The sequence below is a fragment of the Acinetobacter terrae genome (assembly GCF_002135195.1).
Taxonomy (GTDB): domain Bacteria; phylum Pseudomonadota; class Gammaproteobacteria; order Pseudomonadales; family Moraxellaceae; genus Acinetobacter; species Acinetobacter terrae.
In genome coordinates, this window is record NZ_NEGF01000011.1 from 57672 (window position 1) to 115342 (window position 57671).

61 protein-coding genes (2 of these 61 cut by a window edge) are annotated in these 57671 nt (G+C 41.2%); 46 read left to right on the top strand and 15 right to left on the bottom strand.

The genetic code is table 11. The features are described from left to right. On the bottom strand, window positions 1-684 hold the 5' portion of the coding sequence (locus B9T23_RS12140; protein WP_086194278.1) for a segregation and condensation protein A. The gene continues 111 nt to the left of window position 1, outside the view; 684 of the gene's 795 nt are visible here — the first part of the coding sequence; it begins with the start codon at window positions 682-684; the stop codon falls past the left edge of the window. A 296-nt stretch (window positions 685-980) separates the two neighbouring features. Here B9T23_RS12140 and B9T23_RS12145 point away from each other — a divergent pair, with 296 nt between their 5' ends. Both B9T23_RS12145 and B9T23_RS12150 read left to right on the top strand, forming a co-directional pair. Then, window positions 981-1700, top strand: coding sequence for a GNAT family N-acetyltransferase (locus B9T23_RS12145; RefSeq protein WP_086194279.1), 720 nt, complete (start codon window positions 981-983; stop codon window positions 1698-1700). A gap of 102 nt (window positions 1701-1802) precedes the next feature. Continuing rightward, window positions 1803-2258 carry a hypothetical protein gene (locus tag B9T23_RS12150; protein WP_086194280.1) on the top strand — a complete coding sequence of 152 codons (456 nt, stop codon included), beginning with the start codon at window positions 1803-1805 and terminating at the stop codon, window positions 2256-2258. A 54-nt stretch (window positions 2259-2312) separates the two neighbouring features. Here B9T23_RS12150 and B9T23_RS12155 read toward each other — a convergent pair whose 3' ends face one another. Together B9T23_RS12155 and B9T23_RS12160 are read right to left on the bottom strand one after the other, a co-directional pair. Beyond that, window positions 2313-2930, bottom strand: coding sequence for an L-threonylcarbamoyladenylate synthase (locus tag B9T23_RS12155; RefSeq protein ID WP_086194281.1), 618 nt, complete (start codon window positions 2928-2930; stop codon window positions 2313-2315). Window positions 2931-3014: 84 nt separating this feature from the next. After that, the gene (locus tag B9T23_RS12160) at window positions 3015-3677 is read right to left on the bottom strand and encodes an elongation factor P hydroxylase (RefSeq protein WP_086194282.1); all 663 of its coding nucleotides are present in this window, start codon (window positions 3675-3677) and stop codon (window positions 3015-3017) included. A gap of 97 nt (window positions 3678-3774) precedes the next feature. On the opposite strand from B9T23_RS12160, the gene B9T23_RS12165 reads away from it, so the two are divergent. From B9T23_RS12165 to lysM, 6 genes are all read left to right on the top strand, one after another. After that, window positions 3775-4332 carry a YceD family protein gene (locus B9T23_RS12165; RefSeq protein ID WP_004695347.1) on the top strand — a complete coding sequence of 186 codons (558 nt, stop codon included), beginning with the start codon at window positions 3775-3777 and terminating at the stop codon, window positions 4330-4332. A gap of 77 nt (window positions 4333-4409) precedes the next feature. Next, window positions 4410-4592: a 50S ribosomal protein L32 gene (gene rpmF / locus B9T23_RS12170; protein ID WP_067726483.1), complete on the top strand. Its 183-nt coding sequence runs from the start codon at window positions 4410-4412 to the stop codon at window positions 4590-4592. A 158-nt stretch (window positions 4593-4750) separates the two neighbouring features. Continuing rightward, window positions 4751-5737, top strand: a complete 987-nt coding sequence (fabD, locus tag B9T23_RS12175) for an ACP S-malonyltransferase (RefSeq protein WP_086194283.1) — start codon at window positions 4751-4753, stop codon at window positions 5735-5737. After that, entirely contained in the window at window positions 5734-6468 is a 735-nt protein-coding gene (gene fabG / locus B9T23_RS12180; protein WP_067726478.1) for a 3-oxoacyl-ACP reductase FabG, read from the top strand. The genes fabD and fabG overlap by 4 nt, the downstream gene beginning before the upstream one ends. Window positions 6469-6554: 86 nt before the next feature. Further along, window positions 6555-6791, top strand: a complete 237-nt coding sequence (acpP, locus tag B9T23_RS12185) for an acyl carrier protein (RefSeq protein ID WP_004651013.1) — start codon at window positions 6555-6557, stop codon at window positions 6789-6791. 201 nt (window positions 6792-6992) lie between these two features. Further along, window positions 6993-7475 carry a peptidoglycan-binding protein LysM gene (lysM, locus tag B9T23_RS12190; protein WP_086194284.1) on the top strand — a complete coding sequence of 161 codons (483 nt, stop codon included), beginning with the start codon at window positions 6993-6995 and terminating at the stop codon, window positions 7473-7475. 38 nt (window positions 7476-7513) lie between these two features. On the opposite strand, the gene B9T23_RS12195 is transcribed toward lysM, so the two are convergent. After that, entirely contained in the window at window positions 7514-8110 is a 597-nt protein-coding gene (locus B9T23_RS12195) for a hypothetical protein (protein WP_086194285.1), read from the bottom strand. A gap of 431 nt (window positions 8111-8541) precedes the next feature. On the opposite strand from B9T23_RS12195, the gene rutD reads away from it, so the two are divergent. The 8 genes from rutD to B9T23_RS12235 all read left to right on the top strand — a co-directional run bounded on the left by rutD (window position 8542) and on the right by B9T23_RS12235 (window position 15613). Continuing rightward, on the top strand, window positions 8542-9354 hold the full coding sequence (gene rutD / locus B9T23_RS12200) for a pyrimidine utilization protein D (protein WP_086194286.1): 813 nt from the start codon (window positions 8542-8544) through the stop codon (window positions 9352-9354). Window positions 9355-9734: 380 nt separating this feature from the next. Continuing rightward, window positions 9735-10850: a pyrimidine utilization protein A gene (rutA, locus tag B9T23_RS12205; protein WP_086194287.1), complete on the top strand. Its 1116-nt coding sequence runs from the start codon at window positions 9735-9737 to the stop codon at window positions 10848-10850. After that, entirely contained in the window at window positions 10847-11608 is a 762-nt protein-coding gene (gene rutB, locus B9T23_RS12210; protein WP_086194288.1) for a pyrimidine utilization protein B, read from the top strand. The genes rutA and rutB overlap by 4 nt, the downstream gene beginning before the upstream one ends. Before the next feature lie 19 nt (window positions 11609-11627). After that, on the top strand, window positions 11628-12008 hold the full coding sequence (rutC, locus tag B9T23_RS12215; RefSeq protein WP_086194289.1) for a pyrimidine utilization protein C: 381 nt from the start codon (window positions 11628-11630) through the stop codon (window positions 12006-12008). A 169-nt stretch (window positions 12009-12177) separates the two neighbouring features. Further along, the gene (gene rutF / locus B9T23_RS12220) at window positions 12178-12687 is read left to right on the top strand and encodes an NADH-dependent FMN reductase RutF (protein ID WP_228145929.1); all 510 of its coding nucleotides are present in this window, start codon (window positions 12178-12180) and stop codon (window positions 12685-12687) included. A gap of 33 nt (window positions 12688-12720) precedes the next feature. Beyond that, window positions 12721-14076, top strand: a complete 1356-nt coding sequence (gene rutG, locus B9T23_RS12225) for a pyrimidine utilization transport protein G (protein WP_086194290.1) — start codon at window positions 12721-12723, stop codon at window positions 14074-14076. A 9-nt stretch (window positions 14077-14085) separates the two neighbouring features. Next, on the top strand, window positions 14086-14958 hold the full coding sequence (locus B9T23_RS12230) for an NAD(P)-dependent oxidoreductase (RefSeq protein WP_086194291.1): 873 nt from the start codon (window positions 14086-14088) through the stop codon (window positions 14956-14958). 241 nt (window positions 14959-15199) lie between these two features. Beyond that, the gene (locus B9T23_RS12235) at window positions 15200-15613 is read left to right on the top strand and encodes a TM2 domain-containing protein (protein WP_213033041.1); all 414 of its coding nucleotides are present in this window, start codon (window positions 15200-15202) and stop codon (window positions 15611-15613) included. A 45-nt stretch (window positions 15614-15658) separates the two neighbouring features. Here the strand turns inward: B9T23_RS12235 and B9T23_RS12240 are convergent, their stop codons facing one another. The 5 genes from B9T23_RS12240 to B9T23_RS12260 form a co-directional block, all read right to left on the bottom strand. Further along, window positions 15659-16264, bottom strand: coding sequence for a DUF805 domain-containing protein (locus tag B9T23_RS12240; protein ID WP_086194292.1), 606 nt, complete (start codon window positions 16262-16264; stop codon window positions 15659-15661). A gap of 161 nt (window positions 16265-16425) precedes the next feature. Next, window positions 16426-17184 carry a DUF3800 domain-containing protein gene (locus tag B9T23_RS12245; protein WP_086194293.1) on the bottom strand — a complete coding sequence of 253 codons (759 nt, stop codon included), beginning with the start codon at window positions 17182-17184 and terminating at the stop codon, window positions 16426-16428. Window positions 17185-17296: 112 nt separating this feature from the next. Beyond that, complete coding sequence (locus B9T23_RS12250; RefSeq protein ID WP_067726456.1) at window positions 17297-18580, bottom strand: ribonucleotide-diphosphate reductase subunit beta; 1284 nt, start codon at window positions 18578-18580, stop codon at window positions 17297-17299. A 140-nt stretch (window positions 18581-18720) separates the two neighbouring features. Continuing rightward, window positions 18721-18852, bottom strand: a complete 132-nt coding sequence (locus tag B9T23_RS17010) for a preprotein translocase subunit YajC (protein WP_228139769.1) — start codon at window positions 18850-18852, stop codon at window positions 18721-18723. A gap of 139 nt (window positions 18853-18991) precedes the next feature. Then, on the bottom strand, window positions 18992-21826 hold the full coding sequence (locus B9T23_RS12260) for a ribonucleoside-diphosphate reductase subunit alpha (protein ID WP_086194295.1): 2835 nt from the start codon (window positions 21824-21826) through the stop codon (window positions 18992-18994). Between the two features lie 588 nt (window positions 21827-22414). Between B9T23_RS12260 and bfmR the strand changes: the two genes are divergently transcribed. After that, window positions 22415-23131, top strand: a complete 717-nt coding sequence (bfmR, locus tag B9T23_RS12265; protein WP_067726452.1) for a response regulator transcription factor BfmR — start codon at window positions 22415-22417, stop codon at window positions 23129-23131. Between the two features lie 31 nt (window positions 23132-23162). After that, window positions 23163-24821 carry a sensor histidine kinase BfmS gene (gene bfmS, locus B9T23_RS12270; RefSeq protein ID WP_086194296.1) on the top strand — a complete coding sequence of 553 codons (1659 nt, stop codon included), beginning with the start codon at window positions 23163-23165 and terminating at the stop codon, window positions 24819-24821. 44 nt (window positions 24822-24865) lie between these two features. Here the strand turns inward: bfmS and B9T23_RS12275 are convergent, their stop codons facing one another. Continuing rightward, a complete protein-coding gene (locus B9T23_RS12275) occupies window positions 24866-25222 on the bottom strand; it encodes a hypothetical protein (protein WP_067726448.1) in 357 nt (118 codons plus the stop codon). Between the two features lie 625 nt (window positions 25223-25847). Here B9T23_RS12275 and ndhC point away from each other — a divergent pair. From ndhC to B9T23_RS12355, 16 genes are all read left to right on the top strand, one after another. Next, window positions 25848-26396, top strand: a complete 549-nt coding sequence (gene ndhC, locus B9T23_RS12280) for an NADH-quinone oxidoreductase subunit A (RefSeq protein WP_067726446.1) — start codon at window positions 25848-25850, stop codon at window positions 26394-26396. 6 nt (window positions 26397-26402) lie between these two features. Beyond that, the gene (locus tag B9T23_RS12285) at window positions 26403-27080 is read left to right on the top strand and encodes a NuoB/complex I 20 kDa subunit family protein (protein ID WP_086194297.1); all 678 of its coding nucleotides are present in this window, start codon (window positions 26403-26405) and stop codon (window positions 27078-27080) included. Between the two features lie 88 nt (window positions 27081-27168). Beyond that, window positions 27169-28956: an NADH-quinone oxidoreductase subunit C/D gene (nuoC, locus tag B9T23_RS12290; protein ID WP_086194298.1), complete on the top strand. Its 1788-nt coding sequence runs from the start codon at window positions 27169-27171 to the stop codon at window positions 28954-28956. 14 nt (window positions 28957-28970) lie between these two features. Beyond that, a complete protein-coding gene (gene nuoE, locus B9T23_RS12295; RefSeq protein ID WP_067726440.1) occupies window positions 28971-29480 on the top strand; it encodes an NADH-quinone oxidoreductase subunit NuoE in 510 nt (169 codons plus the stop codon). Then, entirely contained in the window at window positions 29477-30805 is a 1329-nt protein-coding gene (gene nuoF, locus B9T23_RS12300) for an NADH-quinone oxidoreductase subunit NuoF (RefSeq protein WP_086194299.1), read from the top strand. The genes nuoE and nuoF overlap by 4 nt, the downstream gene beginning before the upstream one ends. Before the next feature lie 11 nt (window positions 30806-30816). After that, the gene (gene nuoG / locus B9T23_RS12305; protein ID WP_086194300.1) at window positions 30817-33501 is read left to right on the top strand and encodes an NADH-quinone oxidoreductase subunit NuoG; all 2685 of its coding nucleotides are present in this window, start codon (window positions 30817-30819) and stop codon (window positions 33499-33501) included. 3 nt (window positions 33502-33504) lie between these two features. Beyond that, window positions 33505-34521, top strand: a complete 1017-nt coding sequence (nuoH, locus tag B9T23_RS12310; protein WP_067726434.1) for an NADH-quinone oxidoreductase subunit NuoH — start codon at window positions 33505-33507, stop codon at window positions 34519-34521. A gap of 18 nt (window positions 34522-34539) precedes the next feature. Next, window positions 34540-35082, top strand: a complete 543-nt coding sequence (gene nuoI, locus B9T23_RS12315) for an NADH-quinone oxidoreductase subunit NuoI (protein WP_067726432.1) — start codon at window positions 34540-34542, stop codon at window positions 35080-35082. Further along, the gene (gene nuoJ / locus B9T23_RS12320) at window positions 35082-35600 is read left to right on the top strand and encodes an NADH-quinone oxidoreductase subunit J (protein WP_171255231.1); all 519 of its coding nucleotides are present in this window, start codon (window positions 35082-35084) and stop codon (window positions 35598-35600) included. Before nuoI ends, nuoJ begins: the two co-directional genes overlap by 1 nt. Beyond that, window positions 35600-35908, top strand: coding sequence for an NADH-quinone oxidoreductase subunit NuoK (gene nuoK / locus B9T23_RS12325; protein WP_067726428.1), 309 nt, complete (start codon window positions 35600-35602; stop codon window positions 35906-35908). The genes nuoJ and nuoK overlap by 1 nt, the downstream gene beginning before the upstream one ends. Beyond that, window positions 35905-37800, top strand: coding sequence for an NADH-quinone oxidoreductase subunit L (gene nuoL / locus B9T23_RS12330; protein WP_086194301.1), 1896 nt, complete (start codon window positions 35905-35907; stop codon window positions 37798-37800). Before nuoK ends, nuoL begins: the two co-directional genes overlap by 4 nt. Window positions 37801-37807: 7 nt before the next feature. Continuing rightward, window positions 37808-39412: an NADH-quinone oxidoreductase subunit M gene (gene nuoM / locus B9T23_RS12335; RefSeq protein WP_171263101.1), complete on the top strand. Its 1605-nt coding sequence runs from the start codon at window positions 37808-37810 to the stop codon at window positions 39410-39412. Between the two features lie 3 nt (window positions 39413-39415). After that, on the top strand, window positions 39416-40909 hold the full coding sequence (nuoN, locus tag B9T23_RS12340; protein WP_086194303.1) for an NADH-quinone oxidoreductase subunit NuoN: 1494 nt from the start codon (window positions 39416-39418) through the stop codon (window positions 40907-40909). Between the two features lie 122 nt (window positions 40910-41031). Then, window positions 41032-41667 (top strand): uracil phosphoribosyltransferase, encoded by a 636-nt coding sequence (upp, locus tag B9T23_RS12345; protein ID WP_086194304.1) that lies wholly within the window; start codon window positions 41032-41034, stop codon window positions 41665-41667. An 89-nt stretch (window positions 41668-41756) separates the two neighbouring features. After that, complete coding sequence (locus B9T23_RS12350; protein WP_067726417.1) at window positions 41757-42053, top strand: cold shock domain-containing protein; 297 nt, start codon at window positions 41757-41759, stop codon at window positions 42051-42053. Between the two features lie 123 nt (window positions 42054-42176). Beyond that, complete coding sequence (locus tag B9T23_RS12355) at window positions 42177-42914, top strand: cold shock domain-containing protein (protein WP_086194305.1); 738 nt, start codon at window positions 42177-42179, stop codon at window positions 42912-42914. A 37-nt stretch (window positions 42915-42951) separates the two neighbouring features. On the opposite strand, the gene gigC is transcribed toward B9T23_RS12355, so the two are convergent. Then, a complete protein-coding gene (gigC, locus tag B9T23_RS12360) occupies window positions 42952-43836 on the bottom strand; it encodes a LysR family transcriptional regulator GigC (protein ID WP_086194306.1) in 885 nt (294 codons plus the stop codon). Window positions 43837-43921: 85 nt separating this feature from the next. On the opposite strand from gigC, the gene B9T23_RS12365 reads away from it, so the two are divergent. After that, a complete protein-coding gene (locus tag B9T23_RS12365; protein WP_086194307.1) occupies window positions 43922-44683 on the top strand; it encodes a ferredoxin--NADP reductase in 762 nt (253 codons plus the stop codon). A gap of 290 nt (window positions 44684-44973) precedes the next feature. Here the strand turns inward: B9T23_RS12365 and B9T23_RS12370 are convergent, their stop codons facing one another. Then, window positions 44974-45396 carry a hypothetical protein gene (locus tag B9T23_RS12370; protein ID WP_067726608.1) on the bottom strand — a complete coding sequence of 141 codons (423 nt, stop codon included), beginning with the start codon at window positions 45394-45396 and terminating at the stop codon, window positions 44974-44976. Between the two features lie 216 nt (window positions 45397-45612). Here B9T23_RS12370 and eat point away from each other — a divergent pair, with 216 nt between their 5' ends. From eat to B9T23_RS16800, 7 genes are all read left to right on the top strand, one after another. Beyond that, on the top strand, window positions 45613-47055 hold the full coding sequence (gene eat / locus B9T23_RS12375) for an ethanolamine permease (protein WP_086194308.1): 1443 nt from the start codon (window positions 45613-45615) through the stop codon (window positions 47053-47055). 27 nt (window positions 47056-47082) lie between these two features. Next, on the top strand, window positions 47083-48468 hold the full coding sequence (locus tag B9T23_RS12380; protein WP_086194309.1) for an ethanolamine ammonia-lyase subunit EutB: 1386 nt from the start codon (window positions 47083-47085) through the stop codon (window positions 48466-48468). Window positions 48469-48483: 15 nt separating this feature from the next. Continuing rightward, window positions 48484-49302: an ethanolamine ammonia-lyase subunit EutC gene (eutC, locus tag B9T23_RS12385; protein ID WP_086194310.1), complete on the top strand. Its 819-nt coding sequence runs from the start codon at window positions 48484-48486 to the stop codon at window positions 49300-49302. A 122-nt stretch (window positions 49303-49424) separates the two neighbouring features. Next, the gene (locus tag B9T23_RS12390; RefSeq protein WP_086194311.1) at window positions 49425-49703 is read left to right on the top strand and encodes a hypothetical protein; all 279 of its coding nucleotides are present in this window, start codon (window positions 49425-49427) and stop codon (window positions 49701-49703) included. Between the two features lie 242 nt (window positions 49704-49945). Beyond that, on the top strand, window positions 49946-51646 hold the full coding sequence (locus B9T23_RS12395) for a mechanosensitive ion channel (RefSeq protein ID WP_086194312.1): 1701 nt from the start codon (window positions 49946-49948) through the stop codon (window positions 51644-51646). A 73-nt stretch (window positions 51647-51719) separates the two neighbouring features. Then, the gene (locus B9T23_RS12400; RefSeq protein WP_086194313.1) at window positions 51720-51905 is read left to right on the top strand and encodes a hypothetical protein; all 186 of its coding nucleotides are present in this window, start codon (window positions 51720-51722) and stop codon (window positions 51903-51905) included. A 131-nt stretch (window positions 51906-52036) separates the two neighbouring features. Then, entirely contained in the window at window positions 52037-52192 is a 156-nt protein-coding gene (locus tag B9T23_RS16800; RefSeq protein ID WP_171263096.1) for a hypothetical protein, read from the top strand. A 22-nt stretch (window positions 52193-52214) separates the two neighbouring features. Here the strand turns inward: B9T23_RS16800 and B9T23_RS12405 are convergent, their stop codons facing one another. Together B9T23_RS12405 and B9T23_RS12410 are read right to left on the bottom strand one after the other, a co-directional pair. Then, complete coding sequence (locus B9T23_RS12405) at window positions 52215-53414, bottom strand: BaiN/RdsA family NAD(P)/FAD-dependent oxidoreductase (protein WP_086194314.1); 1200 nt, start codon at window positions 53412-53414, stop codon at window positions 52215-52217. A 67-nt stretch (window positions 53415-53481) separates the two neighbouring features. Further along, window positions 53482-54351: a 1-aminocyclopropane-1-carboxylate deaminase/D-cysteine desulfhydrase gene (locus B9T23_RS12410; RefSeq protein WP_086194315.1), complete on the bottom strand. Its 870-nt coding sequence runs from the start codon at window positions 54349-54351 to the stop codon at window positions 53482-53484. A gap of 310 nt (window positions 54352-54661) precedes the next feature. Between B9T23_RS12410 and B9T23_RS12415 the strand changes: the two genes are divergently transcribed. The 4 genes from B9T23_RS12415 (at window position 54662) to B9T23_RS12430 (ending at window position 57603) form a co-directional block, all read left to right on the top strand. Further along, window positions 54662-54853: an NF038215 family lipoprotein gene (locus B9T23_RS12415; RefSeq protein WP_086194316.1), complete on the top strand. Its 192-nt coding sequence runs from the start codon at window positions 54662-54664 to the stop codon at window positions 54851-54853. Window positions 54854-55198: 345 nt separating this feature from the next. Continuing rightward, window positions 55199-55780, top strand: a complete 582-nt coding sequence (locus tag B9T23_RS12420) for a LysE family translocator (protein ID WP_171263102.1) — start codon at window positions 55199-55201, stop codon at window positions 55778-55780. Between the two features lie 400 nt (window positions 55781-56180). Continuing rightward, on the top strand, window positions 56181-56624 hold the full coding sequence (locus B9T23_RS12425) for an ABZJ_00895 family protein (RefSeq protein ID WP_086194318.1): 444 nt from the start codon (window positions 56181-56183) through the stop codon (window positions 56622-56624). A gap of 70 nt (window positions 56625-56694) precedes the next feature. Next, window positions 56695-57603 carry a TIGR01777 family oxidoreductase gene (locus B9T23_RS12430; protein ID WP_086194319.1) on the top strand — a complete coding sequence of 303 codons (909 nt, stop codon included), beginning with the start codon at window positions 56695-56697 and terminating at the stop codon, window positions 57601-57603. Here the strand turns inward: B9T23_RS12430 and thiO are convergent. Next, window positions 57589-57671: the 3' portion of a glycine oxidase ThiO gene (gene thiO, locus B9T23_RS12435; RefSeq protein ID WP_086194334.1), read on the bottom strand. 1039 nt of this gene lie beyond the right edge of the window; only the last 83 of its 1122 coding nucleotides appear in the window; the start codon falls outside the window, past its right edge; its stop codon occupies window positions 57589-57591. The genes B9T23_RS12430 and thiO overlap by 15 nt on opposite strands.

Sequence of the window (57671 nt, forward strand, 5' to 3'; positions counted from 1 at the left end):
CATACGCCCTTGACTCGGTTTCAGCAAGGCTTCGAAATGCAGGATTTCACCTGACTGTAAGCGGCTTTCAATAAAGGCAATGCGTTCTTCAAGCAGTACAGGTTCTTGTTGAATTTGATGGGTAATCGGTTCTGGTCGATTAAATACACAAAATAAGGCATCACGTAAAAGGCCAATATCATAGCCTTCGTTATTTTGTGTAATATGACCTAAACTTACATTGGTTGGGAAAGTATCGCGTTCTAGAACTGGCATTTGGCCCAAACGTTCAGCCGCTTGTTTTACCCGTAAATAAGTTTCTAGACGATCAATCAGTTGTTGTTTTGGATCTTTTTCAATAACAATGGATGTAATTGTTTTTGGAAGCAATAAGCGTGATTTAAGATCGGCCAATAAAGCCGCCATCACCATATAATCTGCTGTTAATTCAATATTGAGTGACTTCATTGCATCCATGTACGATAAATACTGGGCCGCAATTGGGGCAATATCAAGTTGTAATAAGTCAAAACCGCTTTTTTGAATCAGGTAAATCAGGAAGTCGAGTGGTCCTTCGAAATGCTCTAAAAGAATTTCAAATGCAGCAGGAGGAATATACAAATCCTCTGGAATTGATTCTTGCCACTCATCCATAACGCGGATGGGTGAAGCTTGCTCCATAGGATTATGGATCGGTTGATTCATTACAGTTATAGGCCACGCGAATTTTCAAAGGCATGAAGATGCTATTTCAGATCAGCGGTCAGTATAGGTGCTGGGTGATGAGAAAAAGCACATAATTAATCTGCGTAGTCTAAAGGAAAACGGCCTTCAAATAAATTACAAAAGCTAACAAATGACAAAAAAACCTAAAATAAATAGGGAATTTTTATGTAAGTGAAAACAATGCACATGATGTCATTGTTAAATATATATTTTTTACTGGCGGAAAGAAGGTTTTTTAAGCAATATAAAATCAGGACAATACTTTGTGATCAGCTATGAAAAATTATCAAAAAGTACAAGAAAATGAATATGGTCAAATCATCGGGATGCCAGTATCTAATTCTTTAGCCGTGCATCTTTTGGCAGAAAATATATATGGAAACAGGGTCACATTACATTGTTTGTCCGCAGCCACACTGAATGAAGATCATTTTAAGCAAATTTGGCATTGTGTAAAAATGGAAGTGGATCGCAGTTGTTGGACCTATTTACCTTATTCAGGTTTTGAAACTGAAGATGAATTACGAAGCGCTTTAGAGAATCATTTTGGTTTTAATGGAACAACGCATTATCTAATTGAAGTGAACCAAACTCTGGTGGGGTGGGTGGGCTTAATTAATCAATGTCCTGCGGATCATGTCATAGAAATTGGAAATGTTTATTTTTCTCATCAAATGAAACAGTCTACCGCCTCGACTGAAGTGGTTTATCTGTTATTGAAAGCGTGTTTTGCGCAAGGTTTTCGACGTGTGGAATGGAAATGCGATGAATTGAATCAACCTTCAAAACGTGCAGCTTTACGTTTTGGATTTCAGTATGAAGGAACTTTTCGTCAACATCGTATAGCAAAAGGTCGAAACCGTAATACTGCTTGGTTTTCAATTCTGGATGAAGAATGGCTTGAATTGGAAAAGGCATATCTGGCTTGGCTAAAAGCAGATAATTTTGATCAAAATGGGCAACAAAAGATGCGGTTGAGGAATTTAATGGTTTAATGAAAAATTTTATAAAAACAAAACTTTATAGTTGAATGAAATAAAAAATATGATATTTTTTGCACAATAATAATTTTTTGATAAGTATAAACTGGGGGCGGGATGAATATAAAGTTTGTGATTGCAGGGCTTGTAATCATTGCAGGATTATTTGGGGGAACTGAACTGTATTGGCAGCATGAATTTCAGCAACAAGCACGTGAAACATTAAAAAATATTCGCATGGACGATACTATGCGCCAGCAAATAAAGAGTACAGGTTTGCCTATAGAAGGGGATATCTTAAATCAGTATCCCAATATTATTACTTATATGTATTTGACAGAATTTAATGGGAATCAAGTTCCTGATGCCATCAAAAACAATGTAAATCAGTTAGGCTGTTCAATTTTGGATAAATTAAAAGGGCAGGAACCTGATTTGGTAGATGCTTATTTAACTGTTTATAAAGACGATAAAGTGACATCGACTTATATTATTCAGAATAAATTTAGACAAGAAATTTATCAAACCAAACAAACACTCGTAGAATGTCCAAATTTTAATCAAGTTGTATGAATCAAAGAGTGGAAGGTTAATTTATTCTGCATTCAAGAATGCAGAATAAAGCACTTATTCAAAAGCGCTTACATCTCCAACACCACGACGAATCACTTCAGGGTGATCACCAGATAAATCTACAATACTGGTAGTGTTTAAAATACCTAAACCACCATCAATAAACACATCGATACGTTTTTCCAACTCCATTTCAATATCATAAGGATCATCTAAAGGATCTGTATGATTAGGGAGAATCAACGTGCTGGTTAAAAGCGGTTCGCCCAATTCCTTTAGGAGCATTCGACAAATCGGGTTACTCGGAATACGCAGTCCAATGGTTTTCTTTTTTGGATGCATCAAGCGTTTAGGGACTTCGCTGGTCGCCGGTAAAATAAAGGTGGTCACTGCCGGGGTATTGTTTTTTAATAAACGATACATGGCATTGTCCACTTTGGCATAAGTGGCAATATCGGATAAATCGGAACAGATAATGGCATATTGGTGTTTTGGTCCTAGGCCACGAATTTGTGAAATACGCTCCATGGCATTTTTATTTCCGATTTGGCAGCCAATTGCATACGCAGCATCGGTCGGGTAAACCACTACATCACCGGCGCGGATACGTTCTACCGCCTGACTGATCAAACGCGGTTGAGGATTATCAGGATGTACTCTTAAATGAAGCATATTTATTATCTCCCGACTTATTTTTAGACATTATCTGTTGAGTTTACAAAGTCTTGCAATCAGGCTTTGATGAGTTTGTGTAATTCAGTCTAACATTTCACGTTGAAACTCATCACTTTGTAATGTTTTGCCACTTCGCGTGCAGGCACAGATACATTGAATAAAGTGTGCAGCATCGCGAGGAAGTTTAGCTTCACCCTTAAAATATTGCTGAACTTGAGCATAAACATTGTCTTTAAAAGTTGCCCCATCACCGCCATCGCCAGTTAAATTATCCAAAGATACGCGGAATTTTCGACCAAATGCTTTAGAAAACAACCATTCAATGGCTTGCGGTTTAATTTCAACTTGTTCAAATAAGGCTTGTTGCTCACCAGTTCGACCATCCGGTGCATACCAGTAACCTAAGTCTGCCAATAAGCGTCTTTTCTCGCCAGCGATGCTCCAGTGACTGATTTCATGCAATGCGCTATTAAAGAAACCATGCGCAAACTGGATGCGGGCAGGGATGTCTTTAGTCGCTGGAAAATATTCAGGTTCAAAATCACCACGAACAAGCGTCACATTTAGGTGGGAAAACCAGTGATTAAAGTGTAGTATAAGCCAATCTACTTGTTGAACTTCTGTTTGCAAATTAGCCCAAGGTGAGAGTTGCACATGGTCTACATAAACAGCAGAATTTGAGGTTGAATGAGTGGTTAACCGTAATGAAGTGGTGACTTCAGGTTGCGGCTGCAACTGATGCATAACTTGTATTACCCAAATGATCTGTCTAAATAAGTACAAAATTGTATCTTAATCTTTGACAGAGTACCGATGAATTTGTAGAATTGCCGCCTTAATTATGTCAGCAAATACCTTTCCGGCACAGATTGAGCCGTTTAAATGGGCTGAACAAGGCTTTACATGGTCAGGTACCCTGCCATTGTCTCGCTTTGTTCGCATTTCCCGTGAAGCTGTTGGATCAATTGATGATCAATTGATTAACATAGACTGTAAGCTATCAATGGATGCGTATCATCGTATCGTATGGTTAGATGGTCATGTTGAAACAAAAGTCCCAATGGAATGTCAGCGTTGTCTGCAGACTGTTGAAATTGATCTTGTTTCAGATTTCCATTTAGCGCTTATAGATGATGAATCACTGATAGAGCGCTTGGATGAGGATGCTGATTTCATCGTCTTTGGTGAAAGTGAAGCAACGACTAAAGGCAGCATTGATGCGCCTGCGTCAGCTGATTTACTCGCACTGATAGAAGATGAATTGTTATTGTTGATGCCCTTGTCTCCCAAGCATGACGTTTGTGTGCATAAGCATCAACCCGCCGATGAAGACATTGCCGAAGAAAAACGGGATAATCCGTTTGATGTTTTGGCAGGTTTGAAGGGTAAACTTAACTAATTTTTGTGTTATACTGTAAAGTATAAGACAACTGAATTTGTTCTGATCCATTTTTTCGATCTTTGTAAGGAGCCATCATGGCCGTTCAGCAAAACCGTAAAAGTCGCTCTCGCCGTGACATGCGCCGTTCACATGACGCTTTAACCGAGAATGCATTAACTGTAGACCAAACTACAGGTGAGACTCACCGTCGTCACCATGTAACTAAAGATGGTTTCTACCGTGGTCGTCAATTATTCGCTAAAGCATCTGCTGAATAATTTTCGATGTATTAAGCGTCAAGCTTAGTAGAAAAAATGGGAGCGTAAGCTCCCTTTTTTTGTCGCCATTTTTTGTTGTATTTGGCAATTACCAAAACAAAAATTAAGTGTTAAATTTCGCTTCGTAAACGAGCTTAGACTCATGAAAGGATTTTTATATGTCTGCTAAACGACTCGATCAAGCAGCTCAAGCGACAAAAACTGCATTTGTTTTTCCTGGTCAAGGTTCACAAAAAGTTGGCATGTTGGCTGAACTTGCAGAACAGTTTAGTGGTGTGCAAGAAACTTTTGCTGAAGCTTCAGAAGCGATTGGTTTTGATTTATGGCACATTGCTCAAAGTGGTGAAGGGTTAAACCAAACAGAATTTACACAGCCTGTATTGCTGACTGCAAGTATCGCCTTATGGCGCATGTGGTTGGAATTGGGTGGTGTTGCACCAAAATATCTCGCAGGTCACTCACTGGGTGAATACAGCGCACTGGTTGCTGCAGGGGCGATGAGCCTTGGTGATGCAGTGAGACTGGTGAATTTGCGTGGCAAACTCATGCAAGAAGCTGTTCCTCAAGGACAGGGCGCAATGGCGGCTATTTTAGGTCTGGAAGATGCGAAAGTGATTGAGCTTTGTGAGCAAGTCAATGCACAAGCGAACGGTTCAGTAGAAGCCGCAAATTACAATGCACAAGGTCAAGTGGTTATTGCCGGTGATAAAGAAGCTGTAGAAGCGGTAATGGCTGCAGCAAAAGAACAATCAGGTAAAGCGATTGCATTACCGGTCTCTGTTCCATCACATTGTTCATTGATGAAACCTGCGGCTGAAAAGTTTGCAGCAGCTTTGGAACAAACTGCCATTGAGCTACCAGGCCTTCCTGTAATACAAAATGTCAACGCGGAAATCGCAACTGATGTAGCAGGAGTTCGTCAGGCATTGACTGCACAATTGTATCAATCTGTGCAATGGACCAAGACCATGCAATACCTGCAAGATCAAGGTGTGCAATATGTGGTTGAATGTGGCCCGGGTAATGTCCTTGCCAATCTTGCTAAGCGTTTACCAAATATCGAAAAAGCATTTCCGCTCGACAGTAAAAGTCGTTTGGAAGATGCACTAAATGCCATTTTAGTGGCTGAAGGGAAAATTGCATGACACAAGAACGTAAAGTCGCATTGGTAACAGGTGCGAGCAGAGGGATAGGAGCAGCCATTGCTCAGCAACTCATTCAAGACGGTTATTTTGTCGTTGGTACGGCAACTTCCGAAGCAGGCGCAGAAAAATTATCTGCAGACTTTGCTGAAAATGGTGCGGGTGCAGTACTTGATGTACGTGATGCGACTGCCATTGATGCTTTAGTTACAGATATTGAACAAAAATATGGTCCTGTTCTTGCACTTGTGAACAATGCGGGAATTACCAAAGATAATTTGTTACTACGTATGTCTGAAGATGACTGGGATGATATTCTCAATATTCATCTGAAAGCCGTATATCGTCTATCTAAGCGTGTTTTAAAAGGCATGACCAAAGCACGTTTTGGACGCATTATTAATATCAGTTCTGTCGTTGCCCACTTTGCAAATCCGGGACAAGCCAACTATTCTGCCGCAAAAGCAGGCATAGAAGCGTTTGGTCGTAGCCTTGCAAAAGAAATGGGTAGTCGCCAAATTACGGTGAATGCTGTTGCACCAGGTTTTATTGCAACAGAAATGACAGAACAGTTAAGTGAAGAAATTCGCAAGAAAATGAGTGAACAAGTGGCATTGAACCGTTTAGGTGATCCACAAGATATCGCAAATGCAGTGAGCTTTCTGGCTAGCGAGAAGGCAAGTTATATCACTGGTACTGTTTTACATGTGAATGGCGGTTTGTACATGAGCTAATTAGCTGATGTATAAACTTTCAAAAAATTAGATATTCAATTAAACTAACGGCATTAAAAACGCCACAAGCAATGAGGAGAATTCCTGTGAGCGATATCGAACTACGTATCAAACAAGCGGTTGCAGAACAACTTGGTCTTAAAGCTGAAGAGATTAAAAACGAAGCATCTTTTATGGATGACTTAGGTGCTGACTCTTTGGACTTAGTTGAGCTTGTTATGTCTTTCGAAAATGATTTTGACATCACTATCCCTGATGAAGATTCTAACGAAATCACAACTGTTCAATCAGCGATTGACTATGTTTCTAAGAAACTAGGTTAATTGTTGTTTCAGCTTTGCTGAAAATGAAAGCCACCTTTTAGGTGGCTTTTTTATTGGAAAATCAAAACTGTTTTAAACAGCCTTCATTACAGATCGTTACGTTTGGTTCACCAAAGACAACCTTTCTTTTATATAAATTTTAGGTATAAAAATAGAACACTATTTTTTTAAATAGCATAAATAACAATATGGAGAAATAAAATGGGTCTTTTTGATTTTGTAAAAGGTATTGGTAAGAAGAATACAGCACCAGCCGAACCACAGGCAACTCCAGCAGCTTCAACTACTCCCGCAGAGCCATCTGCACAAGAAATTGCAAATAAACTACTCGGACATATCAAAGCTTTGGGCCTGCCTGTAACCGGCTTATCTGTGAGTTATAATGGCACTTCTGATCTGGCGACCATTAAAGGGCAAGTGCAAAGCCAAGCAGACCGTGAAAAGATTGTATTGGCGGTCGGAAATGTTGATCATGTCGCAAAAGTTGATGATCAAATGACAGTAGCAACTCCTGCACCAGAAAGTAAATTCTATACGGTTAAATCTGGTGATACCTTGTCTAAAATTTCAAAAGAACATTATGGTGATACAAATCAATATAACAAAATTTTTGAAGCTAACCGTCCTTTGTTAAAAGATGCTGATGATATTTATCCAGGACAAGTACTTCGTATTCCAGCTTAATGTTGGATAGGTAAAAAGGCGCTATGAGCGCTTTTTTATTAAAATTTGTGCTGTAGTTTCCGTCTGGCAAGTTGTTCTCTACCTAAAAAAACTTTAGGGTTTAAATGATAGTGCTGCACTAAAATCTGGATCAGTTGTCGTCGGTTGTCTTTATTCAACATATTCAGATCAATATGTGCCATTTTATATTGCTTGCGAAATTCAGGTTTTAAAATAAAGCCGATACTGCACGTTTTCCACTGTTGTTGGCTTAATCCTTTTATTGTAAGTGGTTTAAGCAGACGATACTTTGAGGCATGTGAGGAATAAAGTTGGGTTTTGAACAGCGTATTACGCTGCACCATGCTATTGAGCTTTATTCCAATACTTTGTATGGAGATTGTCTGGCTAGTGACCACAAGTTTCATGTTCATGGCAATATAAGCCAGCATAATGATGAGCGATACCATTAACCATCCCGACAGGGATTGATCTAATAAATACTGAATCAGACTACCAAAATCTTGAACCATATTGAAGTTATTGAGTGAGTGCTGCGCTAAAACAATAAATAGGGCAGGGATGAAGATCAGGCCAATGAAATAACGCGGCAGATAGTGACATTGAAATAGGGGATATTCAGTTGCTATGTCCATGAATCCTCACCTTTCAAGAAAAGTATAGACAGGGTGTGATTGCTATTTCTAGCACACTTACTGTCCCATTACGTGGCAGAGAGTGCTTAGGATTGTTATAAAATTTGACTCCAATTAAGTTGCATTTTGGTTTTTTTAACGCTTGTTTTAGCACATTATTTTCTTATATTTGTCTTTCTTGTATTCATCTATTTTAAGTTTTTGGGTTGACTTGGGTTTAGCTATTTTTGTTGTAGATATGAGTATGAAAGTAAATCTTGTTATGCAGTTTTTTAGATTCAAATTTTTACTCTTTCTTGTTTTATATATTTTTTTTCTAGATTTCACTGTAATCAGGACTTGATATTGATTATCTAATCTAAATTTATGTAATTTTTTTCAGGCACAATTTTTGCTGTTTCTTATTAAATTTATTTTAATGAATGGTAAAAATGAGCTATCAAATTCATCGATGTACAGGAAATTCAGCAGCTGAGTATTTAATTTTATCTTCAGGTTTGGGCGGTCATGCAAGTTTTTGGAAACCTCAAATTGAGACATTAACCCAGTATTTTCATGTGCTGAGTTATGATCAAGAAGGTTGTCATGCAGATTCCGCTCTTTTACCAGAGGAGTATGCAATTACCGATCTGGCAAAACAGTTAATAGAAATTATAAAATTAGAAAGAATTCAGGATTTTCATTTTATTGGACATGCTATTGGCGGATTTATCGGGGCAGAACTGGCTGTATTAATAAGGACATCTAAAAACAACTTATTAAGTTTAACTTGCATCAATTCATGGAATGAACTCGACCCGCATACCCAAAAATGTTTTGAAGCTCGTCTTCATTTATTAAAGTCAGCAGGTGCTGAAGCCTATGTGCGAGCGCAGGGATTATTTCTTTATCCGCCAGTCTGGATTTCAAAAAATCATGCACATTTAAAGACCTTAGAAAATATTCAACTCGAAGATTTTCCACCGACCCAAAATGTATTGAAGCGCATTGAGGCTGCACAGAAATTTAGCATCAATGAACAGCACATACAGGCATTGCAGCATTGCCAATTACACTTCATAGCCAATCAAGATGATTTTTTAGTGCCCGTCCACAAGTCGAGTGATTTAAAGAACGCGCTTGGTCATGGACAACTTAGTATTCTTGCTTCAGGAGCACATGCATCCACGGTCACAGAGCCTGAATTATTGAATAAAACCATGCTTCAATTTTTCCAAAATCATTTTTTAAAAGTGGCCTCTTAATAGTGTTGAGTGAGTAAATCTACAGCTAAAACTTTTATTTTTTAGAAATATGCACAAGGTTTTTTTATCCTATTTCAACAAACCGTGATTTTAATATCGCGGTTTTTTTTAATTCATTTTTTCATAAAAATAAATCTGGTATTGATCAAAATTGAGTTGCTGATTTTAACAATTGTGCATTTTTTTGGAGCCATTATCGCCATAACAGTGCATGATTTTTCTTTTATATTTTACTGTTTGTTAAAATAATATATTTATAAATTATTGATAATTATATATTAAATAAAATTGGCACAGCATTTGCTAAATATTAATTATAAAAATCAAGTTAATTGCTTGAAGCAAGTTTATAACCAAATGGTAAAAATGAGGTGTTAATAATGAAAATAGGCGTCTTTTGTCCAATCGGAAACAATGGCTGGTTACTGTCTGAAAATGCACCCCAATATAAACCTAGTTTTGAAATGAACAAGCAAATTGTGCAACGTGCAGAACATTATGGCTTCGACTTTGCTCTCTCCATGATCAAGCTGCGTGGCTTTGGCGGGAAAACCGAATTTTGGGATCATAACCTCGAAACATTTACTTTAATGGCTGGCCTTGCTGCAGTGACCAGCAAAATTAAAATTTATGCCACAGCGGCGACTTTGGTGATGCCGCCTGCAATTGTGGCACGTATGGCATCTACCATTGACTCCATTTCAAATGGGCGTTTTGGTTTAAATGTGGTGACTGGCTGGCAAGCGCCTGAATATAAACAAATGGGCATGTGGCCGGGTGATGAATACTTTGCGAAACGTTATGACTATTTATCTGAATATGTCGAAATTTTACGTGAGCTTTGGGCGACTGGAAAATCGGACTTTAAAGGCGAACATTTCCAAATGGATGATTGCCGCGTGAGTCCAGTTCCACAAGCCGATATGAAAATCATTTGTGCAGGGCAATCCGATACGGGGCTGGAGTTCTCGGCTAAATATGCAGATTACAACTTTGTCTTTGGTAAAGGTCTAAATACTCCGAAAGCTTATGCAGACATCAATGATCGCTTAAAGGTACATACCGATAAAACCGGCCGCGATGTGCAAACCTATGTGCTCTTTATGGTGATTGCAGCAGAGACCGATGAAGAAGCTTTTGCAAAATGGCAAAGCTATAACGATGGGGCAGATGTCGAGGCGATTAACTGGCTGATGAACCAAGGCGGTAAAGATACCAAATCCGGTGCAGATACCAATATTCGTCAAATGGCATCCAGTGTGTCACCCGTCAATATCAATATGGGCACCATTGTCGGTTCTTTTGAAAATGTCGCAAGCATGCTGGATGAAATTGGTGAAATTGAAGGAACTGAAGGCATTCTTTTAACTTTTGATGATTTTATTCAAGGCGTAGAAGATTTTGGTCAAAAAATTCAACCACTCATGAAATGCCGTGAGCATATTGTGGTTGAAGGTGAAGCAACTCAAGTTTCAGTTTTGGAGAAGTCAGCATGAATACCAATGAATCTTTAGAGAATGTGGTTTGTGCAGGATTTACTCAAGCCGCTGGCACCGGAAAAGTGTTAAAGGCAGAACCTGAGGCCATTCAACTTGCAGCTGAGCAAACCGCATTAATCGTGATTGATATGCAAAATGCTTATACCTCAAAAGGCGGCTATTTAGACTTGGCGGGTTTTGATGTTTCAAAAACCAAACCTGTAGTGGAGAACATTAAAAAAGCAGTCGATGCCGCGCATGCATCCGGTATTCACGTGATTTATTTCAAAAATGGCTGGGATGATCAGTATGTAGAAGCGGGTGGTATCAATTCCCCTAATTTTCATAAATCCAATGCCTTAAAAACCATGCGTAAGCATCCTGAATTACAAGGAAAGTTACTCGCGAAAGGCGGCTGGGACTTTGAGCTGATTGATGAACTCAAGCCTTTAGCTCAAGACATCGTGATTGAAAAACCCCGTTATAGCGGTTTCTTTAATACCGCTTTGGACAGCATGCTCCGCAGTAAAGGCATTCGGAATCTGGTTTTTGTCGGGATTGCCACCAATGTTTGTGTGGAATCAACCTTAAGAGATGGTTTTTTCTTGGAGTATTTTGGCGTAGCCCTAGGAGATGCCTGTTATCAGGCTGGGCCGGGGGAAGCGCATGAAGCCAGTTTATATAACATTAAAACCTTCTTTGGATGGGTGTCGGACACAGCAAACTTTGTCGAAACCTTTCAAACCAACTCCAATCTTTTAGAAAAATTAGCTTAAAACTTTATAGGGGAACATCATGCCGAAAGAAATTATTTTACCCGCAGGAACAGGAAAACCATTGGCACCGTACGTACCTGCAACCAAAGCGGACAATATTGTTTATGTGTCGGGTACATTGGCTTTTGATGAAAATAACAATCTAGTGCATGTCGGTGATGCTGCTGCACAAACCCGTCATATTTTGGAAACCATCAAAAAAGTCATTGAAACAGCGGGTGGGACGATGGATGACGTAACCTTTAATCATGTTTTTGTCAAAGACTGGGCAGATTATGCTGCGATTAATACTGTCTATGCAGAGTATTTTCCGGGTGATAAACCGGCACGCTATTGCGTACAAACAAGCTTGGTGAAACCGGATGCTTTAGTTGAAATCGCATCTATTGCCCATGTTTAATTTAAAAACTTCTCAAAAAACAGATGTAAATGATATCAATAAAGGACAAAACTGAAATTTGAATTCAACGATGAATAATCGAATTTCAGTGATGGAGGTGGTGATGAACAGCAAAATCATGGCAGTTCAATCTGCAAAAGATTTAGTACAACATGCGCAAAGTTTTCAAATGACTGCTCATGAAGCGCATACCGAAATTGATCAGGCGACTTTTAGACAGGGCATGTCCAATTTGGGTGCAGCCGTCAATGTGATTACTACAGATGGTGCAGCGGGTCAGGCAGGTTTTACCGCTTCTGCAGTGTGTAGTGTCACCGATTCACCACCGACTTTGTTGGTCTGTTTAAACCGTTCAGCCTCAGTATTTGAAACTTTTAAAACCAATAAAGTACTTTGCGTAAATACGCTGGCAACGCATCAAACTGAATTATCGAATGTTTTTGGTGGAAAAACACCCATGTCGGAACGATTCTTGCGTGGTAAATGGTCAACACTGATCACCCAAGCACCAGTTTTAGCTGATGCACTGGTTTCGTTTGATTGTGAGGTGGTGCAAAGCATGTCGGTCGGCAGTCACGATGTACTGATTTGTCAGGTCAAAGCCATGAAACAAAATAAAGGTATGAATGCATTGATGTATTTCAATCGTGCGTATTGCGAGCCACAACCCATGAACTAATCCAATATTCCTAATTTAGGGGAGGGGAAACCCATGCAAAAAAAAGAATCGTGGTTTCCGGAATTTAAGCCTTACCAAGGCAATTTAGATACAACACCCGTCCAAATGGATGAATATTTACCTGCGGGGAAAAGCATTGTTTTAGGGCTACAACATGCTTTTGCAATGTTTGGCGCAACGGTGCTTGCACCCTTGTTGATGGGTTTTGATCCGAACTTGACCATTTTAATTACCGGGATCGGGACCATTTTATTTTTCTTGATTACCGGCGGGCGCATGCCGAGTTATTTGGGTTCTAGTTTTGCTTTTATTGGTGCAATCGCCGCGGCAACCGGTTATGCCGGTGCAGGGTCTAATCCCAATATTGCTTTAGCGCTGGGTGGAACCATCGTCTGTGGTTTGATTTATGCAGGCATCGGTTTGATTGTCATGAAAACCGGTACCAATTGGATTGAAAAACTGATGCCGCCGATTGTGACTGGTGCAATTGTAATGATCATTGGTTTAAATCTGGCGCCAGTGACCATTAAAAGTGTATCTGCAAGTTCATTCGATACCTGGATGGCGGTCGTCACCATTATATGTATTAGCATGGTCGCGGTGTTTACCCGCGGGATGGTGCGTCGTTTATTGCTTTTACTCGGTATTGTCACGGCCTATTTCATTTATTTCCTGATGACCAATGTCATGGGTTTCGGTACGCCGATTAATTTTAGCGTCATTTCTGAAGCTGCCTGGATTGGTCTTCCAACTTTCCATAGTCCTGTTTTTAACGCCAATGCCATTTTATTGATTGCACCCGTTGCACTGATTTTAGTGGCTGAAAACCTGGGTCACTTTAAAGCGGTATCAGGCATGACCGGCAAGAACTTGGACCCGTATATGGGCCGTGCATTCTTTGCAGATGGTGTATGTACATCAATGTCAGCATCGGTGGGTGGTACAGGTATGACCACTTACGCAGAAAATATTGGCGTGATGGCGGTAACTAAAGTCTATTCAACGACGGTGTTTGTCATTGCCGGTGTGTTCGCGATTTTACTTGGTCTTTCACCTAAATTTGGTGCCGTGATCAGTACCATTCCAGTGGCATTATTGGGCGGTGCATCCATCATGGTGTTTGGTTTGATTACTGTGGCCGGTGCAAAAATCTGGATTGATAACAAAATAGATTTCACCAAAAACAGCACTTTAATTATTGCTGCGGTCAGCCTGATTATGGGTGCAGGTAACTTCAGCTTGAAAATTGGTATCTTCGATTTAGGCGGTATTGGAACTGCAACTTTAGCTGCGATTGCCCTTAACCTGTTTTTAAATCGCGGGGAAGACGCAAGCAATTCAGTCGGTGAAAATACAGAAAGTTCAGTTACACCCGCAGTCAATCAATAGGAGTTTATTTTGAGTCATACAATTGCATTTATTGGACTCGGGGCAATGGGATGGCATATGGCCTCCCATCTTCCTAAACTTGGACATGAAGTTTGGGTATGGAACAGAACCCAGTCTAAAGCAGATCATCATTCGATTACCTTTCAAACCCAATCTGTAGATATAGAAAAAGCGGTACAGGCTGATTTTATTTTCTCTTGCCTACCGACCAGTGCAGATGTAGAACAATTGATTGCAACGCATCCACCCAAGCCAGGCAGTATCTGGATTGATTGCACCAGTGGTGTTCCACAATCGGCTCAAATTTTAAGTCAAAACCTGAAGAAATTGGGTGTGGAATATCTGGATGCACCGGTTTCAGGTCAAACGATCGGTGCGGAAAAGGGCACTTTAAGCGTCATGATCGGTGGTGATGTTGATGCCTTTGAAAAAGCTAAACCGATCATTGCTGCATTTTCAGGTTTAATTGAATATGTCGGGGAAAGTGGTTCAGGTTTTGCGGTAAAAGCCATTAATAATACCTTGATGGCCACCCATTTATGGGCTTTGGCAGAGGGTCTAACCGTTTTGAAATCGAAAGGTGTCGATTTAACGGCTGCCTTGAATTGTATTAATCACTCCAGTGGAAAAAGCAGTATCTCCGAAAATATTATGGGGCAACGTGTATTAAACCGAAGTTTTGATAAAACCTTTGCTTTGGATTTATTACAGAAAGATATCGGAATTGCGGTAGATTTGATTGAGGAGGAATCTTTGAAGCTGCCAAGTATGTATTTGATTCAGGAGCAATTTGCTTTAATTGAGAAGGAATCTGCGCGTCAACTGGATTTTTCTGCTGCTGTACAAGGTTTAGAAAAAATCAATCAAATCGAGTTGCGATAAATATATAGCTCGTCAGATTAAATTATTCATTAAAGACTCGGATTGAAAAGTCCGAGTTTTTGTTTGAAGTGCTTTTGTAATGAAGTTGTTTAGTTGGACTATTTTATAAAATATTTAGAGAAGATTATAAGTACAAGTATTTTAAGTCCTGTTCGAATACATTGGGTTGTTGATATTTGTTTTAAATTCAGCCAATTAAACCTATAATTTAAAACAAATATAAAGAAAACTAAGGGTATTTATGAAAGGGCAGATATTGGATTTTTCCATTCAGACCAATTCGGGAGTGATCAGTGGTGATGATCAAAACCGTTATCAATTTTCTGGCGCGCACTGGCGTGGGCAAGTTCCACCTGCACGGGGTCAAAAAGTTGATTTCACCGTGGATGGAACAGGTCAGGCCAATGACATTTATATCCTGAGTTCACCTTTAGTATTTCCAATTCAAGTGGGCGATAAAAACAGGATTATTGCAGCAATCTTGGCTTTTTTCCTCGGCAGCTTCGGTGTTCATAAATTTTATTTGGGACAAATCGGCTGGGGTATTGTTTATCTGATTTTCTGCTGGACCTTTATTCCAGCCTTGGTGGCTTTCATCGAGTTTATTATTTACTTGTGTACCTCAGATGAAGATTTTGCCCGAAAATATGGCTAAATTTTGATTGAATAAAAGGGCGATATCGCCCTTTTTTTGTCTGTTTTATTTAGCAGGTTGTCCCCATTGATTATTTTCCCGTTTGGTATCTGAAGCCCACCAGATAATGAGAGGGATAATTCCAATAACAGTCAGGATAAGAAGTTGCCACCAACCCGATCGATTTGTGTCATGTAGACGACGAGAACCTACAGCCAAGCTAGGGAGGAGTAAGGCCAGATTTAATAAACCATTTAAAGTTTGATGCGTACCTAATATCGCATCAATCATTTGTACAATAATGCCTAAAATGAAAGAAACCAGTACAAAGAACCAAAATTCCTTACGTCGCGCACGTCCCTCAAAGGTGACATAATTTTTTAAACATTTTACAAACCAGTCAATCATGTTGAATTGGTCTTCAGATTGATTCAGATTTGAAATTTTGTCGAGTTGTTGGGACAGGTTTTGAATGATCGGATTCTGGTCTACTACAATGTAGATCTCGGTAGCATTGCCGGCAGTGTCAATATTAAAATCGACATGTTCTCCACGTGAAGGAGGGCGCTGACCTCGCCATTCTGCACCGGTAAAGTGATAGCGATTTTGGTCATCACCACTGATGATGCCTGTATTGGTTTGGATTGAAAAATCTAGAATTTGCCCTTTCATTTTAGCCTCTATTTTTATGGATATTAAGTCGTCATTTAGTATTGTTGTTCAATTTTATAATAGTAAAACAGTTTAAAAAATAAACATATTATTTGTTTTTATGTTGTTGTATTAATAAAGTTTTTTTAACAAAAAAATCCCGCTAATGAGCGGGATTTCTATTAACTAGGAAAAACCTTTAAGCCATATCCATGAAAATTAGTACCTGTACAATTTCTTCCGCCTTTGCAATAAAACTTGGGTTCTAAGGTTTTAAAATTGGGATGAGGTTTATGGGGTCTTAAATGTTGCGATCGAATAGGGTCGGCTACTAAATCAGCGAATTGTAAACCCGTAGAATTTGATTTTTTATCTATAAACTCTATTTCGAAAGGGAAGTTTTCTTGTTTCCAGTTTTTACCACTTCGTATTTTATTAAATGCTTCTTCTAATTTTAAATTGGATTGTTTTCCTCTGCTTTCGATAAGTATATGAGTCAATTTGTTTAATTGTTTTCTTTCCCTCATAAAGTTGTAGAGTCTTTCTAAAGAATATTTTAATGCTAATTCATAGGGGTTTTGAGGTTCAATGTACTGTTCCTTAAGCCTCTTCTTATCTATTACAGTCGAAATCAGAATAAAATTCGTTGATTCAATAATTTCTGTTAGTCGATCTAAGAAAATCGTACGAATTTTTTTATCTTGTAGACACTCAAAATCACCAATGCAATTCATCATGTCATATCCATGGATAATGGTTTGGTCATGACCAAAAGTTTCAAACTTCAGTTTTTGAAAAGTAGGTACGGCTTTAGTGCTGTAATAGTTTTTATCAAAGATGCAAAAGGCGAGGACAAAATACCGATCTTCATCTTTAAAATTCTTTAAATTATCTGTACCACTTTCATCAACAAAAACTGTATATGCATTAAAATCTGGCATTATTTTTCTCAACTATATGATTTTAAAAGTATTAATAATAATTTCTTACAGAGGATAAAAAAGGGGGAGAAAATCTCCCCCTAATTCAAATGCTTAACGAGTAATAATTAACTTACCAGCTTAACGCGCCACCAGTTTGGTAGTCTGTTACGCGAGTTTCAAAGAAGTTTTTCTCTTTACGCAAGTCCATCATTTCTGACATCCACTGGAATGGGTTGTTCACACCAGCGAATTGTTCAGGCAAGCCAAGTTGCGCTAAACGACGGTTTGCAATGAACTTCAAGTATTCTTCCATCATTGCAGCATTCATGCCCAATACACCGCGTGGCATGGTGTCACGTGCGTATTCAATTTCAAGCATTGTACCTTCAAGAATCATTTGAATGATTTCTTCTTGGAATTCAGCTGTCCACAGAGCAGGGTTTTCATTCTTGATTTGGTTAATCATGTCGATACCAAAGTTCAAGTGCATAGATTCATCACGCAGGATGTATTGGAATTGCTCAGCAACACCGTTCATCTTGTTACGACGACCCATAGACAGGATTTGGCTGAAACCACAGTAGAAGAAGATCCCTTCAAGTACACAGTAGAACGCGATCAAGTTGCGAAGCAAGATCTGGTCGTTTTCAGGTGTGCCTGTTTTGAAAGTAGGATCACTTAAAGATTGAGTATATTTCAAGCCCCAAGCCGCTTTACGAGCTACTGACGGTACTTCGCGGTACATGTTGAAGACTTCGCCTTCATCCATACCTAAAGATTCGATACAGTATTGGTAAGCGTGCGTGTGAATCGCTTCTTCAAATGCTTGACGCAAGATGTACTGACGGCATTCAGGGTTGGTAATGTGACGGTAAATCGCCAATACCAAATTGTTTGCAACCAATGAATCGGCAGTCGAGAAGAAACCGAGCGAGCGCATAACAATCGTACGCTCATCTTCGGTTAAGCCATTTTCAGACTTCCAAAGCGCGATGTCATGGTTCATGTTAACTTCTTGCGGCATCCAGTGGTTGGCACAACCGTCAAGATACTTCTGCCATGCCCATTCGTATTTGAACGGAACAAGCTGGTTCAAGTCAGCACGACAGTTGATCATTGCTTTATCGTCAACTTGTACGCGCTGCGCGCCCATTTCAAGCTCTTCCAAGCCTGGCGCAACATCAAGTGTTTCTAAGGCAGCAGATGCTCTTGCCAACGAATCGGCTGAATGTTTTGTTCGACCTTGACTGGTTCTAGCGGGTTGTGCAGCACCCAAATCCGACGCTGATGGTTGTGCATCAGATACCACTTGTGTATGAGTCGCTTTTTGCGGCTCGACGGGCGCAGACTTGAGTTCAGGTGCAGCCGGTTTTTGCGAATCATCTTCGAAATCGTCCCAACTTAGGATAGACATATCAATTCTCTCTTCGATGCTTATATCTGTTATCTGACATCTCACAAACGAAGATGTCTACTATACGCTTATTACGTGTAAGCAAAATTAAGTTTTGCCGATGAAAGCACTAAACTTGTTCGATAGAGCAGATACCCACACTACTTATTTTGCTTACGCTGTTGTGCTCGAACCTTAACAAATGCATAGGTAAGAGGCACGTAAAAACAAACAATAAAGGAAATAACCAGAACCGCGAGTCCTAACATGTAGTTATGAGTCATATGGAGCATGGAAATTTCCTTTATTTTTTTTGATTTCTGGAATCCCCCTAAATCCCCCTTTTGCAAAGGGGGACTTGCATCCCATTTTTGCTTCGAGGAATCTCCCTCCTTTATCAAAGGAGGGTCGGGGAGGATTTAAAACTCAGCCCTACTGGCAAGCTTCACAATCAGGATTGTCAATTGAACATGCCAATGGCACTGGAGCCGCTTGAGCAAAATCATCTTCAGCTACTGCTTCAGGTTTTTTCGCTTCTTCAACCACAGGTGCGCTAGTGATAACAGCAGGGCCCATGTTTGATTTTACTGCGTTCAATGCACCCGTGTTAATGGTCGATTTCTCTGTAGAAGTCGCACCCAATGCACGAAGATAATAAGTGGTTTTAAGACCACGTAACCAAGCCATTTTGTAAGTCATGTCTAGTTTCTTACCGTTTGCACCAGAGATGTAAAGGTTAAGAGACTGTGCTTGATCAATCCATTTTTGACGACGTGATGCAGCATCCACAATCCAGCGTGGCTCAACTTCAAACGCAGTCGCGAAGATTGCTTTAAGCTCTTCAGGAATACGCGAAATCTTCTGAACAGAACCTTCAAAGTGTTTAAGGTCGTTCACCATCACTGAATCCCAAAGACCGCGATCTTTTAACGCACGTACCAGGTACGGGTTGATCACTGTGAATTCACCAGAAAGGTTAGATTTCACATACAGATTTTGGAAAGTCGGTTCGATTGACTGAGAAACACCACAAATGTTCGAGATGGTTGCAGTCGGAGCAATCGCCATCACGTTCGAGTTACGCATACCGTCTTTTTGAACTTTGCTACGTAAAGTATCCCAATCCAGACGAGTGGTACGGTCAACTTCGAACATGCGTTCTGGACGTGATTTAGCAACGATATCTAAAGAGTCGATTGGCAAGATGCCTTGATCCCACAATGAACCTTTAAATGTCTCATACGTACCACGTTCAACAGCCAAGTCGCTTGAAGTTGAAATCGCGTAGTAGCTGATCACTTCCATCGATTCATCGGCAAAATCAACCGCAGCATCAGAACCATACGCCAAGTTCATTTCATATAAAGCATCCTGGAAGCCCATGATGCCCATACCCACTGGACGATGCTTCATGTTTGAAGTACGTGCTTGTGGTACAGCGTAGTAGTTGATGTCGATCACGTTATCAAGCATACGAACAGCAGTTTTTACTGTACGCGCCAATTTTTCGCGATCTAACACACCGCCTTGAACGTGTTGTACAAGGTTGATTGAACCCAGGTTACATACCGCGATTTCATCTTCACTGGTGTTCAAAGTAATTTCTGTACACAAGTTAGATGAATGCACTACGCCCACGTGTTGTTGTGGTGAACGCAAGTTACATACGTCTTTGAATGTGATCCAAGGATGACCAGTTTCAAACAGCATAGACAGCATTTTGCGCCACAAATCTTTTGCACGAATAACTTTGTGCAACATGTTTGTTTCTTTGGCGATGCCTTCGTAGTAAGCATAACGCTCAGCGAATTCTGCACCCATTAAATCATGTAAATCTGGCGTTTCAGAAGGCGTGAATAAAGTCCAATCGCCATCTTCAAATACACGTTGCATGAACAAGTCTGGAACCCAGTTTGCAGTGTTCATGTCATGTGTACGGCGACGGTCATCACCGGTATTTTTACGAAGCTCCAGGAATTCTTCGATGTCCAAGTGCCAAGTTTCAAGGTATGCACACACTGCACCTTTACGTTTACCGCCTTGGTTTACCGCAACAGCAGTATCATTCGCCACTTTAAGGAACGGAACAACACCTTGTGATTTACCGTTTGTCCCTTTGATGTACGAGTTCAAGGCACGAACTGGCGTCCAGTCATTGCCTAAACCGCCTGCCCATTTAGACAACATTGCGTTATCACGCATTGCGCCATAAATGTTGTACAGGTCATCACCAATGGTGGTTAAGTAACAGCTAGACAATTGTGGACGTAAAGTACCAGAGTTAAATAGGGTAGGTGTTGAAGCCATGTAGTCGAAGCTAGACAACAAGTTATAGAACTCGATGGCACGATCTTCACGGTTTTCTTCATTTAATGACAGACCCATTGAAACGCGCATGAAGAACAATTGCGGTAATTCAAAACGGATGCCATTTGAATGGATGAAGTAACGGTCAAATAATGTTTGCAGACCTAAGTATGTGAACTGGTTTGAGCGTTCTGGTTGAATCGCAGCTGCCAATTTCGCAAGGTCAAAGTTAAGAAGTTCTGGAGATAGAAGATCAAGCTCGATCCCTTTCTTTAAGAAAGTTTCTAAAGCATCACCTTCGTTGGTGTCTGTAGATAGACCCAGGAACTCTAAACCTGTAGCAACCAAGTTGTCACGAAGTAAACGTGCAGTTACATAAGTATAATTCGGTTCTTGTTCAATACGGGTACGGGTCGCCATCATCATCGTTGTTGCGATGTCAGACTCTTTTACGCCGTTATACAGGTTTTTGATGGTTTCATCGACGATCGCTTGAACATCAATACCTTCCAGACCTTCAGCCGCTTTTTCTACATGTGCTTTTAGCGCGCCCAAGTCAAGCGGTTGAAGCTGACCATTTGCAGCAGTGACTTGTAAAGTCGGGTGGTGGTGTGCGCCAGTCTGCTTACGGGCATCAGCACGTTGATCGCGGTAGATGACATACGCGCGTGCAACTTTCTGTTCACCGGTACGCATAAGCGCAAGTTCAACTTGGTCTTGAATTTCTTCAATGTGAATCGTGCCACCTGACGGTAAACGACGGTTAAAAGTATTCATCACCATTTCAGTGAGTTGTTCTATACGGTCATGAATACGGCTTGAATCAGCGCTTTGTTGACCTTCTACAGCCAGAAAAGCTTTACCTATCGCGACAGAGATTTTCTCCGCATCAAAAGTAGCAACATCACCGGTGCGTTTAATCACCTGAAGTTGACCAGGAATTGAAGTGATTACGCTCATGTGGGCATAGCTCCATTGTCATCTATTGTTATGTGTGTGGACCATTTGAACTGGACGAAATTTCATCTCAGTGTTTGAGGAATAAACACAAGAACTAGTGGTTTAAAATCGAATTGTACACAAGATACGGGAAAAATGAGCTTAGATCAATATTGACATTTTAGTAAAAATTTTTCTATTTCTCCGCAATATCTCATTGCAAAAAAATCTCTATTTTTATGTTTCTTGTATAAGCCTGATTAGACAGGGGTCTAGCATAACAAAGCTCGGATTAAGTGCTTATAGATAACATTGTGGATAAGTTAAAAGAGTGCGATTAATTACTCATATTCTGAACAAAATGGCAAAATGTATATAAAATCAACATTTTGTAACAAGATGTATCGATAAAATGGCTGAAATGGGCATTAAATTTGAAAATATCAATTAATTCAACACTTAATAAAAATATAACAAAAAACCACTTTGATGTATCAGTTTGGTGAATGCCATCTTGTTTACAATGTAAACGTGTGTATATTGCTGAATATATTAAAGCATATCCGTTGGATTTTTAAGGATACCTTAATCCATATAAAGGGGCATTTTATGAGCCAAGAAGAAAAGTTACCTAAAATTTTAATTGTTGAAGACGATGAACGTCTTGCACGTTTGACTCAAGAATACCTGATTCGTAATGGATTAGAAGTTGGGGTAGAACCTGACGGTAATCGCGCAATCCGTCGTATCATTGCTGAACAACCAGATCTGGTGGTACTGGATGTGATGTTGCCAGGTGCAGATGGTTTAACCATTTGTCGTGAAGTTCGTCCACATTATCATCAACCGATTTTGATGTTAACTGCACGTACTGAAGATATGGACCAGGTTTTGGGTCTGGAAATGGGTGCGGATGACTATGTGGCAAAACCTGTTCAGCCACGTGTTCTTTTAGCCCGTATTCGTGCATTACTGCGCCGTACAGACAAGGCACCTGAAGATGAAGTTGCACAACGCATCGAATTTGATGATCTTGTAATCGATAACGGTGGTCGTTCGGTGACTTTGAATGGTGAGTTGGTTGACTTTACCAGTGCTGAATATGACTTGTTATGGTTATTGGCTTCAAACGCGGGTCGCATTCTATCTCGTGAAGATATTTTTGAGCGTCTGCGCGGTATTGAATACGATGGTCAAGACCGTTCAATCGACGTGCGTATTTCACGTATTCGTCCAAAAATTGGTGATGATCCTGAAAATCCAAAACGTATTAAAACAGTACGTAGTAAAGGTTATTTGTTCGTTAAAGAAACCAACGGTCTTTAATCGTTGTACCTAATTTTTATAGGACATCCTCTTGTTTAAACACAGTATATTCTTGCGTATTTATGCGGGGTTAGTAATTTTAGTCGCCTTGGTCGCAGTATTTGGCTACCTGTTGGTACAGATTATTAATTACCAGCGTGCGCAAGAATATCGTGAATCTTTAACCGATGGTGTGTCTTATATTATTAGCGAGGGCATCGCACGGCAGCCGAATGAGCAACAGAAAAAAGACTGGATTTCTGATGCTTCTGATTTGCTGGAACTGCCCATTTATTATGTAGATGCAAATAAAGTTGATTTATCGCGTACCGAGCAAAGACGAATTAATGAGCGTAAAGCTGCGGTTCGTTATGATGCACAAAACTCGATTGCTTACGTGATTATTGGCCTGAAAGATGATCCAAAACATTTGCTTTATATAAAAGTAGATAAAATTGGCGAACGTCAAATGAAAGCGTTGCCAATTTTTATTCTGGATTATCTGGTGTATTACCCGGGACAAGAAAAAGAATATCTTGCAAAAATTCAATCGAATTTTGCTTATCCCATTCAAATTGAAAAAATTCAAAACCTTCCACTTGATTCGGAACAGATTGGTCGACTTCGATTAGATCACAGTATTATTTTATACCGTGACAGTGCGTCGGTTCGTGGGACTACAATTTCTATTGTTTCACCTATGCCAAGTTCACCTTCTGAGGTGTTGGTGCTTGGTCCTGTGCCGCTATTCAACTGGATGCCTTTCCAGCTTGCAGCCGGGATTACCTTGCTCAGCTTGTTTGTGCTGAGTCTAGGTGTATATGGCTTGCTTGTACCGATGCAGCGTCGTTTGCGTGAAGTGAATTATGCCTTGCATCGCATGAAGTCAGGGGACATGACCTTGCGTTTACCGGTCGATGGTACCGATGAAATGGCAAGTCTGGCGACCAATTACAACAGTATGTCAGATCATATTCAGCGCCTGATTGAAGCGCAACGTGAATTGATGCGTGCAGTTTCGCATGAACTGCGCACACCTGTGGCACGTATCCGTTTTGGTATGGAAATGCTGGCAGAAGAAGATGATTATGAATATCGCTTGCAACAGGTTGAACAGATTGATAAGGATATTGAGGCGCTGAATACCTTGATTGATGAAATCATGACCTATGCAAAACTCGAGCAGGGTACGCCTTCGTTAGATTTTGAAAAAATTGTCTTATTTGACGTATTAGATCAAGTTGTCGTTGAAACTGAGGCACTAAAAACACAAAAAGAAATCGAGCTTCAAGCACCACCTCTTAATATTGTGGTGGATGCTGAACGTCGTTATTTACACCGTGTAGTGCAGAATTTGGTGGGTAATGCGGTTCGATATTGTGATCATAAAGTGATTGTAAGCGGAGGGATCAATGATGAAGGTCTGGCTTATGTACAAGTTGAAGATGATGGTGCAGGGGTTCCCGAAGAAGAGCGCAAGCGCATCTTTGAAGCTTTTGCACGTTTAGATGACAGTCGTACCCGTGCTTCTGGTGGTTATGGTTTGGGCTTGTCTATTGTCAGTCGTATTGCGTACTGGTTTGGCGGTAATATTGATGTCGATACAAGCCCGATTTTGGGTGGAGCGCGTTTTACCATGACATGGCCTGTAAAAAGATTTAATAAATCTGGCAAGAAAACAGGTATGACTAAAGACAGCATAGAGTTTTAAACAATGTAATAAAAAAGCACCGGATTCGGTGCTTTATTTATGGTTTATTCGTGAAGAGTAGCATCGGGTTCAATAATGGGTTTGCCTTGTCTCAGGCTTTCTAGAGCCTCAGCATTGAAATCCAGCAGCAAAGAATTGTTTTTAGGATCGACGGCGTAATGACTAATCAGCTTTTGATCGCCGTTCAGTGTTTCAACTTTATATTGATCTGCAATATTTAAAATAGCATCCAGATTTGTGGTTGCAGAAGCAAAGTCTTGGCGGAAAAGTTCATAAATATCACGAAGGTCGAAAATTGCATCCTGGGCATCTGGATGTTTTTCAATATACCCTTCCACATGACGCACTAAGAGCTGTGCAAAGAAAAAATACTCAGATTCGTGTTTGTATGCTAAGCCCATGTGTTTGCTCCTTATTCTTTGTTCTACGAATACAGATAGGAATAGCATAAATAGGGGGGGAGATCATCATGAGATGCATTAGAGTTGCAAAAAAACACACAAAATATGTACTACGAGGTCGTGTTTATTGCTTTATATAGATGTTAGTGCTTTAAAAAAATAACAGACTAAAAAGAGTTCTCATATTTATCATCGTATTGCTAAAAGCGCTGATCTTTATGGGAGAAATAAAACAACAATAGTTTGATGTGAGAGTGGGAGCCAGAAAGACATTGGACCGAAGTTTGATCGTTTTACGCTGATTGAAGATGTGCTTGTATAAATAGATGACACTATAATTTGGATTTTTCTAGAAAATATGAACCTGGATTTCATGAATTTGAAAAAAATAATCAATTTTCTTTTTTTGATTTAATAAAGCGATTGCTAGATAAACAATAGGGCTTAAGCTTTGAAAAAAAGGCAAAATGACTAAAAAATCATCCAAAAGACTAAGGCTTATAAGCTAGCAAGTGAAATCATAAATCAGGTACAATTGGCGGGATTAATTTTGTGTTTGGTGTATTTGAAGGCCAATACATACATTCTTTGTTAATAAATTAGGCCTGCCAGGAGTTATCCCCGCATGAGTGCCATTACTCCATACGATTGGGCAATTATTGCCTTCGTGATCGGCGTTACATTTCTTTGCGTCTTTATGCTCACAGTTCCTTTACTCCTTGGGGGTAAGTCATGGGGCCGTGCGAAGCAAGAGCAATTTGAGTCAGGTGTGGTAGGTGCTGGTGGAGCACGCATCCGCTTGTCTGCTAAGTTCTACTTGGTGGCGATTTTCTTTGTAGTATTTGACTTAGAAGCACTTTATCTCTACGCATGGGCTACATCGGTTCGTGAGGTAGGTTGGTTCGGTTTTACAACTGTTGTCATTTTTGTGGTCGATTTATTGATTGCGTTGATTTATGCAGTGAAAGTAGGCGCGTTGAATTGGGCTCCTACTGACCGTCGAAAATCAGCAGCTACGGCATCGAAAATGGGTTCAGCAAATATGAACCTTGCAGACATTACTCGCTTTAACTCCATCGAAGAGTTGGTCATGGACCCTACAGGTCAAATTCCAGCTCAATCTTCTGGTCGTGTGAAAGCAAAAACACCGGCTACATCATCTATTAAGGAGTAACTCGGGATGAAATATACATTAACCCGTGCGAATCCGGATGCTGATCAATATCCACTTCAGGAGCGTCAGATCGTTACCGATCCGCTTGAAGAAGAAGTGAATAAGAATGTATTCATGACTCGTTTAGAGGACGTGGTACATACAGCTGTAAACTGGGGCCGTAAAAACTCTGTATGGCCTTTTAACTTTGGTACGTCATGCTGTTACGTAGAATATGCAACCACCTTAACCGGTGTGCATGATATGTCACGTTTCGGTGCCGAAGTTATTCGTGCTTCACCGCGTCAGGCGGATTTAATGATTGTTGCAGGTACTTGCTTCGTGAAGATGGCACCTGTAATTCAGCGTTTATACGAGCAAATGTTAGAGCCTAAATGGGTAATTTCAATGGGTGCTTGTGCAAACTCTGGCGGTATGTACGACATTTATTCGGTTGTACAAGGTGTGGATAAAATCATTCCTGTCGATGTGTACATCCCAGGTTGCCCACCACGCCCTGAAGCATTGTTGCAAGCATTAATGTTGTTACAAGACCAAATTCAATTAGAGCGCCGTCCACTTTCAGCGGTCATTGGTGATGATCTTCAGCCAGTATATAAGCCAAAGATGCAGCCAGAACGTGACCGTAAGAATGCTGAACGTATTGCAGTGAAAAACTTGCGCTCTATGGATGAAATTGAATAATTTTAACGATGAAATATTGATGCACCCGGTCTGGGTGTAATTGTCGTTAAAGTTGACTTGAATTTGTATTAAATAGGAAGCCAAGCCAATGGCTGAAACTGACATTGCTATGCCAGAATCAACTCCAGTTGATTCACGCCCAGCATTTGCAATTGTAGAAGATCTCAAAACCAAGTTTGGTGAGAACTTCTACGTGCAAGCGACTTTTGAAGATTTTCCAACGGTCTGGGTTGAGCGCGCACGTGTACAAGACGTTTTAATGTTCTTGCGGAAAGTAGAACGTCCATACGTGATGTTGTTCGACTTGTCAGCGGTAGATGAGCGTTTACGTACCCATCGCGACGGTTTACCTGCGTCTGACTTCACCGTGTTCTACCACTTGTTATCGCTAGAGCGTAACAGTGATATTCGTATTAAAGTTGCGTTGAATGAGAATGATGTAAATCTTCCAACAGCAACCAACATTTGGCCAAATGCCAACTGGTACGAACGTGAAGCATACGATATGTTCGGCATTAACTTCGAAGGGCATCCAATGCTCCGTCGTATTTTGTTGCCAACTTATTGGGAAGGTCACCCGCTTCGTAAAGAATATTCTGCACGTGCGACTGAATATACCCCGTATATGCAGAACCAGGCGAAACAGGATTTCGAGCAAGAACACTTGCGCTTTGTTCCTGAAGATTGGGGTCTAAAACGCGGTAATGCCGACGAAGACTTCATGTTCTTGAACTTGGGTCCGAACCATCCATCTGCGCACGGTGCATTCCGTGTAATTTTGCAGTTAGATGGCGAAGAAGTGAAAGACTGTGTGCCTGACATCGGTTATCACCACCGTGGTGTGGAAAAGATGGCTGAACGTCAAACCTGGCATTCATTCATTCCTTATACCGACCGTGTTGACTACCTGGGTGGTTGTGCTCAAAACATGCCTTATGTATTAGGTGTGGAACAAATGGCAGGAATCACTGTTCCTGACCGTGCACAATGTATCCGTGTCATGATGTCTGAATTGTTCCGTATCAATAACCACTTGTTATATATCGGTACTGCAATTCAAGATGCCGGCGGTATGACACCAGTATTCTATATGTTCGCCGATCGTCAAAAAATCTATGACGCAATCGAAGCGATCACGGGTTACCGTATGCACCCGGCATGGTTCCGTATCGGTGGTACTGCACACGACCTTCCAAACAACTGGCAAAAACTTATTCGTGAAATTCTCGAATGGATGCCAAGTCGTTTGAAAGAGTACTACACAGCTGCGCTGAAAAACTCTGTGTTTATTGGTCGTACCCGTAATGTTGCGCAATACGATGCAAAATCTGCATTGGCTTGGGGTGTAACAGGTACTGGTCTACGTGCTACGGGTATTGATTTCGACGTTCGTAAATACCGTCCTTATAGCGGTTATGAAAACTACGACTTCGACGTGCCTTTAGAGTATGAAGGCGATGCTTATGCGCGTGTTCTTGTTCACTTCCGTGAAATTGAAGAATCGCTCAAAATCGTCCAGCAATGTTTAGATAACATGCCGTCTGGTCCATATAAAGCGGATCATCCATTGGCTGTTCCACCGCCAAAAGACAAGACATTACAAGATATTGAAACTTTGATTACGCACTTCTTAAGCGTGTCATGGGGTCCTGTTATGCCTGCAGGTGAAGCTTCTGTGATGGCAGAAGTGGTAAAAGGTGCATCGAACTACTACTTGACTTCAGACAAGTCAACCATGAGTTACCGTACCCGTATCCGTACACCAACCTTCACGCACTTACAGCAAATGCCTTCCGTGATTAACGGCAGTCTTGTATCTGACTTGATCATTTATTTAGCGACTATCGACGTCGTTATGGCTGACGTGGATCGCTAAGGGGTAAACGCATTATGATGATTTTGACTGATAAAAAACCACGTGTGAATGTTGAAGGGATTTTAACTTCGGAAGAAATCCACGATATCGAACATCACATTGAACATTATCCGTACCCGCGTGCGGCATGTTTGGATGCATTGAAATGCGTTCAACGCCGTAACGGTTGGGTTGATGATGCGCAAATGAATGCGATTGCACAAATGCTCTCTATGAGCGTTGCAGATTTAGAAGGTGTTGCTACTTTCTATAACCGTATCTATCGCCAACCTGTTGGTCGTCACGTAATTTTGTTATGTGACTCGATTGCTTGCTTCCTGATGGGCGCAGAAACTTTGGCTGAAGCGTTCCAGCGTGAACTCGGTATTCAGTTTGGTCAAACTACCGCTGACGGTCGTTTTACTTTACTGCCGATTTGCTGCCTAGGTAACTGTGACAAAGGTCCAACGTTAATGATTGATGAAGACACTCACGGATTGGTTGAAGTGACTTCAATTAAACAGTTATTGGAGAAGTATCTATGAATACTGAACCAAAACCAATTTACGGTGACGGTAACCCGGAAACTCATCCACTCACTTGGCGTTTAAGCAAACAAGCCAATGTTCGTAATGCTGATGATTACGAAGCGCTTGAAGGTTATGCAGGCTTTAAAAAAGCCATTGCCATGAAGCCGGCTGAAGTGCTTGATGTTGTTAAAGCTGCAACTGTAAAAGGTCGTGGTGGTGCAGGTTTCCCGGCAGGGATTAAATGGTCATTGATGGCGCCAAATGATGGCGGTCCTCGTTACCTGATCTGTAATGCCGATGAAATGGAACCGGGTACCTTCAAAGACCGTTTGTTGATGGAAGATCTTCCACACCAATTGATTGAAGGGATGCTGATTGCTGCTTATACATTAGAAGCAACTCAAGGTTATATCTTCATCCGTGGTGAATACATCGAAGCTGCGCAGTACTTAAATGAAGCGCTTGAGCAGGTTCGTGCCAAAGGTTACCTGGGTGACAACATCCTCGGTACTGGCTGGAGCTTTGATTTACACGTGCATACTGGTGCGGGTCGTTATATTTGCGGTGAAGAAACTGCATTGATTAACTCGCTTGAAGGTCGCCGTGCCAATCCACGTACCAAACCGCCATTCCCGCAAGTTGCAGGTGCTTGGGGTCGTCCTACGATTGTCAACAACGTAGAGACCTACAACAACTTACCAGCAATTATGCTACGTGGTCCTGAATGGTATATCGGTTTATCTCAAGGTAAATCGAAAGATCCAGGTACAAAAATTTACGGTGCGTCAGGTAAGGTGAAATTCCCGGGTCTTTGGGAACTGCCATTTGGTACGACTGCGCGTGAAGTGATTGAAGATCATGCCGGTGGTATGCGTGATGGTCTTAAATTAAAAGCATGGTTACCAGGTGGTGCTTCTACTGACTTCTTGGCAGCAGAGCATATCGACTTGCCAATGGATGCAGAAAGCATCATGAAAGCAGGTTCACGTTTAGGTACCTGTCTACTCATGGTGGTTGATGAAACCCAATGTATGGTTTCAGCAACACGTAACCTTGAAGAATTCTTTGCGCGTGAATCATGTGGCTTCTGTACGCCTTGCCGTGATGGTTTACCTTGGGCGGTTAAAGCGCTTAAAGCATTGGAAAATGGTACAGGTAAGAAAGAAGATATCGACCACTTACAAGAACTTACTCGTAAGCTTTGGATTGGTAAGACTTTCTGTGCTCACGCTCCAGGTGCAATGGAACCGCTTATGGGCGCACTCAAACATTTCCGTGGCGAATTTGAAGCGAAGGTTGTCAATGCCGCCGCTCAAACTAGCAACGTAGAACAAGCTTAAGGAATTCGACTATGGCTACAATTCATGTCGATGGCAAATCGTATGAAGTCAACGGCTCGGAAAACTTGCTACAAGCATGTTTGAGTCTTGGTATTGACATCCCATACTTTTGTTGGCATCCATCCTTAGGTTCTGTCGGTTCTTGCCGTCAATGTGCCGTGACTCAGTACGCGAATCCAGAAGATACGCGTGGTCGTTTAGTCATGTCATGTATGACGCCTGCATCTGACAATACCTACATCTCGATTGAAGACAAAGAAGCGAAAGATTTCCGTGCTTCTATTGTTGAATTCTTGATGACCAACCATCCACACGACTGTCCAGTGTGTGAAGAAGGTGGTCACTGTCATTTACAAGATATGACTGTGATGACACAGCACGACCGTCGTCGCTACCGTTTCACCAAACGTACCCATTACAACCAAGAGCTAGGCTCATTCATTTCTCATGAAATGAACCGTTGTATCGCATGTTACCGCTGTGTTCGTTACTACAATGACTACGCAGGCGGTACAGACTTTGGTGTGTATGCGAGCGCTTCTCGTGTTTACTTCGGTCGTCCTGAATCAGGGACTCTAGAATCTGAATTCTCGGGTAACTTGACTGAAGTCTGTCCGACGGGTGTATTCACCGACAAAACTCACTCAGAACGCTATAACCGTAAATGGGACATGCAGTATGCGCCAAGCGTATGCCAAGGCTGTTCTTCAGGTTGTAACATCTCTCCGGGTGAGCGTTATGGTGAACTTCGCCGCGTAGAAAACCGCTTTAACGGTGACGTTAACCAATACTTCCTTTGCGATAAAGGTCGTTTCGGTACGGGTTATGTAAACCGTGAAGATCGTCCACGTCAACCACAATTCCGTTCAGGTGAAAACGTGACTACAGTTTCTGTAGATCAGGCACTTGATACCGTGATTGAAAGTATCCAGGGCAAAAAAGTATTGGGTATTGGTTCTCCACGTGCATCTCTTGAATCGAACTTCGCGCTTCGCGAACTGGTCGGTCAAGACAACTTCTCTACAGGTCTGTCTCAAAAAGAGCAAAACCTGGTTGAACTTGCTGCTTCTATCATGCAAACCGAGGGTGTTTATAATCCGACGATGCGTGAAATCGAAAGCTACGATGCAGTGTTGATTCTGGGTGAAGACTTAACTCAAACTGCACCACGTATGGCATTGTCTGTTCGCCAGGCTGCGAAAAATAAAGCCAAAGAAATGGCTGCAGAACGTCGTACTCAAGAGTGGTTGGCTGAACCGGTACAACGTATTGGTCAAGATGCGAAATCTCCGATTTACATCCTTGCTGCGACTCAAACTCGTTTGTCTGATGTTGCGACAGGCGAAGTGGTTGCTTCTCCAAACGACATCGCGCGTTTAGGTTTTGCAGTTGCTGCAGCAGTCGCAGGTGAGAACATCACTGGTTTGGATGACGATGCGAAAGCATTTGCGCAAACCATTGCTGACACATTAAAAGCTGCGAAAAAACCATTGATCATCTCTGGTACAAGCTTGCAAGATCCTGCAATCATGGAAGCGGCTGCACAAGTTGCGCAAAACCTGGGTTCAAATGCGGGTCTTACATTGACTGTTCCTGAAGTGAACTCAATGGGCTTGGCAATCTTCGGTGGTTTAAGCTTAGAACAAGCATTCGCTCAAGATTACGATGCAATCATCGTGGTTGAAAATGACTTATACCGTCGTTTACCAACAGCTCAAGTTGATGCAGCATTTGACAAAGCAAATGAAGTGATCGTGCTTGATCATGCGGAAACTGCAACTGTTGCGAAAGCATCGATTGTACTTTCAGCGGCAAGCTTCGCGGAAGGTGATGGTACTGTAGTATCTCAGGAAGGCCGTGCACAACGTTTCTACCAAGTGTATGACCCAAGCTACTACAAACCAGAATATGCAATTAAAGAATCATGGCGTTGGTTACATGCCCTTGAAACTGGCTTACAAGGTAAGGCGATTTCATGGACATTGCTGGATGACGTGATTGAATCTGTTGCGAAAAATGTTCCTGCACTTGAAGCGATTCGAGATGTAGCTCCAGATGCGGGTTACCGTGTGCATGGCTTGAAAATTGCGCGTGAACCACGTCGTTATTCAGGTCGTACTGCAATGCGTGCGCCGTTATCGGTACATGAACCAAAACAACCGATCGATATCGATTCTGCATTAACATTCTCTATGGAAGGTTATGTGGGGAATCAAACACCATCAGCGCTGGTACCATTTGCATGGTCTGCGGGCTGGAACTCTCCACAAGCTTGGAACAAATTCCAAGATAACGTGGGTGGTCACTTAAAAGGTGGTGATTCAGGTGTTCGTTTATTCGATCGTCTGAAAAAACGTCCTGCACGTACTTTTGTTGCTCCAACGCCAGTCGTTGCACATCCGGAAAGCTTCCGTTTAGTGCCGATGCACCACATTTTCGGTTCTGGTGAGTTCACTGTAAAAACACCTGCAATGGAATCGCGTATTCCTGAAGCGGTATTTGCAGTGGGTGAACAAGATGCAGCACGCTTAAATGTTCAAGACGGTCAAAAAATTACTGTGAAATCAGGTGAGGCAAGCATTAGCCTTCCAGTTCAAGTGATTGAATATTTACCTACAGGTTATATTGGTTATCCAATTGGTCTTGCACCAACTTTTTCACTTGCAGAGCCTGTATCAGTCGCGGTAGGAGTGTAATTCATGGAACAAGAATTAATACGTCAAACACCGCTTTGGGCTGAGAACTGGCCAATCGCTTACTCTGTAGTCCAAGCGATTGTGATCTTGCTTGTGGTGGTGCTTGTCGCTGCGTTGATGTCATTCATCGAACGTCGTTTACTTGCATTATGGCAAGACCGTTACGGTCCAAACCGTGTTGGTCCTGGGGGGATGTTCCAAATCGTTGCCGACATGCTGAAAATCATGTTTAAGGAAGATTGGACACCTAAGTTTGCTGACAAACTCACTTTCCGTTTAGCACCAGCAGTTGCCATGGCAACTGCGGTACTTTCGTTCATGGTGATTCCTGTAAGTCCAACACTGGGTGTTGCTGACATGAGTATCGGGCTATTGTTCTTTATGGCAATGGCAGGTATTGCAGTGTACGCAGTGCTTTTTGGTGGTTGGGCTTCAAATAACAAATATGCGTTATTGGGTGGTCTTCGTTCTGCAGCTCAAACCATTTCTTATGAAGTGTTCTTGGGTATCTCGCTGATGGGTGTGGTCGCAATTGCGGGTTCATTCAACATGCGCGAAATTGTTGAAGCACAACGTGATGTCTGGTTCGTTATTCCTCAATTCTTGGGTTTCTTGATCTTTATTGTTGCTGGTGTTGCGGTAACACATCGTCATCCATTTGACCAACCAGAAGCTGAACAAGAATTGGCGGAAGGTTACCATGTCGAATACGGCGGTATGAAATGGGGTATGTTCTTCGTTGCAGAATATGTCAACGTGGTTCTTATTTCAGCACTGATCGTAACTTTATTCTTCGGTGGTTGGTTAGCGCCATTCAACCTAGAAATTCCATTTATTCCACCAGTATTCTGGTTCATTATCAAAACAGCATTCTTTGTAATGATGTTTGTCTTGGCACGTGGTTCGTTAATGCGTCCACGTTATGACCAGGTGATGAACTTTGGTTGGAAGATTTGTTTGCCATTGGCGTTGGTCAACTTGTTGGTGACTGGTGCTGTGATTCTGATGAATCAGGCCTAGGACAGCAGGGAGTACAAAATGTATAAAATTCTAGCTGGATTCGGGTCAATCGTACGTTCATTGTGGATGGTTTTTAGCCACGTGACACGTAAACGTGACACCATTTTATATCCAGAAGTACCAGGTGAACAAATTGTTCCGCCGCGTTTCCGTGGTCGTATTGTATTAACACGTGACCCAGATGGCGAAGAGCGCTGTGTCGCATGTAACTTATGTGCGGTTGCTTGTCCGGTGGGCTGTATTTCACTACAAAAAGCAGAAAAAGAAGATGGTCGTTGGTATCCGGAGTTTTTCCGTATCAACTTCTCTCGTTGCATTTTCTGCGGTATGTGTGAAGAAGCATGTCCAACGACTGCAATTCAGATGACACCAGATTTCGAATTAGGCGAATACGTTCGTCAAGACTTGGTTTATGAGAAAGAAAACTTGCTCATTTCAGGTCCTGGTAAATATCCTGACTACAACTTCTACCGCGTATCCGGTATGGCTGTAGCAGGTAAAGATAAAGGTCAAGCACAACGCGAAAGCGCGCCTGTTGACGTACGGAGCTTATTACCATGATGTGGCCATTTTATTTGATGGCACTTGTGGCCATTGTCTCTACGATTCGCGTTGTCACCAACGCGAATCCTGTACATGCATTGCTTAGCTTGATCGTTTCATTGCTTGCAGTTGCAGGTATGTTCATGATCGTCGGTGCACCATTCGCTGGTGCGCTGGAAATTATTGTTTATGCCGGCGCGATCATGGTGTTGTTCGTGTTTGTGGTGATGATGCTGAATCTGGGTCAACATACGGTTGATCAGGAACGTAAGTGGCTTACTTCATCTGCATGGGCATATCCTGCAATGGTGAGTTTCCTTATGGGCTTAGTGCTTGTCTGGATGCTCGGTTCAGATTACACCACTGCTGGTCCTGTCATGGGCACAGAAGTGATTGGACCTAAAGCTGTTGGTACAGCGCTCTTTACTCACTACTTACTATTGGTAGAAGTTGCCGCGATGTTATTGCTTGCAGCCTTGGTTGCAGCATTCCATTTAGGTAAACGTGAACCAAGTGCAGAAAAGGAAAAAGAATAATGGGCAACATCCCTTTAGAACATGGTTTGATCGTTGCAACCATTCTTTTTGCACTCGGTTTTTACGGTGTAATGGTGCGACGCAACCTATTATTTATGTTAATGAGCCTTGAAGTGATGATGAACGCAGCTGCACTTGCGTTTGTTTTAGCGGGTAGCGCATGGTTACAACCAGATGGACAGATCATGTTCATCTTGATTTTAACCCTTGCTGCTGCAGAGGCATGTATTGGTCTTGCGATCGTCCTTCAGTTCTACCATCGCTTCCATCATTTGGATGTGGATGCTGCTAGTGAGATGCGCGGATGAGTTATTTATATTTAACAGTATTATTTCCGCTCATTGGTTTTATCCTTTTAGCGGCGGGGCGTAACAAGCTTCCTGAAAGTGTGGCAGCCATTATTGGGGTAGGTTCAGTAGGTCTTTCTGCTTTATTTGCTTTAATCGCTGGTATGGGCTTTGTCGAGAATGGCTCAGTGGCTCAAGTTCAACATCTTTGGACTTGGTTCAACGTGGGTGGTTTAGCACCGGGCATGAGCTTGCATCTAGACGGTCTATCATTACTGATGATGGGCATGGTGACGGGTGTAGGTTTCTTAATCCACATCTTTGCATCATGGTACATGCATGGTGATGAAGACTTTGCACGTTTCTTCTCATACTTCAACCTGTTCGTAGCGAGCATGTTGTTATTGGTCCTTGGCGATAACCTGGCGTTATTGTTCTTGGGTTGGGAAGGCGTTGGTCTTTGCTCATACTTGCTGATTGGTTACTACTACCAGAAACCTGAAAATGGTTTTGCGGCAATCAAGGCATTTACCGTAACCCGTATCGGTGACGTATTCTTGCTGATCGCATTGTTCTTGCTTTACCAACAATTTGGTACTTTGCATATCGGAACAATCGTTGCCAATGCACCTCAAGTTTTAGCGGGTGATCATTCACTTGCGATCTGGACATCTTTAATGTTGTTCTTGGGTGCTGCCGGTAAATCTGCTCAAATTCCATTACAAACATGGTTAGCCGATGCGATGGCAGGTCCTACACCTGTTTCTGCATTGATCCATGCTGCAACAATGGTCACTGCAGGTATTTACCTGTGCTGCCGTATGTTCTCTGTATTTGAAATGACACCTGAAGTGATGATGTTCATCTCGATTACGGGTGCGGTAACATTGATTGTTGCTGGTTTTGCTGCATTGGTTCAAACAGACATCAAACGTATTTTGGCTTACTCAACCATGAGTCAGCTCGGTTATATGTTTATGGCTGTCGGTGCTGAAGCTTATCAAGCAGGCTTATTCCACATGCTTTCACACGCATTCTTCAAGGCATTATTGTTCTTGTCGTCTGGTGCGGTGATTATGGCTTACCACCACGAACAAAACATCTTCAAAATGGGTGGCTTGTTTAAACATAACAAATTCTTGTTTGCCTGCTTCGCGATTGGTGGCGGTGCATTGGCTGCAATTCCATTCTTGACCATCGGTTTCTTCTCGAAAGATGCGATCCTTGGTGCAGTTTGGGCACAAAGCCACATTGCAAATCTTCCTGTATATAACAGCTTGTACTGGGTCGGTGTTGCTGGTGCGTTCTTAACTTCAATCTATACATTCCGTTTAATCTGGGTTGTATTCTTTGGTAAAGAAAACACACCGTATCACGAAATCAAAGGTGCGACTTATTGGGCTCCGTTGGGTATCTTGGCGGTACTTTCAACTGGTTTGGCTTACTTCTTAAAAGCACCAGTAGAAGCAATTTTAAACTCTGCGAAAATTCCGGCGTTTATTATTCCTGAAGCACTGGAATCAGGTGTACACGGTGCTGAATATACAGCAGTCGGTATTGCACTTGCCGGTCTTGTAGTGGGCGTGATCCTATTTGCCTTTGCTTACAAAGCCGTTAAAGCTTTTGCAGAAACTACATTAGGTGCGGGTCTTGCCAATATTTGCCGTAATGCACTTGGTTTTGATGCGTTGTATAACATCGTATTTGTAAAACCATATTTGCTTATCGCGAAAATTTTAGGTCGTGATCCAATTGATGGTTTGTGGTTAGTGCTTCCTGCCATTGTTAAAGGTGGTCATAGCTTCACAAGCTCACGTCAAACAGGTTCATTGCGTGAATACGCATCAAGTATGTCACTCGGTGTAGTGGTATTGCTGATGATCTTGATCGTGATTCAGGTAGTGGGGAAATAAGATGGAAATCACAAACAACTGGATTTTACCCGCGCTGATCCTGGTACCGTTCATTGCAGGTTTTATTTGCTGGTTAGTCGACAAGTTCGATGACAAATTGCCACGTTATATTGCCTTGATCGGTATGCTCATCACTTTGGGTTTAACTGTTTCGCTGTGGCAATCGGGTACTTATAACTATGAATTAGGCGCTAAAGTTCCGACTTGGTCTGCCGAATTCATGCTGCCTTGGATTCAAACCCTCGGCATTAACATTCACTTAGCGGTGGATGGTCTTTCACTTCTTATGGTCGGCTTGACTGCATTACTGGGTGTACTTGCAGTTGGATGTTCATGGGGTGAGATTCAAAAGAACGTTGGCTTCTTCCACTTAAACCTTTTATGGTCTTTGGGGGGGGTGATCGGTGTATTCTTAGCGATTGACTTGTTCCTGTTCTTCTTCTTCTGGGAGATGATGCTTGTACCAATCTACTTCCTGATTGCGTTATGGGGTCATAAGGGCGCGGACAACAAATCACGTGTATATGCAGCGACCAAGTTCTTCATCTATACCCAAGTAGCAGGTTTAATCATGCTCATCGGTATCCTAGGCCTCGTGGTTTACGGTTACATGATGACAGGCATGATCGGATTTGATTACAACTACTTGTTAGGTGTGGCGAATACGCTTGATGCACAGTTACCATCAGTGGCTTATGCCTTGATGCTTTGTATGTTCATTGGTTTCGCTGTAAAACTTCCAGTGTTCCCATTGCACGGCTGGTTACCAGATGCGCATGCTCAAGCTCCGACAGCAGGTTCTGTCGACTTGGCAGGTATCTTGATTAAGACAGCTGCATACGGTTTGCTTCGTTTCGTTATTCCGTTCTTCCCGGCGGCTTCTGCACAGTTTGCAGACATCGCGATCATCTTCGGTTTAATTGGTGTGTTCTACGGCGCTTGGTGTGCTTTCCAACAAACCGATATGAAACGTTTACTGGCTTACACATCTATTTCGCACATGGGCTTTGTGTTGCTTGCACTTTACGCAGGTAATATCTTAACGTTCCAAGGCTTAATGATCATGATGTTGGCACATGGTATTTCATCTGCTGCATTGTTCATTATGTGTGGTCAAGTGTATGAACGTTTACATACCCGTGACTTGCGTAAAATGGGCGGTATTCGTGGTCAGTTCCAATACCTTCCATTCTTCTTGATGTTCTTTGTTGCGGCCCTTGTGGGTATTCCCGGTCTAGGTAACTTTATTGGTGAATTCCTGATTCTTATGGGTTCATTCCAAAAATTCCCAACTTTTACCATTTTGGCAGCAATCAGCTTGGTGTTGGCAGGTCTTTATGGCTTGATCCTTATCCACAAAGCAATGTTTGGTACGCCAAACGAAGAGCAAAAACAACATTATACAAACCCACTGAAAGACTTGAATTCACGTGAGATTGTTATTTTGTTGGTTTGTGCCGTTGCTCTACTATGGCTTGGTATCTACCCACAAAGCTTCCTTGATATTTCAAATTCAAGCATGGCGTGGTTAGCAAATAGCTATATCCCAGTTCAAGAAGTTGTCGATGCGACTCAACAAGTCGTATCGCAACAAAATGTGGAGATCCAATAAGCCATGAACTTCACAATGTCATTTTCTGAGCTTATGCCATTAGCTCCTGTGATGATCGTGGCTTTAACTGCGATCGTTGTGATGCTTCTTATTGCAATTAAACGTAACCATAATTTAATTGCAACAGCATCTGTAGTGGGCTTAAACCTTGCTTTGGTATATATCCTATTCGCTATGTTTGGTGGGGCATTTGCACCATCGAACGTGATGGGCATGTTTATGGTTGATCCATTTAGCATGCTTTATCAACTGGTGATTATTGTTGCGGCGCTTGCTTGCTGTACCTTGTCACACGCTTATATTGAAAACTACAAAGATAACCGTGAAGAACTGTATATCTTGATGTTGTGCTCGGTTGCGGGTGCAATGCTCATGGTTGCAAGCTCTCACTATGCATCTTTCTTCATTAGCCTTGAGCTGATGTCGATTCCTGTATACGGTCTGTTGGCATACACGCATCAACGCTCACGCTCTTTAGAAGCAGGTATCAAATACCTGGTTCTTTCAGCAACTGCTTCTGCAATGTTGTTGATGGGTATGGCATATATCTATGCGTATACCGGTTCATTGTCTTTCTATGACAATGTTCAAGCGTTAATGCAAGCGATCCAGCAACCGATGGTGATTTTAGGTTTAGGCTTAATCATCTGTGCTGTTGCATTTAAATTGTCTCTTGCTCCGTTCCACAAATGGACGCCAGACGTTTATGCAGGTGCACCAGCGCCAATCGCAACATTCCTTGCGACTGTTGCGAAAGTTGCAACCATCGGTTTGTTTGTACGTTATTTACTTTCTTCAGGCGCAATCCTGATTGATTCAATCGTAACCATCATCACGATTATTGCGGTGCTTTCAATCTTGGTGGGTAACTTCCTTGCGGTACGTCAAGTCAACTTGAAACGTATCTTGGGTTACTCTTCAATTGCACACTTTGGTTATTTGTTGATTGGTTTAATCAGCATGACTTACGCAAGCCTTGGCAACGTAACGGTTTATGTGATCACTTATGTGTTGACAACGATTGGTGCGTTCGGTGTGGTCGCGTTAATGTCGAGCCCGTACAACAATGACAATGAAGCAGAAAGTCTGGCGGATTACCGTGGTTTGTTCTGGCGTCGTCCAATCCTGACAGCAACTTTAACTGTCATGATGTTATCTCTTGCCGGTATTCCACTGACTGCGGGCTTCATTGGTAAGTTCTTGGTAGTAATGGCTGCGGTAACAACGCAACATTGGTTCCTTGCTGCAATGATCATCGTTGGTTCTGGTATTGGTTTGTATTACTACCTCCGTGTGATGGTGGTGATGTACATGACTCCGCCAGATACGCCACGTATTGATGCTGATAAACATTGGGGTCAAAAAGTGGGTGGTATTATGGTGCTTGCTGCTGCATTGGCTGTATTGGTTATTGGTATTTACCCAGACCCAATCATCAAGTTAGCGCTTCAAGCAGAGATTTTATCTCCACTGCATTTCATGCTTTCTCAGCAGTAATCTAAAAAAACGATTAATTTTAACCAAAAAGCCTCCTAAGTTAGGGGGCTTTTTGGTTTATAAGAGCTATAAAAAACATTTATAATAGAAGTAATTTTATCTCATCTTTTAGGTGTTCTCCCGTGGCTATTCATGAAATCCGTCATCCGCTCATTCGACATAAACTTGGTTTGCTACGCCGTGCAGACATTAGTACAAAAAATTTCCGCGAATTAGCACAAGAAGTCACCATGCTTCTGACTTATGAAGCAACCAAAGATTTGCCGGTATGTGACCATGAAATTGATGGCTGGAACGGTAAAGTAACGGTAGATCGTATTGTCGGTAAAAAAATTACCGTTGTGCCAATTTTACGTGCCGGTATTGGCATGTTAGATGGTTTCTTAAATCTTATTCCAAGTGCAAAAGTATCGGTTCTTGGTTTAGAACGTGATGAAAAAACTTTAGAAGCACGTACTTACTACAAAAAATTGGTACCAGATGTGCAAAACCGTCTTGCGATGATTATTGATCCAATGTTAGCGACAGGTTCATCACTGGTTGCTGCTATTGATGTATTGAAAGCAAGTGGCTGTAAAGATATTCGTGTCATGGTCTTGGTTGCTGCACCGGAAGGGATTAAACGTGTTCAAGCGGCTCATCCTGATGTCATTATCTTTACCGCATCCATTGATGATGGTTTGAATGAAAATGGTTATATCGTTCCCGGTCTTGGCGATGCTGGCGATAAAATCTTTGGTTCTGTACAAAAAGATTAATTGATCTTTTTAAAAGATCAAAAATAGAGGCTTTACGCCTCTTTTTTTATATACTGTAGTAATAGCGTTTACAGATTAGAGTAAAGTTCATGAAATTAGAATATAGATTCGGCAAAGTATTCAAATACAATCCTGAAAAAGGATTCGGTTTTATTTCAATGGCAGGCGAAGATATATTTTTCCATATCTCAGATTTTGCCACAGCCACAGAGGTTGAGCCAAAACGCAATGAAAAAGTAAAATTTGTGCTTGAAGAAAATGGCGAGAAGATGAAAGCAACACGTATTGAGCGTGTTGATCCAAATCCAGCCAAAACCAAACAGAAAAAAATATTGGAACACAATGAAGCCATTTCAACAGCGTTGTTATCAAACTTCAAACGTTGATTGAATAAATTTTCGTCATATAATTGTTTTATTTAGATGATTAAAATGCTCATTAAAAAGCGCCATTTAGGCGCTTTTTTTATTACAATTACCTGCATAAGATTTAAACAATAAGAGATTGAAATGTTTACTGAGGGGAAAATTAAAAGCTACATTACTGAGCGTGGCTTTGGATTTATTACAATTGATGGGGAGTCGAAAGATTTATTTTTTCATATCAAGGATTTTCCCAATAAAAGTGTCGAACCTAAAATAGGGGAAAATTTAAAGTTTCGTATTGTCGAAGATAACGGCAAATTAAAAGCTGATCAGATTGTTCGTTTAGATTTAAAGCAGAACACAGCAGATTTAGAAGCACATCCACCACAACGTTCTTATGCGAATCACAATGCTTCGCCACGTTTTAATAAACGTAGCTCTAAAGGTGGTATTTTCACGATTGTTGGGCTAATCGTTATCGCTGTGCTGGCAGTGTTGGTTTATAACAAATATCAAGATTATAGACACGCCCAACAATTGAAAGCACAACAATTGATTGAACAACAGGCACAAATTGTGGAACAGCAGCGAGAAGCTTTGGGGGATTTGCCGGAAGAGGTACTGTCTGAACAGGGGCAGCGTAATCTGGAAGATCAAACATATTCGACTAATAAACCACGTTCAGAAAAAGTCAGTGCCAGTATTGATAAACAAAATGGTGTGCAACATCAGCAGTCTTCACAATTTAAGTGTGATGGACGTACTCATTGTTCACAAATGCGTTCTTATGAAGAAGCAGTCTTCTTTATTAGAAATTGTCCGGGCACCGAAATGGATGGAAATCGCGATGGTGTTCCATGTGAGCGCCAATTTGGAAAATAAAAAAAAGCGCCATTTGGCGCTTTTTAAAATCGAAATTTTATTCTTCGCAGAATTTCATAAATGCTTTTAAACCCGGACCTTGGTACTTTTGACGATGTACCAACATGAACAATGGACGAGTAAGTTGCCAGAATGGAGTTTCTAAAATGACCAACTGACCTTTTTCCAGTAAAGGTTCAATCGCCAGTTTAGAAATACATGACATCCCAATACCGCCAGCCACAATTTTAAGAATTGCTTCATTATGACCGAGGGTTAAACGGATATTGGCATCAGGTAAATCTTTTAAAATCGCGTTATCAAAGACTTCACGGGTACCTGAACCTTCTTCACGTAAAATCCATTCTACACCTGCCACTTCAAAATCAGCAGGGGTTAATGCGCGTTCAAGCTGCGCCAGCGGATGATTTGGTGAACAGCACACCGCAAGTTCGTCATCACGCCAATGGATACATTGCAACTGTGGTAGGTGACATGAACCTTCAATCAGTGCAAGATCAAGCTGGAACTGATTCACAGCTTCAATCATCTGGCGGGTATTGCCGACTTGAAGTTGTAAATGCGCTTGTGGCTGAATTTGAAGGAAATCTGCCATCAGGTCTGGAATCAGATAATCACTAATGGTCAGCGTTGCCCCTAAGCGCAAGTCGATACTTTGTAGTTCGCCTTTTGCTGCTTGCTCAAAAGCATCACAACGACCTAAAATTTCTAAGGCTTGTGGCAAGAGATAACGACCTAAATCATTTAATTGCAAGCGTTTACCCAAACGGTCAAACAGCGGAGCGCCTAGGCCATCTTCTAAGTCCGCTAAAGCCATACTTGCAGCACTTTGGGTGAGTTTTACGGCATCACTGGCTTTGGTTACTGTGCCTTCTTGGGCGACTGCTACAAAAACAGCCAACTGGCGTAAAGTCATGCGCATGAATAGAGCCTTAACATTTAAAAAATATTAATAAATTATGTTGTCATGCTACCATGAGCGCAGTCTTTCATGCCACGTTGAAATCATGTCAATTGAAAAATTTAGCTTAGAAAAAGTCTTATCTGTACACCGTTGGACCAATACCTTATTCAGTTTTACCATGACACGACCTGCGCATTTTAAATTTACCGCAGGGCAATTCGCGCGTATTGGTTTAAAAGTGGGAGATGAGCTGGTGGTTCGGGCTTATTCTGTGGTGTCATCACCTTTTGATGAAATCTTGGAATTCTTTTCAATTGTGGTTCCAGAGGGTGCCTTCACTTCGAATTTGCAACATCTGCAAGTCGGCGATGGATTGTACTTGGAAAAAATACCGTATGGTTTCTTAACGCTGGCACGTTATCAGCTTCCGTTACCGAATGATTTGTGGCTACTCGCTACGGGCACAGGCTTGGCACCATTTTTATCCATGCTGCAAGATTTCGACACATGGTCTAAATATCAAAAGATTAATCTGGTTTATAGTGTACGAACCGAAGCTGAACTGGCTTATGTAGAGCGTATTCAGGAAATTGCAGAAACTTTTGGCGAAGGGCATAGCGGCTTTAAATTTATCCCGATTATCACCCGTGATCCAAAAGCAGCGTTACATGACCGCTTGCCTGTACTGATCGAAAATGGTGAATTAGAAAAAGCGGCAGGTGTACAATTTAATGTTGAAACCAGTCACGTCATGCTCTGCGGTAACCCACAAATGGTAGAAGACACCAAAGAAGCATTAAAGGCACGTGGGTTGACGATGAATCGCCGCGGTGAAGGTAATATTGCAGTCGAAAATTATTGGTAGAGTAGGTAAATGATTTTACTCCCTCTCCCTGAGGGGGAGGGTTGGGGTGAGGGGTACTTAGGAGTACAGCTCAGAAAAGAGATTATTTTTCTTTCTTCTTTTTAAAGGTGAGCAATACTTTTACGTAAGGGGATATAGATTTAATAGACCTCTTTCTTGCGGAATATATTCCTCATCTCCTATAAGGATAGGGAACTTGGAAATCCTCCCCAAATCCCTCCTCAGGGAAGACCAAGCATAAAAAATCCCTCATTAAAGAGGGATATATAAATCAAATCTAATAATTATCATTAATGTACAAACATATCGATATATTCACGAATTTCTTGAATCGCGGTTTCAACGTCCGAAGTCAGCCAGGTCGGTTCAAACAGACCAGAATAATGTTCAAGACGATCTTGTGGAACCACCAAACGAATTGGGCATTCTTCTTCCAATAAACGCCAAGGAATGATCGGCACTTCATTGTCTAAAAAAGGTGCGATATTACGAATATCAATCACCATCGCGTTAATGCATTCAGGGAAAGGCATCACTGAAAGCTCTTCTGTACGACGACGAAAATACTCTAGATCACCCCATTTAAGCACGTAACTGGGTTTATTAAATTCAATAATCCCAATGAGATGTTCATCACGAGTGTAATGCAAGCTACATTGATGAGTGACATCAGTGTCCAGATCAAGCGTTACAGATTGCTGTCGATACGCCATAAAGTTAAGCAGCATGAAAAAAAAGGTGCATAATTATAGCTCATTTTAGCTGTTTCAGCACCTAAAGCCAGATTCATCTTCATTCAAGATTAAAGATAAAAATCCGCTGCACTTATTTTCATACTCCAGTTGCTTAAACCGCTTTTTACCAAAGTTTAAAAATTGGTATGGCTTATGCATAACGCTCTTATTGATTAAATAAAATAAGAGGTGCGTATGTCAGAGGTTAAAGATGTCATCGAGAATACCCCGATAGCGGGAAATACAGCAGAAGAATACTTTGCCCAAAGACAATTAAAAAAAGGTGCAGTCGGCTGGTTGTTGTTGGTCGGTCTGGGTGTGGCTTATGTGATTTCGGGTGACTTTGCCGGTTGGAATTTCGGTCTGGCTCAAGGTGGCTGGGGTGGCATGTTCATTGCCACGGTGATCGTGGCTGTTATGTACCTTTGCATGTGTCTGGCGATGTCGGAAATGTCAACTATGTTGCCTACAGCTGGTGGTGGTTACAGTTTTGCACGTACTGCATTTGGTCCCTTAGGCGGCTATCTCACAGGAACTGCGATTCTTATTGAATATGCCATTGCCCCTGCAGCGATTGCCTGTTTCATTGGCGCTTATTGCGAGTCGCTATTTGGCATTGGTGGCTGGGTTATTTATCTGGTTTGTTATTTATTGTTTATGGGAATGCATTTAAAAGGTGCAGGTGAAGCATTAAAAATCATTTTTATGATTACCGCCGTTGCCGCTGTCGCCTTATTGGTGTTTATTTTCGCCATGGCGCCACATTTCAATAGTGAAAATTTATTCAACATTGCAGTAAATACTGAGGCAGTCGGTTCCAGCTCATTGTTACCATTAGGATATTTAGGTATTTGGGCAGCAGTACCATACGCAATTTGGTTTTTCCTTGCAGTAGAAGGCGTACCTTTAGCCGCTGAAGAAGCCAAAGAACCACATAAATCCTTACCGCGTGGCTTAATTGGTTCCATGGTCATCCTTGCCATTTTTGCATTGAGTATTTTGGTTTTAGGGACTGGTGCAGCGGGTGCAGATACTTTGAAAAATTCAGGTGCACCACTGGTTGATGCTTTAAAAGCTGTTTATGGTGAAAATACCTGGCTTGCAGGTTTTGTTAATTTTGTCGGTTTGGCCGGGTTAATTGCAAGTTTCTTTTCTATTATTTATGCCTACTCTCGTCAAGTTTTCGCGCTGTCACGTGCCGGTTATTTACCGAAAAAACTCTCTTTAACAAATAACAACCATGCTCCGCATTGGGCGATTATCATTCCGGGTATTATTGGTTTTATGCTGTCTTTAACCGGAGAAGGCGATCTGCTTATTTTGATGGCTGTTTTTGGTGCAACCATTTCTTATGTGCTGATGATGATGGCATACATTAAACTGAAAACTTCAAAACCGGATATGCCGCGTCCGTATAAAGCACCGGGCGGGATCATCACCGCATCGATTGCTTTGATTCTGGCAGCCATTGCGGTCGTGGCAGGCTTTGTGGTTGACCCAAAAGTGTGGCTGATGGCGGCAGTAATTTATGCAGCATTTATTGTTTATTTCTTCTTATATAGCAGAAATCAATTGGTTGCCGGAACGCCAGAAGAAGAGTTTGCCAATATTCAGGCCGCGGAACAGGAACTGAAATAATAATTATAGAATCAGGAGCAATGCATCATGCTGTATCAAATCAATGTTGCCCATCATCATTATGTTTTTGCGGATTTAAAAACTTTAATGGCAAAAGCTACACCGGAACGCTCAGGTGACCAGTTGGCTAGAATTGCAGCGCAAGATGCAACAGAACGTGTCGCAGCACAGATGTGTCTGGCGGATGTTCCGCTCAAGCAATTTTTGCAAGAAGCTTTGATTGATTATGATCAAGATGAAGTGACCCGTTTAATTGTTGATGAACATGATGCCTTGGTTTTTTATCCAATTTCGCATTTTACTGTGGGGGACTTTCGCAACTGGCTGCTGAGTGAGGGTGCAACCACAGAAAAATTACAGCATTTACAAGCTGGTCTGACACCAGAAATGGTGGCTGCAGTGAGCAAGATTATGCGCAATCAGGATTTAATTCTGGTCGCCAAAAAATGCAGGGTCATCACCCAGTTTCGTAACACCATTGGTTTGGAAGGGCGATTATCAACCCGATTACAACCGAATCATCCTACCGATGATTTACTCGGTATTTCCGCTAGTATCCTAGACGGGCTGATGTACGGCAATGGTGATGCCGTGATTGGCATTAATCCAGCTACGGATAATCTTCAAAATCTTTCAGAACTGTTGAAATTACTGGATCATATTATTCATGAATATGAGATTCCGACCCAGTCTTGTGTCTTGACCCATGTCAGTTCAGGTATAGAGTTGGCCAATAAAAATATTCCAGTCGATTTAATGTTCCAGTCGATTGCGGGTTCACAAGCCGCCAATAGCGCTTTTGGAATTGACTTGAGCCTGTTACAGGAGGGTTATGAAGCCGCTTTAAGTCTAAAACGCGGCACACTGGGACAGAATGTGATGTATTTTGAAACGGGACAGGGCAGTGCCTTATCCAGTAATGCTCATCACGGGGTGGATCAACAAACGATGGAAGCCCGTGCCTATGCCGTGGCTCGGAAATATCATCCTTTTTTGATTAATACCGTGGTTGGTTTTATTGGGCCTGAATACTTGTATAACGGCAAACAGATTATTCGGGCAGGACTGGAAGATCATTTCTGTGGGAAATTACTGGGTCTGCCGATGGGCTGTGATATTTGCTATACCAACCATGCCGATGCCGATCAGGATGATATGGATGTGCTGTTAACTTTGCTGGCCAATGCCGGCATTAATTTTATTATGGGTATTCCCGGTTCAGATGATGTGATGCTGAATTATCAAACCACCTCTTTTCATGATGCTTTATACATTCGCCAGTTATTAGGTTTGCAACCTGCCCCCGAGTTTTCAGCTTGGCTTGAACAACAGGGAATTTTAAAACAGCAGTCCTCACAACTGCAATGGCCAAGCCAACTTCCAGAAAAGTTTTCCCATTTAATCCTGTCATGAGTCGAGGGTTTAAGAATGAAAGTTCAATACGATATTCAATTTCAACCAGAACTTACGCAAAATGCCTGGGAACAACTGAAACAGTTTACCGATGCCCGAATTGCCTTGGGACGCGTTGGTGGCAGTCAACCGACCAAGCCTTCATTGGAATTTCAACTGGCACATGCGCAGGCCAAAGATGCAGTTTTAAAAGTTCTTGATGTTCAGGCATTAGTAGAACAATTGGTGAAACCGAACATCGATATTTTGCAGATTTCCAGTTGTGCAGAAGATAAAGATCTTTATTTAAAACGCCCAGATTTAGGTCGGGAACTGTCGGAAGCATCCAGACAATTATTAAAACAATATCAACAGCAACATCAAACTGAATATGATGTGGTGATTGTGACGGGTGATGGTTTATCTGCACGTGCCATTGAAGATAATGCGCCACATTTTATTGCAGAATTACACCAGTCTTGCATCAATGAAGGTTGGTCTATCGCACCTCTGGTCATTGCAACGGGAAGTCGTGTGGCATTGGGTGATGAAGTCGCGCAGATTCTAAACGCCAAAATATTGGTGATGCTGATCGGTGAACGCCCAGGTCTGAGTTCACCCGACAGTATGGGGATTTACTACACTTGGAATGCCTATAAAGGTTGCCATGATGCCATGCGTAATTGTATTTCCAATGTTCGTCCTGCTGGGTTGTCTGAACAAATCGCCATTCAGCGTTTAATGGCACTGATGAGAAAATCACGACAATTGCAAATTTCTGGTGTCAAACTGAAAGATGAACATGAGATGGTTGTGGAGTCAGTCGCTCCAACCAATTTAAAATGGATTTTTTAAACTTAAGCTGCTTAAGTGAAATTTACATGTATTCACCATGTCACTATGCTTCTACACATAACAGAGCAACAAGTATTGCTAATATAAAAATACGGACATGACAAAAAAGAGGGGATAGGAATATGACACATGATTTCAATAAACCGCCTCATGTAATCACTCCAGAAGAAAAATCGCAGAAGAAACGTTTGCCTGTTTATATTTTAATTCTTGTGGGTGTTTTCTTTATTGCATTACTCGCTTACATGTTTGCGGATACCAAACCAGATCCTAAAGATGCCCCTCCTGGACATCCTAATCCTTCAGCCCAAACAGCGACACCGAATAATACGACAACCGGTACACCGGGTGATGAAGCAGTTGCTACCGATAAAGATACGGCCACTGCAAAAGACTATTAACTTGAAACTTAAACTCTCTTTTTATTAAAGCTCTAGTCTGAAAAGACTAGGGCTTTTGTGCAATCTAATGTGCGCTTTTGTTGTATTTGTGATGGTTTGTATTGAATAAAAAATAAGCAAATTCTAATGTGTTTTTAACCTGATGATTTTTGGTTCGGCTCACGCTCAATAGGCTTAGTCAAGATAATAAAGCGATTCATCGCCGTAAGACTTCAATAAGTAATAACAAGAGGAAATACAACATGAATGAATATTTTTCTGGAGGCCCTAGAGGGGGAGAATTTGATGCCATGTATTACTGGAATCAATTCCATCCCATTCTAGCCGCTGTTGCTATTTTATTGATTGGTTGGATTCTTGCTCTTATTATTGCAGCAGGAGTTAAAAAAGTTTTAGAAAAAATAGGAACAAATCAAAAACTTTCAAGTGCAACTGGGCATCGCTCAAATATTGAAAGTATCGTATCGCGTGTCGTATTTTGGATAGTGATGATTATTGCGGTCATAGGTGCATTAAATGTGCTTAATCTCACCAGTGTGAGTGGTCCATTTAGCAATATGATCCAGCAATTCCTATTGTTTATTCCACAGCTTTTAGCTGCAGTTGCGGTTGGATTTATTGGCTGGATTGTGGCTAATCTGGTTAAAGTAGGGATGCAAAAACTGCTTGACCGTACTAAGCTAGATGAAAAGTTGAGTGCTGATGTCGGTGTCAGTCCAATCAGTCAAAATATTAGCGATATTGTCTATTGGCTCATTTTATTGTTATTCCTGCCGATTGTATTGTCTATTTTAGGTCTCAACGGTCTGTTATTCCCGATACAGAATATGCTGAATGAAGTCGTTTCATTCTTACCCAATATTTTTATTGCTGCTGTTATTGTTTTTGTCGGTTATATCTTGGCAAAAATTGTACGCGGTATTGTAGAAGGTTTGGTTGGCAGTCTGAATTTGCAGCATGAGGCACAAAAAATTGGTTTCTTAAAAAATTCTAATTTGCCAAAAGTTCTGGGTTCATTTGTCTTCGCCATCATTATTATTACTTCCCTCATCATTGCATTTGAAGCCTTAGGTATTCAGGCCATTTCACAACCCGCGACTGCGATGTTGTATGAGATTATGAATGCCATCCCGCATATTATTGCGGCTGGTCTGATTCTAATTCTGGCCTATGTCGTTTCACGTTTCGTGGCTAATTTGGTGGTTGACGTATTGGCTGGAACAGGTGTTGATGAATTACCTGCCAAAATGGATGCACAACGCTTTTTAGGCACCACTAAAGTGTCTTGCATTGTGGGTTACATGATTGTTTTCTTTACCATGTTATTTGCAGTTTCTGAAGCAGCAAACCGCCTTGGTTTTGAACAGGTGAGTGTGCTTATTTCGATGTTTATCCAGTTCGGTGCCAATATTTTACTCGGCGCTGTTATTTTGATGATCGGTTTCTGGCTCGCAAATCTGGTCGCGAAAGTCATTGGACGTGGTGAATATAACAGTTCACGATGGTTAGCAAACTTGGTTCGTATCCTGATTATGGGCTTAGTGATTGCCATGGGCTTACGTGCAATGGGTATTGCCGATTCTATCGTGAATCTTGCCTTTGGTTTAACTTTGGGTGCTGTGGCAGTTGCATTTGCTCTAGCCTTTGGTTTAGGCGGTCGTCAGCCTGCTGAACGTGTATTGACTGACTTGATTAATCAAGCCAAAGAGAAAGCAAAACATCCTAATCCAGATTATCAACCGGATGTTCCGAAAACATCTTCAAGCGCACCACCTCCATCGACAATCGTAGAGAGTTCAACATCAACCAATGATGTGCGTCTTACTCCATCCGATAATGGTCTACAGGTCGATCCCGAACATAAGCCTTTAAATAACCCGTATGGTTCAACAGGCGAACCTGAACAAAATGTTGATATTCATCCTAAAGATGACCCTAAATAACCTATAAGTTTTGTAGCAGACCGATCACATCAATGTGGTCGGTCTTTTATTTCATATTCAAAAGGAGATCATGATGTCAAAAAAAGAACCGAATAAATTTATTGCACCGATTGTGATTGCAGGAATTACTGCAGGTTTCTTTATCAGTGCTTATAAATTTGTTTTTGCTAGAGCGAAGCAAGCACATAAACAGGCAAAGCGTGATTATTCAGAAGATAAGTCACAAGAAAACGAAAATGAAAAAATAGCTAAAAAATGATCGTTTTTCTTGGTTTTTTATGCTATTTATAAATTAACTATTTCATAGAATATAAGCATTTAGATTAATGTGGATGAAATATTGAGAATCATATCTGGATATATGAATGGTAATAATAAAAGGAGATCATGATGTTATTAAATAAAATTTTTAAGTCACTTGCGACTATGTTGAACGTTGCTGAATCTTCATCTCAGGCACAAGCAATTGCGAAAATGGATATCACAATTGCTCGTTTACAGCAGGCTAAACCTGTTGGTTTATTACATACCGATTATCTAGAATAATCGGCTTAGAATATGTATCTGGTTAAACATATTGCGATGCGGCATGTGCAGATGCCCATGCCCATTGAAAATTAAAACCGCCTAAATGACCTGATACATCAAGAACTTCACCGACAAAGTAAATGCCTTTTTGCTTTTTACTTTCCATGGTCTTAGATGAAACTTCTGTGGTATCCACACCACCTAAAGTCACTTCTGCAGTACGATAACCTTCAGTTCCTGATGGTTTAACTTCAAAAGCATGCAAGCGCTGAGCAATCTGTTCAAGCTTTTCATCACTTAAATTACCAATCGCCATATCTGCCGATTCAGCCCAGATTAAATTTTGTAATTCCAGTACCACACTTTTAGGCAGATGCTCATTTAACAAAGTCCGCAGTAAGACTTTTGGTTGGCTGGCTTTTTTCGATTTAAAGAAATCAACCAGGTCGATATAAGGCAGGAAGTTAATATTAAAGCGCTGACCGACATCCCAATAATTGGAGAGTTGTAGTGAACTTGGCCCACTTAAACCGCGATGGGTAAACAGCAGGGCTTCGGTAAAACTGTTTAAATCATTGGAGAGTGTCGCATCTACTGCATTTCCGCTTAAACGGGTAGTAACTTCTTTGAATTGATCAGAAAAAGTAAAAGGCACCAAACCTGCACGAGTGGGATGGATATGATGTCCGAACTGTTTGGCAATCTCATAACCAATCCCTGAACCACCTAGGGTCGGCACCGATAAACCACCGGTTGCCACCACTACAGATTCAGCTTGAAAATAACCCATAGACGTTGCCACTTGAAAACCTTGACCCTCAACAGGAGTAACAGTTTTTACTTCACAGCTGGTTTTAATATCTACCAAGCCAGTTTTATCGCATTCCGCCAATAACATGGCTAAAATTTCTTTGGCGCCGTTTAAGGTAAACAGCTGACCGTGTTTGCGCTCTTCGTATTCAATGCCATGTTCGCACACCAAGCCAATAAAGTCCCAATTGGTATAACGAGTCAAGGCTGAAATTACAAAGTGCGGATTATGTGAAATGTAATTTTCAGGTTCGACATACAGATTGGTAAAGTTACATTTACCACCACCAGACATCAGAATTTTTTTACCGACTTTGTTGGCTTTTTCAACCACCAAGACTTTACGACCACGTTGTGCCGCCATATATGCCAACATCAGACCTGATGCACCGGCACCTAAAACAATGACATCGTACTGATTTGTAGACATGGGACAACTCACGGGAGATAAAAGCAGGGCATTATAGACAATTTTACTGCTAATTTCAGGCTTGATCTTATCCAGTGTGGCGACCTTGCAAGCCGCCCGTGTGAATCACCAAGATACGTGAGCCATGTGGAAAATAATTTTGTTCAATTAAATCAAACAAACCGACCATCATTTTGGCGGTATAGACTTGCTCTAAAGGAATCTTGTGCTCGGCTTCAAAAGCCTGCATGAATTGAAAAAGTTCAGGTGTGGTTTTGGCATAACCTCCACAGCAATAAGCATCGGTAATCTGCCAGTTTTTCTTCGTTGTCCATTGCTTTACATCATGTTGCAGGAAATCACCTTTTAAGGCTGAAAAACCAACAATCTTTTGATGCTCTGAACTTGCTTCAATGATTCCTGAAATGGTTCCACCTGTACCCACGGCACAGCAGATCACATCATAATTTTGCAGGTCATCGCTATTTAGAATTTCCTTGCAGCCTTGAATGGCAAGTGGATTGGTTCCACCTTCAGGAATAATAAAATGTTCAGGAAATTGCTGTGTTAATTCAGCAAGGTATTCGGGTTGATTTTTTAAACGATACTGTTCACGCGAAACAAAATGCAGTTGCATGCCAAACTGTTGCGCCGTGGCTAAAGTAGAGTTTAATGGTTTGGCTGCCAGTTCTTCACCACGAATAATCCCCACGCTTTTGAAGCCAAATAAATGTGCTGCATATGCTGTTGCAGCAATATGATTGGAATAAGCCCCGCCAAAAGTGAGAACTTTATTTAAATCTTGTTTTTGGGCTTCAAGAAAGTTGTATTTCAGTTTAAAAAATTTATTGCCGGAAATTTGCGGATGGATTTGATCTAATCGCTTAACCGTGATTGACACAGGAACATCAAGATTAAGTTTTTGGTAGGCCACTGACTGTGCAATTTGATCAAACATTTCATCACGATCCCTGAATATTCAATTGTATTGTACGCAAAATATTTTTATCTAGAGTTATATTATTTGCTTAAGACTGTGTAGCTACGGAGATCGCTACAGGAATGCGAAGGTGAAAACGGTCAATTTTTATCACTCAGTTTGTTGAAATAAATTTTGAATGGATATTTCTGTGTATGTAGATTTGCGATCTATGCTTATTTGTAAAAATATCTTAAATAATTGAATTAAAAACATAAAAAAATGATCGAAAAACATACATTGGTGCTAAGCTAGAAAATATAACAATGATGAAAAAAGAGGATATGTGATGAAAAAGCTATCCGTGGGTTTATCCGTTTGCTTGCTATTGTTGCTGACCGCTTGTGATGCAAAAGATGACTATAATAAGCCGAAAACCGAAGTTCGAACCATGATTATTGGCGGTATGCCAGTTCATGACAGTGATTATCGTCTCTCACAGCTCAACGCCCGCGAAACCAAGCCGGTTGTTCAACAGTAAGAGACTGGAACGAAATTAAGGTGTCTACGCCAGATTTGCGGAAATTTGAATAGATGCCTTAATTTTTGCAAACAGTTTACCCTATTTAAATCCTTATGAACTTTATAAAAAGGTCTGGTACGCGCTCAATATGTACCAACTGTGGTGTAGATGATGCTTAAATAAAAACATCATTTGTATTTTATATCTGTCTAAAATTGGATTTTTGAATCGAGCAGAAACATAAAATTATTACGGCAATAAGAATATAAAACACGTAGAATTGGCCAACCCATTTTCCCTCATCATTTAAGGTAAATAGCATTGGAATCGTTATTGATATTAGGCTCAATTACTTTGGCTTTAATGTTGGGTGCCATCAGCCCCGGGCCAACGTTTATATATGTGGCTAAAAATTCAATTGCGATTTCTCGTAAACATGGTCTGTTTACTGCTTTGGGTACAGGTACGGGCGCAGCGATATTTGGTTTACTTGCCGTGATGGGGTTGCAAGCCGTTTTACTGGCTGTGCCATCTGCATATTTGGCTTTAAAAATCTGTGGTGGTTTATATCTGTTGTGGTTAGCTTTTAAAATTATTAAACATGCCAAAGAGCCAATGGATTCGGCAGATACTTCAGTTCAACCAATGAGTTATAAACAGGCATACCGTTTGGGTTTAATTACGCAAATGAGCAATCCCAAAATTGCGATTATTTTGGCCAGTGTTTTTACGGCACTTTTACCCAAAGATATTCCTACTTATTTTTATGTGGTTTTGCCGGTCCTGTGTTTTTTTATTGATGCAGGCTGGTATTCATTGGTGGCGGTCGCTTTGTCAGCTGAAGGTCCACGAAAAGTCTATTTAAGATTCAAAGCACTATTTGACCGTATTGCAGGTGGGGTGATGACTTTGCTTGGTTTAAAACTCATTTTTGGAATGAAATAGTTTTCTTATCAGGAATGAGTGAGATCATCTTATTCTTCTTATAGTTCAAAAATAAATTGGGTATTCGGTTAAGTTAGCACTTCTCAAATGTATCTCTAAGATAAAAAATATACTGTAGAAAATAAAAGACCGACGATTCGAGTGATGATGAAATCGTCGGTCAAAAAAAATCTGTCGCAAGTTTTAGCTTGGGCTGCTGTTCCGTACTAAAACTTGAAACCAAGTTTATTGCTTTAGGAAAAGTTCACCGAAAATATTGTGGATGCCGGTACAAATTAACGGGTTTATGAACTTCTTACCCTATATAACGCAGGGGATTACAGATTGGTTGACAATAAAATGAAAAAAAACTCATTTTTTTCTATACTGGTAGTCTAAAAGTTGCTTATGCAGGTATGCGGTGTCACTAAGTCGATATTTTTTATGGTTTTTCTTTTTTTGTTTTATTTTTACCTGTATCTGCGGTGTGCTAGCAGCTTTACTACCTACAGGCTTGGGCGGTATTCTTACCATTGTTCCTTATCTAACTGCAATGATTTTAGTACTGTATAAATTTTTGAAACAGCAACAACGTGCACCAAGCGAACAAGAAAGAAAAAAAATAACTTTAGGGTTCAGTCTTATTTTCTGGGGCTATAACCTTGCATTTTTATTGCTGGGGATTTTTATATTTTCCAAAGGCGATCTCGAGGTTTGGCAGAATTTTCTTCTCTATTTGAAAAATCCACAATTTATGAGTGTGGTGCTGATTATGTTTTTACTCATTGCGATCCCACTTTATATTTTGACCTATTGGTTTTATGGCAAACAGGCCCAGCGTATGGCGAAAAAAATGTTTGGCTAAAAAATTGCTGTACGCTTGAATTAAAAATGATTCTATTTTATAGATAAGAATACTCAAGTGAGGTGGTCGAATGCTAAAAGAAAACGTACTGGTGACGGGTGCAAGTGGTTTTATTGGTTCGCATCTACTGCCTTATTTATTGTCACGTGATTATGCAGTGATTGGGCTGACACGTCAGAAAAACAAGATTTCTAATCATCCTGATCTCACCTGGGTTCAGAGTCTTGATGAGCTTAAAACCGATCGCATTGATTATGTGATTAACCTTGCTGGTGAAAATATTGGTCAGGCGCGCTGGACAGCAACACGAAAGCAGCAACTCATTCAGAGTCGGGTTGAAATCACCCATCAGCTGTACCGATATTTAGAAAAAAGACAGATTTTTCCGAAACGTATTATCTCAGGTTCTGCAGTGGGTTATTACGGTATAGATCCGACTGAACAATGGTCAGAAGTTTGTACCGAACAGTCTGCGCCACAATCTATTTTTATGTCGGAACTGTGTCAGTTATGGGAACATGCGGCATTAAGTTTTCAGCAACAGAACACTAAAATCGTGCGCTTCGGTATTGTTTTTGCAAAGAATGGAGGCATTCTTCCACGCATGCTGTTGCCGATTAAACTGAATCTGGGGGGGCGAATTGGACATGGGCGGCAACCGGTCGTGTGGGTACATATTCAGGATGTACTGCGGGCAATTGAATTTCTAATGCTAAATGAAACCAGCACGCAAATTTTTAATGTGGTCTGTCCAGAAAAAATGACCCAAGGGCAATTTGCTCAAACAGCTGCGCAGCAACTTAAACGTAAACCTTTATTCTGTTTACCGGCTTTTGTTTTAAAGGGGATGTTGGGTGAACAATCGCAACTGGTGTTGAACGGTCAATATGTACAACCGAAAGCCCTGCAGGAACTGGGATTTGAGTTTAAATATCCCACTTTAAAGCTGGCTTTGGCTGATATTTTAGCGGGTGGTTAAAACTTCAGATTTTAATCTCTGAGTGCTAAAAGCGGTAGGATCTACACATGTGGGTTGCTCAAGCATCA

Bases quoted from the DNA above. Each gene is read 5' to 3' on its own strand.
- B9T23_RS12145 (WP_086194279.1), top strand. From the start codon at position 981: ATGAAAAATTATCAAAAAGTACAAGAAAATGAATATGGTCAAATCATC.
- B9T23_RS12150 (WP_086194280.1), top strand. From the start codon at position 1,803: ATGAATATAAAGTTTGTGATTGCAGGGCTTGTAATCATTGCAGGATTA.
- B9T23_RS12155 (WP_086194281.1), bottom strand. From the start codon at position 2,930: ATGCTTCATTTAAGAGTACATCCTGATAATCCTCAACCGCGTTTGATC.
- B9T23_RS12160 (WP_086194282.1), bottom strand. From the start codon at position 3,677: ATGCATCAGTTGCAGCCGCAACCTGAAGTCACCACTTCATTACGGTTA.
- B9T23_RS12165 (WP_004695347.1), top strand. From the start codon at position 3,775: ATGTCAGCAAATACCTTTCCGGCACAGATTGAGCCGTTTAAATGGGCT.
- rpmF (WP_067726483.1), top strand. From the start codon at position 4,410: ATGGCCGTTCAGCAAAACCGTAAAAGTCGCTCTCGCCGTGACATGCGC.
- fabD (WP_086194283.1), top strand. From the start codon at position 4,751: ATGTCTGCTAAACGACTCGATCAAGCAGCTCAAGCGACAAAAACTGCA.
- fabG (WP_067726478.1), top strand. From the start codon at position 5,734: ATGACACAAGAACGTAAAGTCGCATTGGTAACAGGTGCGAGCAGAGGG.
- lysM (WP_086194284.1), top strand. From the start codon at position 6,993: ATGGGTCTTTTTGATTTTGTAAAAGGTATTGGTAAGAAGAATACAGCA.
- B9T23_RS12195 (WP_086194285.1), bottom strand. From the start codon at position 8,110: ATGGACATAGCAACTGAATATCCCCTATTTCAATGTCACTATCTGCCG.
- rutD (WP_086194286.1), top strand. From the start codon at position 8,542: ATGAGCTATCAAATTCATCGATGTACAGGAAATTCAGCAGCTGAGTAT.
- rutA (WP_086194287.1), top strand. From the start codon at position 9,735: ATGAAAATAGGCGTCTTTTGTCCAATCGGAAACAATGGCTGGTTACTG.
- rutB (WP_086194288.1), top strand. From the start codon at position 10,847: ATGAATACCAATGAATCTTTAGAGAATGTGGTTTGTGCAGGATTTACT.
- rutC (WP_086194289.1), top strand. From the start codon at position 11,628: ATGCCGAAAGAAATTATTTTACCCGCAGGAACAGGAAAACCATTGGCA.
- rutF (WP_228145929.1), top strand. From the start codon at position 12,178: ATGACTGCTCATGAAGCGCATACCGAAATTGATCAGGCGACTTTTAGA.
- rutG (WP_086194290.1), top strand. From the start codon at position 12,721: ATGCAAAAAAAAGAATCGTGGTTTCCGGAATTTAAGCCTTACCAAGGC.
- B9T23_RS12235 (WP_213033041.1), top strand. From the start codon at position 15,200: ATGAAAGGGCAGATATTGGATTTTTCCATTCAGACCAATTCGGGAGTG.
- B9T23_RS12240 (WP_086194292.1), bottom strand. From the start codon at position 16,264: ATGAAAGGGCAAATTCTAGATTTTTCAATCCAAACCAATACAGGCATC.
- B9T23_RS12245 (WP_086194293.1), bottom strand. From the start codon at position 17,184: ATGCCAGATTTTAATGCATATACAGTTTTTGTTGATGAAAGTGGTACA.
- B9T23_RS12250 (WP_067726456.1), bottom strand. From the start codon at position 18,580: ATGTCTATCCTAAGTTGGGACGATTTCGAAGATGATTCGCAAAAACCG.
- B9T23_RS17010 (WP_228139769.1), bottom strand. From the start codon at position 18,852: ATGCTCCATATGACTCATAACTACATGTTAGGACTCGCGGTTCTGGTT.
- B9T23_RS12260 (WP_086194295.1), bottom strand. From the start codon at position 21,826: ATGAGCGTAATCACTTCAATTCCTGGTCAACTTCAGGTGATTAAACGC.
- bfmR (WP_067726452.1), top strand. From the start codon at position 22,415: ATGAGCCAAGAAGAAAAGTTACCTAAAATTTTAATTGTTGAAGACGAT.
- B9T23_RS12275 (WP_067726448.1), bottom strand. From the start codon at position 25,222: ATGGGCTTAGCATACAAACACGAATCTGAGTATTTTTTCTTTGCACAG.
- ndhC (WP_067726446.1), top strand. From the start codon at position 25,848: ATGAGTGCCATTACTCCATACGATTGGGCAATTATTGCCTTCGTGATC.
- B9T23_RS12285 (WP_086194297.1), top strand. From the start codon at position 26,403: ATGAAATATACATTAACCCGTGCGAATCCGGATGCTGATCAATATCCA.
- nuoC (WP_086194298.1), top strand. From the start codon at position 27,169: ATGGCTGAAACTGACATTGCTATGCCAGAATCAACTCCAGTTGATTCA.
- nuoE (WP_067726440.1), top strand. From the start codon at position 28,971: ATGATGATTTTGACTGATAAAAAACCACGTGTGAATGTTGAAGGGATT.
- nuoF (WP_086194299.1), top strand. From the start codon at position 29,477: ATGAATACTGAACCAAAACCAATTTACGGTGACGGTAACCCGGAAACT.
- nuoG (WP_086194300.1), top strand. From the start codon at position 30,817: ATGGCTACAATTCATGTCGATGGCAAATCGTATGAAGTCAACGGCTCG.
- nuoH (WP_067726434.1), top strand. From the start codon at position 33,505: ATGGAACAAGAATTAATACGTCAAACACCGCTTTGGGCTGAGAACTGG.
- nuoI (WP_067726432.1), top strand. From the start codon at position 34,540: ATGTATAAAATTCTAGCTGGATTCGGGTCAATCGTACGTTCATTGTGG.
- nuoJ (WP_171255231.1), top strand. From the start codon at position 35,082: ATGTGGCCATTTTATTTGATGGCACTTGTGGCCATTGTCTCTACGATT.
- nuoK (WP_067726428.1), top strand. From the start codon at position 35,600: ATGGGCAACATCCCTTTAGAACATGGTTTGATCGTTGCAACCATTCTT.
- nuoL (WP_086194301.1), top strand. From the start codon at position 35,905: ATGAGTTATTTATATTTAACAGTATTATTTCCGCTCATTGGTTTTATC.
- nuoN (WP_086194303.1), top strand. From the start codon at position 39,416: ATGAACTTCACAATGTCATTTTCTGAGCTTATGCCATTAGCTCCTGTG.
- B9T23_RS12350 (WP_067726417.1), top strand. From the start codon at position 41,757: ATGAAATTAGAATATAGATTCGGCAAAGTATTCAAATACAATCCTGAA.
- B9T23_RS12355 (WP_086194305.1), top strand. From the start codon at position 42,177: ATGTTTACTGAGGGGAAAATTAAAAGCTACATTACTGAGCGTGGCTTT.
- gigC (WP_086194306.1), bottom strand. From the start codon at position 43,836: ATGCGCATGACTTTACGCCAGTTGGCTGTTTTTGTAGCAGTCGCCCAA.
- B9T23_RS12365 (WP_086194307.1), top strand. From the start codon at position 43,922: ATGTCAATTGAAAAATTTAGCTTAGAAAAAGTCTTATCTGTACACCGT.
- B9T23_RS12370 (WP_067726608.1), bottom strand. From the start codon at position 45,396: ATGGCGTATCGACAGCAATCTGTAACGCTTGATCTGGACACTGATGTC.
- eat (WP_086194308.1), top strand. From the start codon at position 45,613: ATGTCAGAGGTTAAAGATGTCATCGAGAATACCCCGATAGCGGGAAAT.
- B9T23_RS12380 (WP_086194309.1), top strand. From the start codon at position 47,083: ATGCTGTATCAAATCAATGTTGCCCATCATCATTATGTTTTTGCGGAT.
- eutC (WP_086194310.1), top strand. From the start codon at position 48,484: ATGAAAGTTCAATACGATATTCAATTTCAACCAGAACTTACGCAAAAT.
- B9T23_RS12390 (WP_086194311.1), top strand. From the start codon at position 49,425: ATGACACATGATTTCAATAAACCGCCTCATGTAATCACTCCAGAAGAA.
- B9T23_RS12395 (WP_086194312.1), top strand. From the start codon at position 49,946: ATGAATGAATATTTTTCTGGAGGCCCTAGAGGGGGAGAATTTGATGCC.
- B9T23_RS12400 (WP_086194313.1), top strand. From the start codon at position 51,720: ATGTCAAAAAAAGAACCGAATAAATTTATTGCACCGATTGTGATTGCA.
- B9T23_RS16800 (WP_171263096.1), top strand. From the start codon at position 52,037: ATGTTATTAAATAAAATTTTTAAGTCACTTGCGACTATGTTGAACGTT.
- B9T23_RS12405 (WP_086194314.1), bottom strand. From the start codon at position 53,414: ATGTCTACAAATCAGTACGATGTCATTGTTTTAGGTGCCGGTGCATCA.
- B9T23_RS12410 (WP_086194315.1), bottom strand. From the start codon at position 54,351: ATGTTTGATCAAATTGCACAGTCAGTGGCCTACCAAAAACTTAATCTT.
- B9T23_RS12415 (WP_086194316.1), top strand. From the start codon at position 54,662: ATGAAAAAGCTATCCGTGGGTTTATCCGTTTGCTTGCTATTGTTGCTG.
- B9T23_RS12420 (WP_171263102.1), top strand. From the start codon at position 55,199: ATGTTGGGTGCCATCAGCCCCGGGCCAACGTTTATATATGTGGCTAAA.
- B9T23_RS12430 (WP_086194319.1), top strand. From the start codon at position 56,695: ATGCTAAAAGAAAACGTACTGGTGACGGGTGCAAGTGGTTTTATTGGT.